Here is a 55,937-nt window from a genome sequence, read left to right as displayed (position 1 = left end):
GGCGCGGGCGGCGGTGATCGCCGAATGGAGCGGCGCGCTGATCGGCCTGGCGCTCACCCGTGGCGCGCTGCACCGTTATCCGGGCCACATCGACTGGCCGGCGCTGCAACGGTGGCGCAACTGGCGGCCACTGTTGGCGGTGAACCGCGACATTTTCATCCGCTCCCTGGCGCTGCAACTGGTGTTCTTCCTGCTGACGGTGCAGGGAGCCCGGATGGGCGACGCCACCGTGGCGGCCAACGCCCTGCTGCTCAACGGCCTGCTGGTGACCGCCTACGCCCTGGACGGCCTGGCCCATGCCGTGGAGGCCCTGTGCGGCCATGCCATCGGCGCCCGTGACCGCCTGACCCTGCGCCGCTCGCTGCTGGTGGCTGGGGGCTGGTCGCTACTGGCGAGCCTGGGCTTCGCGCTGTTCTTCGCTTTTGCCGGCGGGCTGTTCATCAACATGCAGAGCGATATCGCGACGGTCCGCGAGGTCGCCCACACCTACCTACCCTACCTCGCGCTGCTGCCTCTGATTGCCGTCTGGAGCTACCTGCTGGACGGCCTTTTCATCGGCGCCACGCGGGCCCGCGAGATGCGCGACGCCATGCTGGTCGCCGTCGTCCTTAGCCTGCCACTGGGTTGGGGGCTACAGTTTCTCGGCAATCACGGACTCTGGCTGGCTTTCCTCGCCTTCATGGCGGTGCGTGGGCTCAGCCTGGGGTACCTGGCGTGGCACCTGCAACGCCGCGACGCCTGGTTCGCCGCACGATAACGACAACGAAAACCTGATGACCTGAAGGAGTTTCCATGGGACAAGCCGTCGCCGCCTACCTGCATTTCCTCTCGATCTTCGTGCTCTTCGCCCTGCTCGTCCTGGAGCATCGCCTGTTCAAGCTGCCACTGGACCTTGAGCGCGCGCGCAGCCTGGTGCGCATCGACATCGCCTACGGTGTCGCCGCAGGCGCGGTGCTGGTCACCGGCCTGGCGCGGGTGTTCTGGTACGGCAAGGGCGTGGACTACTACCTCACCAACTCGATGTTCCACGCCAAGATGGGACTGTTCGGGCTGATCGCCCTGCTCTCCGGCTTCCCCACCTTCGTTTTCCTCAACTGGCGCAATGCATTGAAGGCTGGCCAGGTGCCGCAGGTCAGCCCCGGCAAGGCCAAGGCGGTGATCATGGTGATTCGCCTGGAACTGCTGCTGGTGCTTCTGCTGCCGCTGTTCGCGGTGCTGATGGCGCGGGGTTATGGGGTGATCGCGAGCTGAAACGAGGGCGGTGCAAGCACCGCCTTGTTGGGCTTCGCTTCGCTCTGCACCAACCTACGGTCGTAGGGTGGACCACGCTTCACCGGTCCACCATCGGCGTACGGCATCGAACCTACAACTGCACGTCGGGGAAGGGCTCGGGGGCGAATACCGGGTTGAATGACAGGCGCTCCCTGGCTTGCTGGAGCGCGGCGTTCACGGCTTCCTCGCCATCGGCCAGCCCCTGCAGGTGGAGGTATTCCACATGGTGCAGGCCGACGATGCCGAGCACGTGGCGCAGGTAGGGGGAGAGGAAATCCATCTGCTTGGCCTTGGCGCCCAGGTAGTGGCCGCCTGAACTCAGCACCACGAAGGTCGGCCGGTCCTCCAGCAGGCCGATGCGCTGGCCGCCATGCATTTCGAAGGTGCGGCGGATACGCACCACGTAGTCCAGCCAGAGCTTCAGCGCCGCCGGCACCATGTAGTTGTGCATGGGCGTGGAGATGATCAGGTAGTGGCTGCGCTCCAGCTCGCCGATCAGTTGCTCGGACAAGGCGAAGCACTCGTCCGACCGATCCGAGTGGCGCACCACTGCCTCGGCATATTCGGCGCAAATTGGCAGCAACGGTTCGCGCACCAGGTTGCGCACTATCACCTCGGCCTTGGGGTGGATGCGTCGGGCCATTTCCCGGGCCAGCTGACCGCCGGGCGAGGCCAGGTCGTTGGGGCTGCATTCGAGCAGGAGGACGCGTGGCATGGTGGAGCTCCCGACAGGTTGAAAGGCTGGAGGGTATGAAAGCGCCGGATTAGGAATTTTGCCAGGGGGTTGGTCGGGTGGCGTCCGGAATGGGCAGGCCTGCGGCCCGCATGGCGAATGAATTCGCCCCTACAAGAGCCCACAAAAAAGCCCGGCGCTTAGGCCGGGCTTTTCCATTCACCGCAACTGTCAGGACGACAGGTAGGACGAGCGGGTCAGCCCCAGGCGCAGGGCGTCGACGTACTGGGTGCGCTCGCGCGGGCTCAGCTTGGCGCTGGAGACCTTGTCGCGATACAGCGCCATCAGCTCCTCGGGGGACAGGTGCACGTAGCGCAGCATGTCTTCGATGGTGTCGTGGGTTTCGATGCCCGCGTGGTACACGCTGCCGTCGTCATGCTGGTAGACGTTCACCGAGTCGGTGTCGCCGAACAGGTTGTGCATGTCGCCGAGGATTTCCTGGTAGGCACCCACCAGGAACACGCCCAGCAGGTAGTCCTCACCTTCGCGCACCTCGTGCACGGGCATGCTGGTTTCGATGCTCTGCTCGTCGACGTACTGGTTGATCTTGCCGTCGGAGTCGCAAGTCAGGTCCTGCAGCACGGCGCGACGCAGCGGCTCTTCGTCGAGGCGGTGCAGCGGGATGATCGGCAGCACCTGGCCGATGGCCCAGGTGTCCGGCAGGCTCTGGAACACCGAGAAGTTGCAGATGTACTTCTCCGCGAGCTTGTCGTTCAGCTCATCCAGCACCTGACGGTGGGAGCGCTGACGCGCCTTGAGCTGGTTGTGCAGGCGGCGGCAGATAGCGAAGTAGGTCTGCTCGGCCAGGGCCTTCTCGGCGAGCGTGAGCTTGCCCTCGGCATACTGAGTAGCGGCGTCCCCCATGTAGTGGGTGGCGCGCCAGTAGGTCTCAGTGACCATCTCGGCGTCGGTCGGGCCCAGCAACTCGGCCAGCCAGCGAACGATTTCCGGCTGCTCTTCCAGGTTGGAGAACTTCGGCACCTCGTCGTTGTGGCGCTCGACGTCAGTCACCTGCATCACCAGCACCGCGTGGTGCGCGGTCATGGCACGACCGCTCTCGGAGAAGATGTGCGGGTGCGGCAGGCCCTGCGCGTCGCAGAATTCCTTGAGCATGCCCACGACCACGCCGGCGTAGTCGTCCATGTCGTAGTTGATGGAGCTGGCATTGCGCGAGTGGGTGCCGTCGTAGTCGACGCCCAGGCCGCCACCGACGTCGATGTGGTCGACCGGCAGGCCGAGGTTGCGCAGTTCGGCGTAGTAGCGGATGGCTTCCTTGAAGCCGTGCTGGTAGTCGGCCAGGTTGGCGATCTGCGAGCCCATGTGGAAGTGCAGCAGGCGCACGCCCTGGTCCAGGCCGGCCTTGCGGAAGCGCTCGACTACCGAGAGGATCTGCGCGGCGGAGAGGCCGAACTTGGATTTCTCGCCACCGGTGTCGGCCCACTTGGACGAGGCCAGGGACGACAGGCGCACGCGCAGGCCCACCTGGGGCGCGACCTTGAGCTCGGCGGCGACGTCGATGACGTACTCCACCTCGGCTTCTTTCTCGATGACGATGAAGACGTTGTGGCCGAGCTTCTGGCCCATCAGCGCCAGGCGGATGAACTCGCGGTCCTTGTAGCCGTTGCAGACGATGGTGCCGCCTTTCGGCGCCAGGGCCAGCACGGCCAGCAGCTCGGGCTTGGAGCCGGCTTCCAGGCCGATGGAGACGTTCTGGGTGGCGATGATGTTTTCCACCACCGCTTCCTGCTGGTTGACCTTGATCGGGTACAGGGCGGTGTACTTGCTCTGGTATTCCAGGCGCTCGATGTTGGCGTCGAAGGCACCGGTCAGCTGGCGCACGCGGTCCTGCAGGATGTCGGGGAAGCGCACCAGCAACGGCAGCGACAGGCCCGTCTCGCGCAGGTCGCTGACGATGTCGAAGAAATCCACCGGCGCGCTGCCGGCGCCACGTGGGCGCACTTCGACGCGGCCCGCTTCGTTGATCGCGAAATAGCCGGCCCCCCAGTGGCGAATGCCATAGACACTGCGGCTGTCGGCCACGGTCCAGCTGGTGCCATCGTCCTTGCGAGTGCGTCGTGCAGACATCGGTTTCCCCCTATGGGATAGAAAAGGGCCATGCCCGCCGGATCGTGCCGGGCGGGCGCGGACAGGTTAATTCGGTCGTGTGACGTTGGAGTGTTGACCGTTGCAATGACGGTCAGTTTAGAAAGCCGTGGCTCAGCCGCCGGATTTCTTGGCCTTGAAGCCGCGCTTGGCGAGTTCTTCAAGCAACAGGTCCACGTGGTCGCCCTGGATCTCGATCACGCCGTCCTTCAGGGCTCCACCGGTTCCGCAACGACGCTTGAGCGCAGTGGCCAGCTCCTTGAGCTCGTCGCCCGCCAGCGGCACGCCGCTGATGGTGGTGACGGTCTTGCCGCCACGACCCTTGGATTCACGACGAACGCGGGCAATGCCATCGCCAGCAGGCACCGTGGCTTGCTTGCAGATGCAGGCATCGATGGGCTGGCGGCAATCCGGGCAATGCCGGCCGCTGTCGGTGGAGTACACCAGGCCGCCAAGGGCGGCAAAGGACGAAGCTTTCTTGACCACCGGCTTTCCTCGTAGGGGTCAGGATAGCGACTGGTCGGCGGGAGCCGACCGCGAAGCCCCACTCTGGCAGGGGCAGCGCAACCCGGTGTGTGGCCGGGCTTGAAAGGCGGCGAAATTTATCAGCATTCGCGGCGAATGCTAAGTACGAAAATGCGCCATTGATCGACAGATTGGCGACCTCGTGCAGCATCCCGCACGAAAAGGTCCGGAATATTGCACAAACCCGCGACTGGCGCGGGTTTGGCAGGCCTTTGGCCAAGCGGGAACGACTACCTCCCTTGTAGGAGCGAGCTTGCTCGCGAAGGGTTCGCCAGCAAGCTGGCTCCTACAGGAACACTCAACCCCGTAGGTTGGGTGGAGCGCAGCGATACCCAACGGCATTACGACCGTGATGCGAGGTACAGCTTCAGTGCCTTGAGGGAGTCCGGGCAGCAGGGCTCGACGGCCAGCGCCTCGTCCACCGACATGAAGCGCGCTTCCATCACTTCTTCCGGCTGCAGTTTCAGCGGCGAGTCGGACACAGCGGAAAACACCGCGCCCCAGAGACGGTTGCCCGGCTCGTCGAAGTAGAAGCGGCCATGCTCGCGCAGGGGCACCCCGCCGACGCCGAGTTCTTCTTCCAGCTCACGGGCGGCGGATTCGGCGTAGCCCTCGCCTTCCTGCACCATGCCGCCAGCCGCCACGTCCCAGTAGCCCGGGTACAGCGCCTTGCTCAGGGTGCGGCGATGCACGCAGAGCTGGCCGGCGGAGTTGAACAGCAGGATGAAGGTGCCCCGGGAGATCAGCCCGCGCTCACGCAGCTCGGCGCGGGGCAGGCCGCCGAGGGGGCGGTCCTGCTCGTCGACCCAGGCGACCCGCTCGGCATCCGAGGCGGCGCGATGGGCCGCCTCGCGCGCGTCGATGGCCATCAGCCCTGCTCCAGCAACTGGCGCAGGTCGATCACGGCAGCGTTGGCGCGGGAAATGTAGTTGGCCATCACCAGCGAGTGGTTGGCCAGCACACCGTAACCGCTGCCATTGAGCACCATCGGGCTCCACAGCGGCTCCTGGGCGGCCTCCAGTTCACGGATGATCTGGCGCACGCTGATGGTGGCGTTCTTCTTCGCCAGCACATCGGCGAAGTCGACCTCGATGGCGCGCAGGATGTGGGACAGCGCCCAGGCCTGGCCACGGGCTTCATAGAAGACGTTGTCGATCTGCAGCCAAGGGGTCTCGACGATCTCTTCGCTCACTTCCGGCACCTTGCCGGAGGCAGCGGCGGCTTCCGGGCTGATATCGGTGTTCAGGCGCACGCGGCCAACGCTGGCGGACAGGCGCTGGGACAGCGAACCCAGGCGGGTGGCAACGTCGCCCAGCCAGTTGTTCAGGTTGTCGGCGCGGGTATAGAACTGGGCATTGGGCTGGTTCGGGTTGACCAGGCGGGCCAGGTAGCGATCCAGCGAGCGGATGCCTTCACGGTACTCGGACTCGGAGGCCGGCAGCGCCCAGCTCTTGTTGTCGAAGTTGAAGCGCGGTTCGGCCTTGGCCAGGTCCGGGTCTTCGGTGGACTGAGACTGGGAGCGGGCGAAGTCCTTGCGCAGGGCGCGGGACAGGTCACGCACCTGGACCAGCACGCCGTATTCCCAGCTCGGCATGTTGTCCAGCCAGAGACCGGGCGGGGCCAGGTCGTTGGAAACGTAGCCGCCGCTCTTGTCCAGCAGGGTCTGGCCGACGGTCTTGAGGGTTTCCACGGTGGTATAGCCACTGACCATCTGGCGGCCGGCACGATCGGCGGCGGCCTGGGCGTTCTGCTGCACGGGGAAGAGGTCGGGCTCGCGGCTCCAGTACCAGCCCACCACCACACAGGCGATCAGATAGACCACCAGCAGGCTGCCGAGGGCGCGACTCATCCACATGCCACCGAGGTAGCTGCGCACATCGTCAACCGAATCATCGACGCGCTCACGCGCATCGCCCATACGCTTCTTCCAGTCCAGCATGGCAGTGTCCTTCGAATTTCGATCAGCAAGGGAAGGTTCGACCACGGTCCTTCGCGGTGGTTGTGGCCGAGTTCAGCACTATAAGGGATGAGCACGCGCGGCGCAGTGGCCGCGAGCCAAACCATCATCCGGTGCGCGCAGGTTATCGACCCTGGCGCCATCTTGCTGGCGATGCTTATCTGACGAATCACGCGAATCCGGGACAGATGGCACTGGCGTACCTTCTACAAGGTGATAGCATGGCGCCATCACTTAGATCGTCTCCAGGCGACACTTCCGGCCATGACCGAGCATGAAGACCCCAGCCGCGACCGACTCAAGAACCACTTCGCCCAGCGGGTGATCAACCAGGCGCGGCACGTGCTGGAAATCTGGCAGCGCCTGCAACGCAGCGAGTGGAGTCCGGCCTGCATGACCGAGCTGGCTGAGGCCAGTCTGTACCTGCAGCGCTACGCGGAACGCTTCGAGCAGCCCGAGCACACACGCCTGGCGGTGGCCATCGGCAATTGCCTGCGCGGCGTCGAGGAAAATCGTGGCCGGTTGTCCAGCGACCTGATCACCGAACTCAGCCTGTTGATGCAGCGCCTGTCGCGCACCGGGCTGCGGCAAGGCGACCAGTTCGAGCAGACCTTCCTGCCGCCCCTGCGCAAGCCGGTGTACCTGGCGCTGCAGAGTGAGGACCGCGCCGAGCGCCTGGCCCAGCAACTGGAATTCTTCGGTCTCAACGCCCAGCTCTTCGAGAGTGCCAATGCCTTTCGCTCGGCCATGACCGAGCGGCACCCGGCGGCCATCGTGCTGGAAGTGGATTTTTCCGGACCGGGCAAGGGCCTGGAGCTGGCCCGCGAAGCCCAGCAAGGGCTGGAACAGAAGTTGCCGATCATCTTCTTCAGCCATGAGGAAGTTGACGCCCCGAACCGCCTGGCTGCCGTGCGCGCTGGCGGCCAGGAATTCTTCACCGGCGCCCTGGATGCCTCCAGCCTGCTGGAGAAGCTGGAAACCCTGACCCGCACCGCCCACTACGACCCGTTCAAGGTGCTGATCGTCGATGACTCCCGCGCCCAGGCCACCCATACCGAGTTGGTCCTCAACTCCGCCGGCGTCGTCACCCGCGTCATAACCGAGCCGGTGCAGACCCTGCTGGCCCTGGCCGATTTCCAGCCGGACCTGATCATCCTCGACATGTACATGCCCGAGTGCCTGGGCACCGAGCTGGCCAAGGTGATCCGCCAGCACGAGCGCTATGTCAGCGTCCCGATCATCTATCTCTCGGCCGAAGACGACTTGAACAAGCAACTGGATGCGATGAGCGAGGGCGGCGACGACTTCCTCACCAAGCCGATCAAGCCGCGCCACCTGATCGCCACGGTGCGTACCCGCGCCAAGCGTGCGCGCAGCCTCAAGGCGCGCATGGTGCGCGACAGCCTCACCGGCCTGTTCAACCACACCCACACGCTGCAGTTGCTGGAAGACGCCAGCTCCCGCGCGCGCCGGGAAGGCAAGCCGCTGTGCTTCGCGATGCTCGACATCGACCACTTCAAGAAAGTCAACGACACCTACGGCCACCCCATGGGCGACCGGGTGATCAAAAGCCTCGCGCTGTTCCTCAAGCAGCGCCTGCGCAAGACCGACCACATCGGCCGTTACGGCGGCGAGGAATTCGCCGTAGTCCTGCCCGATACCGACCTGGAAGCGGCGCATCGGGTGCTGGAGGAAATCCGCCGTCGTTTCGCCGAGATCCGCTACCCGGCACAGCCCAACGACCTGTCCTGCACGTTCAGTTGCGGCATCGCCCGGCTGCGGGACGATCTCGACATCAACCAGCTGTCCAAGCAGGCGGACGAAGCGCTCTACCGCGCCAAGCACGGCGGTCGGAACCGGGTCGAACTGCACCTGGACTGAAGCCCACCGTCACAGGACTGTCACCAAACAGCAATATCATCTGGCCATCCCCTCAGCCGTTCGAAGTGGACGCGATGCGCCTGAAACTGCTCACCAACCTGATTACCCTGCTGCTGGTCACCGTGTGCCTGGCGCTCGGGGCCACGCTGTGGTGGTCGCAACGGGCACTGGAGCGCCCGTATCAACTGATGGAGCAGTACCTCGAACTGGCCCAGCGCTTCCGCAGCGAAGTGGCGGACAACGTCCAGGGCTATCTCGGCAGTGGCGACGCCTTGCGCCACAGCGCCGCTAGCCAAGGTATCGATAGCCTGGAGCAGCGCCTCGGCCAACTTCCCACCGAGTTTTCCGACGAGCTGCTGCCCAGCTTCAACGAACTGCGCGAATTCACCCGTGGCGAACTGCTGGCGGCCGGCAAGCTGGCGGGCGACCCCCAGGGCTTGCTGATCCAGGCCGAGCGGGAAATCGCCGGCTCCCTCGACCAACTCGCCCAATACGCCGACTCCGCCAATACCCCGACTACCGCCGAGTACCGCGCCCCGCTGTTCGCCGCCGCACAGCACCTCAATCGCCTCAGCCAGGCCCGCGCCAAGCTCGTGGAAAGCGGTCGCGACGAACTGGCCGCAGACGTCGAACGCGAACTCGAAGCCCTGGGCCAGGACAGCACCAGACTGGAACAACTGCCCCTGCTCGGCGTGGCCGACAGCAGCACCTCGGCCGCCGACGACTTCGCCGCCATGATGGGCCTGGAAAGCAGCAATGAAGCCAGCCAGACGGAAGACCGTGGCATCGCCCTCAAGCGCGAATTGAGCGGCCTGCTCAAACGCTACCCGGGCGAGCTGGCACGCACCCGCGAACTGATCCAGCGCCGCGCCGAGCTGGCCAAGGCCACCGCCCAGCGGGTGGACGCCCTGCAAGGCGCGCTGGCCGCCCTGGAGCCCCAAGTGCGCGCCGAACATGGCCGCATCCAGGCCGAGGTTCGCGTGATGCAGGGCCTGATGATCGGCCTGATCCTGCTGATCGCCCTGTGCATCGACCGCATCCAGCGCCGCCTGACCAATGTCCTCGGCCGCCTGGTCAATGCCCTGGGCGCCTGGGCGGCCGGCGACTTCAGCCGCCCCATCGCACTCGGCTCCAACATCCACGACCTGCGTCGCATTGAGGAATCCCTCAACCGCCTGCGCGATTACCTGGGCGAGCTGGTGGGCACCATTCGCCTGCACGCCGAGCAGGTTGCCGGCAGCAGCAGCGCCCTGGCCGAACTGAACAACGGCCTGCACACAGGCGCCGAATACCAGGCCGGCGGCACCGCACAGATCCGCGACGCCCTGGGCGAGCTGGAAAACACCATCCAGCAGGTGGCTGGCGATGCCAGCCTGGCTGCCGACGCCAGCCGCGATGCTGGACTCGCCGTGGAACAGGGCCAGAGCGTGATCGACCAGAGCCTCGCCGGCCTGCACCAACTGGTGGGCGAAGTGCAGAACAACGCCCAGGCGGTGGAACGCCTGGCCGAAGAAACCGAAACCATCGACAAGGTGCTGACGGTGATCCGCGGCATCGCCGAACAGACCAACCTGCTGGCGCTCAACGCCGCCATCGAGGCGGCGCGCGCCGGTGAAATGGGCCGCGGCTTTGCCGTGGTCGCCGAGGAAGTGCGCTCCTTGTCCCAACGCACCACTGGCGCCACCACCGAGATCCAGCAACTGATCGCCCGTCTCCAGCACGCGGCGCGGCAGTCGGTGGAAGCCATGCGCATCCAGGTGGAGCACGCCGAGGCCAGTGCCGAACAGGCCGCCGCCGCCGATGGCGCGTTAATAGAGGTGGTCAGTTCCATCCGCACCATCGCCAGCATGGCCGAACGCATCGCCGATGCCACCGCCCAGCAGAGCGGCGCAGTCAGCGAAATCCGCGACCACAGTGAGCAGATCCACCAGCTGGGTGGCGACAACCTGGCGCGCATTGGCGAAAGCCGCAGCCAGGGCGAGCGCCTGCTGCAACTGGGCGGAGAACTGCACACGGCGGTGAAGGCCTTCCGCGTCTGAGCCAGGGCGCGACCTATTGTCGCGCCTGACCTTTCTGTAGGAGCGAGCTTGCTCGCGAAACAACTGGCACCGCGGCCTTCGCGAGCAAGCTCGCTCCTACAATCCGACGGCCGACCTTTCACGCCGAGGACAAAACCGCTTACAGCCCGGAACCTGCAGGAACGCGTCGAGGTCCGTTATGATGCGGGCATTTTCTGCCCAAGAGACCTCCATGCGCCGCCTGCTGAGCCTGATCCTGCTGCTGGTGGCCCTGCCCGCCACCGCAGGGCTGCTGGATAACCGCCCGAACCCTACCCTGGGCGCCTCCCTCAATAACAGTGCCGATTTCCTGCCCGTGCGCGAGGCCTTCCGCCTCAGCCTGGTAGAAAGCACGCCCACGTCGGTGAAGCTGCGTTTCACCAACGCCGAGGGCTACTACCTCTACCGCCATCGTTTCCAGTTCCGCGCCGAGCCTGCCGACAGCGGCCTGGGCCAGCCCGTGCTGCCCGCCGGCAAGCACAAGACCGACGAGTACTTCGGCGATGTCGAGGTGTATTACGGCGTAACGGACGTCGACCTGCCGGTGGACCCGGCACGCAAGGCGCCGGCCGAGCTGCGGGTGACCTACCAGGGCTGCGCCGACAAGGGCCTGTGCTATCCGCCGGAAACCGAGGTGATCAAGCTGACTGCGGCTGCCGCCGGTAGCGGCGGCAGTGATGTCGACAGCGGCGCCGCCGGCAAGGCCTGGAGCTGGCACGAGCTGGCGCTGTTCTTCCTCGCCGGCCTCGGCCTGACCTTCACCCCCTGCGTGCTGCCCATGCTGCCGATCCTTTCCGGCGTGGTGCTGCGTGGCCAGGCGGGCGGCAGCCGGGGGCTGGTGCTGTCGCTGGCCTACGTGCTGCCAATGGCCGCCTGCTTCGCCCTGCTGGGGGCGCTGATGGGCGTGTTCGGCGCCGAACTCAATCTCCAGGCGCGCCTGCAGTCGCCCTGGGTACTGGTGCCCTTCGCGGCCTTCTTCACCGCCTTCGCCCTGGCCATGTTCGGCCTCTATGAATTGCGCCTGCCGCGCTTCATCAGCGGTCCGCTGGATACCCTGGCCGGTAGCACCAAGGGCGGCTCGATCTGGAGCGCGGCCCTGCTCGGCGTGGTCTCCAGCCTGCTGGTATCCCCCTGCGTTTCCGCACCGCTGGCCGGCGCCCTGCTCTATATCAGTGCCAGCGGCGATGCCCTGGGCGGCGGCCTGAAGCTCTTCGCCCTTGGCCTGGGCATGGGCGCCCCCCTGGTGCTCTTCGCCACTGGCGGCGGCGCGCTGCTGCCCAAGGCCGGCCACTGGATGGTCGCCGTGCGCAACGCCTTCGGCGTGCTGCTGCTGGCCGTGGCGGTGTGGATGCTCGAACGCGTCCTGCCCGGCCCGCTGGCCCTTGGCCTCTGGGGCCTGCTGGCCGGTGGTGTGGCGCTGTTCCTCGGCGCGCTGGAATTCACCCCCAAGGCCCCGCGCGAACGCCTCGCGCAATTGGGCGGCCTGGTCCTGCTGGTTTATGCCGTGGCCGCCTGGGCCGGCGCCCTCCAGGGCGAATCGGACCCGTTGCGCCCGCTGGGCCGCACGCACCTGGTTGGTGCGCCGTCCGTCTCCCCGGCCACGGGCGAGTGGCAAACCATCAAGACACCGGCGGAACTCACCGGTGCCCTCGCCGCAGCCAAGAGCGCTGGCCAGCCCCTGCTGCTGGACTGGTATGCCGACTGGTGCATTAGTTGCAAGGTCATCGAGCGTGAAGTCCTTATCGCACCGGAGGTCACCTCGCAGCTCGGCGGCTACCACCTGATCCGTTTCGACATGACCGAGAGCAACGCGGAGCAACGCGCCCTGCTCGATCGCTACAAGCTGTTCGGACCGCCGGCCATCCTGTTCTTCGATGGCAAGGGTGACGAATTGGCCGAACTGCGTGTCGTAGGTGAAATCGATGCCAAGGCCTTCGCCGCTCGTCTGCAACAGGCGAACGCATCGCGCTGATGCATGTAACGTCATATATTTGCCGTAAACACCGGGCATCTTGTCGGCTATTGTCGACAACTGGACAGCCATTTCAGCTATCCGGCATAGTGCCGCCTGGCCTCCAATAAGGAACAATCAGCATGGCCACCCTGCTCGTCCTGCACGGTCCCAACCTCAACCTGCTGGGCACCCGCGAACCCGACAAATACGGGGCCACCACACTGGCGGAGATCAACCAGGACCTGGAGCGCCGCGCTCGCGAGGCCGGCCATCACCTGATGTACCTGCAGAGCAATGCCGAGTACGAACTGATCGACCGGATTCATGCGGCCCGTGGTGAAGGAGTGGACTTCATCATCATCAATCCTGCTGCTTTCACGCATACAAGTGTCGCCCTACGTGACGCGATGCTCGCAGTGAGCATCCCATTCATCGAAGTGCACCTGTCCAACGTGCACAAACGAGAACCTTTTCGCCATCACTCCTACTTTTCCGACGTTGCCGTGGGAGTGATCTGCGGTCTGGGTGCCACCGGCTACCGCCTGGCCCTGGACGCGGCGCTAGAACACCTTGAACGCCCCTGACCTCACCCTTGGGAGTTGATGATTAATGGATATCCGTAAAGTCAAAAAGCTGATCGAACTGCTGGAAGAATCCGGTATCGACGAACTGGAGATCCGCGAGGGCGAAGAGTCCGTGCGCATCAGCCGTCACAGCAACAAGGCCATGGCCGCCCAACCGATCTACGCCGCCGCCCCCGTGCCGATGGCCGCCCCGGTTGCCGCTGCCCCGGCTGCTGCCGCTGAAGCCGCTGCCCCCGCAGCTCCGAAGCTGAACGGCAATGTCGTGCGTTCGCCGATGGTCGGCACCTTCTACCGCTCGCCGTCCCCGACTACTGCTGCCTTCGTTGAAGTCGGCCAGAGCGTGAAGAAAGGCGACATCCTCTGCATCGTTGAAGCCATGAAGATGATGAACCACATCGAGGCCGAGGCCAGCGGCGTGATCGAATCCATCCTGGTGGAAAACGGTCAGCCGGTTGAATACGACCAGCCGCTGTTCACCATCGTCTGAACCGCGGAGAGCCTGCGATGTTGGAAAAAGTCCTGATCGCCAACCGTGGCGAGATTGCCCTGCGCATCCTGCGCGCCTGCAAGGAGCTGGGCATCAAGACGGTGGCGGTGCACTCCACGGCCGACCGTGAGCTGATGCACCTGTCCCTGGCCGACGAGACCGTCTGCATCGGCCCGGCTTCGGCCGCCCAGTCCTACCTGAGCATCCCGGCGATCATCAGCGCTGCCGAACTGACCGGCGCGACTGCGATCCACCCGGGCTACGGCTTCCTCGCCGAGAACGCCGACTTCGCCGAACAGGTGGAGAAATCCGGCTTCGCCTTCATCGGCCCGAAAGCGGACACCATTCGCCTGATGGGTGACAAGGTTTCCGCCAAGGACGCCATGAAGCGTTCCGGCGTACCGACCGTGCCGGGCTCCGACGGCCCGCTGCCGGAGGACGAGGAAACCGCACTGGCCATCGCCCGCGAAGTGGGTTACCCGGTGATCATCAAGGCCGCCGGTGGCGGTGGTGGTCGCGGCATGCGCGTGGTCTTCGAGGAAGAAGAGCTGATCAAGTCGGCCAAGCTGACCCGCACCGAAGCCGGTGCAGCGTTCGGCAACTCCATGGTCTACCTGGAGAAGTTCCTCACCAACCCGCGTCACGTCGAAGTCCAGGTACTGTCCGACGGCCAGGGTAACGCCATCCACCTGGGCGACCGCGACTGCTCCCTGCAGCGCCGTCACCAGAAGGTACTGGAAGAAGCCCCAGCCCCCGGTATCGACGAGAAGGCCCGCGCCGAAGTGCTGGACCGCTGCGTCCAGGCCTGTGTTGAAATCGGCTACCGCGGCGCCGGCACCTTCGAGTTCCTTTACGAGAACGGCCGCTTCTACTTCATCGAGATGAACACTCGCGTGCAGGTGGAGCACCCGGTTACCGAAATGGTCACCGGTATCGACATCGTCAAGGAAATGCTCAGCATCGCCGCCGGCAACAAGCTGTCGATCAAGCAGGAAGACGTGGTCATCCGTGGCCATGCGCTGGAATGCCGGATCAACGCCGAAGACCCGGACAACTTCATGCCCTGCCCCGGCAAGGTGAACTACTTCCACGCACCGGGCGGCAACGGCGTTCGCGTCGATTCGCACCTGTACAGCGGCTACGCGGTTCCGCCGAACTACGACTCGCTGATCGGCAAGCTGATCACCTACGGCAAGGACCGTGACGAAGCCATGGCGCGCATGCGCAATGCGCTGGACGAGATCGTCGTCGATGGGATCAAGACCAACATCCCGCTGCACCGCAACCTCACTCGCGACAAGGGTTTCTGCAAGGGTGGGATCAACATCCACTACCTGGAAAAGAAACTCGGCATGGACAAGCACTGATCGCCAGTGCCTGATCCACGACACAGGGGCTGCCACATGGCGGCCCTTGTGTTTTTCCGGCCTGTGCTCAAGTAAGCTTGCGCGCCTGCCGAATGTGCACGCTGAATTTTCAAGAGGTCCCGCCATGCCCTGGTTACAAGTTCGACTCGCCATCACCCCGGAACAGGCCGAAACCTACGAGGACGCCCTGCTGGAAGTGGGCGCCGTCTCGGTAACCTTCATGGACGCCGAAGACCAGCCGATCTTCGAGCCGGACCTGGGCACCACCCCGCTGTGGTCCCACACCCACCTGCTCGCCCTGTTCGAGGCCGATACCGACGAAACCGCCCTGGTGGCGCACCTGGAACTGCTGACCGGCGGCGCGCTGCCGACGCACCAGATCGAACGCATCGAAGACCAGGACTGGGAACGCAGCTGGATGGACAACTTCCAGCCCATGCGCTTCGGCCGCCGCCTGTGGATCGTCCCGAGCTGGCACGATGCCCCCGAGCCGGATGCGGTGAACCTGCTGCTGGACCCGGGCCTTGCCTTTGGCACCGGCACCCACCCGACCACCGCCCTCTGCCTGGAATGGCTGGACGGCCAGGCACTGGACGGTTGCGAGGTACTGGATTTCGGCTGCGGCTCGGGCATCCTCGCCATTGCCGCGCTGCTGCTGGGCGCGCGCCAGGCTGTCGGTACCGATATCGACCCGCAGGCCCTGGAAGCCTCCCGTGACAACGCCTCGCGCAACGGCATCGACCCGGCGCGCTTCCCGGTCTACCTCCCCGCCGACCTGCCTGCCAAACCCGCCGAAGTGGTGGTAGCGAACATCCTCGCCGGCCCGCTGGTGTCGTTGGCCCCGCAGATCACCAGCCTGGTGGCGCCGGGTGGACGCCTGGCGCTGTCCGGCATCCTTGCCGAGCAGGCCGAGGAAGTGCGCGCCGCCTACGCTGACGCTTTCGATCTCGATCCCACTGCAGAGAAGGACGGCTGGGTACGCATCAGTGGCGTGCGCCGCTGATTTCCAGCAGATCGAGTAAAATAGCCTTTCGTTTCGACCGGATCGCCGCATGACCGACAGCTTCGTCACCCAGTGCCCGCATTGCCAGACCAGTTTCCGCGTCAGCCGCGCCCAGCTGGCAGTGGCCCACGGCGCCGTGCGCTGCGGTGCCTGCCTGCATGTATTCAATGCAGCGCAGCAGTTGCTGGAGTCCCAGGGCCAGGCGGCCGCTCCGGCATCTCCCAAACCCAAGGCACCCGCCGCCGCAACCGCCCCGACACCCAAGCCGGCAGCACCGCAGGCACCGGCCGCTCCAGCGGCATCTGCAGCCCCGGTACCCAGTGTCGCCACCGTGCTCAAGCAGCCGGTTGCAGCACAAGCCAAGCCGCCGGCCCAACCGGCCGGCAGCGAGACCCTGTGGATCCACGACGATCTGGATCTCGACAGCCTCGACCTGGACGAAGAACTGGCCAAGCTGGAGCAGGAAGAGCAACGCCTGTCCCGGGACCTGCTCGGCCCGGGCGCACCGGCGCGCAACGAGGCGCAACCGGAACCGCGCCATGACGAAGGCTGGGCCGAAGCCCTGCTGGAAACCGAGGAACGCACGCCTCCCATGACCGCTGATGCGGATGCGGAACCGGAGCCCGACCTCGAGCTGCGCGCCGAACCCGTTGCCGAGCCGGTCAGCCGTACCCCGGCCGAACCGCCCAAGTCCACGCCGGCGCCGCGCACCGAACCGCGCCTGTCCATGGACCTGGTGGAAGACGAACCGGGCCCGGACTTCAGCCTGGGCTCCGCCCGCGACGACGAGCCGGAAGACCTGCGTGACGACTTCGACGACGACCAGGACGAACCGCAGGCCGCCGAGCCGGCGCGCCTGCAGCCCCAGCGCAGCGAGCCCGGCTTGCGCGACGACGGCCTGCTCGAGCTCAACGAAGAGCCGCTGCAGCTGGACTGGCAGGAACACAAGCGCCCCTGGGGCCGCTGGATCGGCTGGACGCTGCTGAACCTGTTCGCCGTCCTGGCCCTGACCGGCCAGTACGTCTGGTACCACTTCGCTGAACTGGCCAGGCAAGACCAGTACCGCCCCTGGTTCCAGCAGATCTGCCCGGAAATCGGCTGCCAGATGCCCTCCAAGGTGGACATCGAGCTGATCAAGAGCAGCAACCTCGTGGTGCGTAGCCATCCCGAGTTCTCCGGCGCCCTGGTGGTGGACGCCATCCTCTACAACCGCGCGGCCTTCTCCCAGCCGTTCCCGCTGCTGGAACTGCGCTTCGCCGACATCAACGGCCAGCTGCTGGCCAGTCGCCGCTTCAAGCCGGGCGAGTACCTCTCCGGCGAGCTGGCCGGACAGGCGGAAATGCCGCCGCAAACCCCCATCCACATCAGCCTGGACATCCTCGACCCGGGCACCAAGGCCGTGAACTACAGCCTCAGCTTCCACTCCCCAGAATGAGCCGAAAGCGCCGGATTCCGGCGCTTCCAGCCCACCGCTAACTCCCGGCGATAAGTATGGGGCTGTTCAGAATTTGTTCAAAACAGCCTTTATCCAGTCATCGAGAGCGGGTATCATGCCCACCCTTTTTCGAACTCCCTCAGGTTCCTTGCAGAACGTCGGCGAGCACTGACAAAACCAGGTGCAGCCCGCTTCCGTATTGACCCTGGCAGTCAACAGAGCACAGGCCCCAAACAGGGAAGACCCATGTCGGCGGTTAGCATTGGCCCATATGCCTTGCCCAATCAGGTGATCCTCGCCCCCATGGCGGGTGTGACCGACCAGCCGTTCCGTCAGCTTTGCCGCCGCCTCGGCGCCGGCCTGGTGGTATCGGAGATGGTCACCAGTGACGTGCGCCTGTGGAACAGCCGCAAGTCGCGGCTGCGCCTGCTCCACGAGGGGGATCCGGAGCCCCGCTCCGTCCAGATAGCCGGTGGTGATCCGGAGATGCTGGCGGAAGCGGCCAGGGCCAATGTCGAACTCGGTGCACAGATCATCGACATCAACATGGGCTGCCCGGCGAAGAAGGTCTGCAACAAGGCCGCCGGCTCGGCGCTGATGAAGGACGAAGCCCTGGTGGCCGACATCCTCCACGCCGTGGTCAAGGCCGTCGATGTACCCGTCACCCTGAAGATCCGCACCGGTTGGGACCGATCGAACAGGAACGGCATCAATGTGGCGAAGATCGCCGAACAGGCCGGTATCCAGGCCCTGGCCGTCCACGGCCGGACCCGCGCCGACCTGTACACCGGCGAAGCCGAGTACGACACCATCGCTGCGATCAAGCAGGCGGTGTCCATTCCGGTCTTTGCCAACGGCGATATCGATTCGCCACAGAAAGCCAAGCAGGTTCTCGACGCCACCGGCGCCGATGCCCTGCTGATCGGTCGAGCGGCCCAGGGGCGACCCTGGATTTTCCGCGAGATCGCGCATTACCTGGCGACCGGTGAACTACTGCCGGCACCAGGCTTGATCGAAGTGGAACAGATACTGCTGGAGCACCTGGCCGCATTGCACGCCTTCTACGGCGACGAGATGGGCGTTCGCATCGCCCGCAAGCATGTCGGCTGGTATCTGGCAACCCTGCCGGGCGCCAGGGAGTTTCGCGCCAAGTTCAATCGTTTGGAGTCCACGGACGCGCAGTGCGCCAACGTTCGGGAGTTCTTCGCCGAGCGTCATAACGAAGGGGAAAAGGCCGCATGACGACGATGACCGAGAATTTTTTTGATGGGGCAACACCCGTGAGCGACAACGCCAACCTGAAACAGCACCTGACGGCGCCGACCGCTGAGGGCCAGACCCTTCGCGGCAGCGTCGAGAAGGCACTGCACAACTATTTCGCCCATCTTGAGGGCGCCTCCGTCACGGACGTGTACAACCTGGTGCTTTCCGAAGTGGAGGCGCCGCTGCTGGAATCCGTGATGAATTACGTCAAGGGTAACCAGACCAAGGCTTCCGAAATGCTCGGCCTCAACCGGGGCACGCTGCGCAAGAAGCTCAAGCAATACGACCTGCTTTGACGGGCGGGAGCTGGAAGCCGGAAGCCTGAAGCGGGAAAACCCCGACGATCACGCTTCCGGCTTTCAGTTTCAGGCCTGACCGCTTAACCCTCTCCCACTCGAATGGTTCCGAAATGACCGACCAGACCACCCGCCTTCCCGTACGCCGCGCCCTGATCAGCGTCTCCGACAAGACCGGCATCGTCGAATTCGCCCGTGAACTGGCTGCCCTTGGCGTGGAAATCCTTTCCACCGGCGGCACCTACAAGCTGCTCAAGGACAACGCCATCGCTGCCGTGGAAGTCGCTGACTACACCGGTTTCCCGGAAATGATGGACGGCCGCGTGAAGACCCTGCACCCGAAGATCCACGGGGGCATCCTCGGTCGTCGCGACCTCGACGGCGCGGTCATGGAACAGCACGGCATCAAGCCGATCGACCTGGTTGCGGTCAACCTCTACCCCTTCGAAGCCACCGTCGCCAAGCCTGACTGCGACCTGCCGAACGCGATCGAGAACATCGACATCGGCGGCCCGACCATGGTCCGCAGCGCAGCGAAGAACCACAAGGACGTCGCCATCGTCGTCAACGCCAGCGACTACGCCAGCGTCCTCGAAGGCCTGAAGGCCGGCGGCCTGACCTACGCCCAGCGTTTCGACCTGGCCCTCAAGGCGTTCGAGCACACCTCCGCCTACGACGGCATGATCGCCAACTACCTGGGCACCATCGACCAGGCGCGCGACACCCTGTCCACTGAAGACCGTGGCGCCTTCCCGCGCACCTTCAACAGCCAGTTCGTCAAGGCCCAGGAAATGCGCTACGGCGAGAACCCGCACCAGAGCGCGGCGTTCTACGTGGAAGCGAAGAAGGGCGAGGCCAGCGTCTCCACCGCCGTGCAACTGCAGGGCAAGGAACTCTCCTTCAACAACGTGGCCGACACCGACGCCGCGCTGGAGTGCGTGAAGAGCTTCATCAAGCCGGCCTGCGTCATCGTCAAGCACGCCAACCCCTGCGGTGTGGCCGTAGTACCGGAAAATGAAGGCGGCATCCGCAAGGCCTACGACCTGGCCTACGCCACCGACACCGAATCCGCCTTCGGCGGCATCATCGCCTTCAACCGCGAGCTGGACGGCGAAACCGCCAAGGCCATCGTCGAGCGCCAGTTCGTCGAAGTCATCATCGCCCCGAAAATCTCCGCCGCCGCCCGCGAAGTGGTCGCCGCCAAAGCCAACGTCCGCCTGCTGGAATGCGGCGAATGGCCGGCCGAACGCGCTGCTGGCTGGGACTTCAAGCGCGTCAATGGCGGCCTGCTGGTACAGAGCCGCGACATCGGCATGATCAAGGCTGAAGACCTGAAGATCGTGACCCAGCGCGCCCCGAGCGAGCAGGAAATCCACGACCTGATCTTCGCCTGGAAAGTGGCCAAGTTCGTCAAATCCAACGCCATCGTCTACGCCAAGAACCGTCAGACCGTTGGTGTCGGTGCCGGCCAGATGAGCCGCGTGAACTCTGCCCGAATCGCCGCCATCAAGGCCGAGCATGCTGGTCTGGAAGTGAAAGGGGCGGTCATGGCTTCCGACGCCTTCTTCCCCTTCCGCGACGGCATCGACAACGCGGCCAAGGCCGGCATCACCGCCGTGATCCAGCCGGGTGGTTCCATGCGTGACAACGAAGTCATCGCCGCCGCCGATGAAGCAGGCATCGCGATGGTGTTCACCGGCATGCGCCACTTCCGCCACTAAGCGGATACGGCCGCACTCGGACAGGCATCTGCGGCGTTGCCCGGCCCTTCCCTCATGCTCATTGCCAGAAGGCAACTCCGCTGGGTGAAGGGCCGGGCGCCTTGCATCTACCAGCCCGATCGCAACCTCGGCTCCGAGTCGAGAAGAATTCGTAGGTTGGGTCGGGCGGCGCTCCGCGAGCGAAGCGATACCCAACAATCTGGCATCGACCAGAACAGATCAGGAGAGTCCCATGAACGTACTCATCATCGGCAGCGGCGGTCGTGAACACGCCCTGGCCTGGAAAGTGGCCCAGGACCCGCGCGTCGAGAAGGTCTTCGTCGCGCCGGGCAACGCCGGCACCGCGACCGAAGCCAAGTGCGAAAACGTCGCCATCGACGTGCTGGCCCTGGAACAACTGGCCGACTTCGCCGCCAAGAACGTCCAGCTCACCATCGTTGGCCCGGAAGCGCCGCTGGTGAAAGGCGTGGTCGACCTGTTCCGCTCGCGCGGCCTGGATATCTTCGGCCCCACCGCCGGCGCCGCCCAGCTGGAAGGCTCCAAGGCCTTCACCAAGGACTTCCTGGCCCGCCACAAGATTCCCACCGCCGACTACCAGAACTTCACCGAGGTTGAGCCTGCACTGGCCTACCTGCGCGAGAAAGGCGCCCCCATCGTGATCAAGGCCGACGGCCTGGCGGCGGGCAAGGGCGTGATCGTCGCCATGACCCTGGCCGAGGCCGAAGACGCCGTGCGCGACATGCTCGCCGGCAACGCCTTCGGTGACGCCGGTTCGCGCGTTGTGATCGAGGAATTCCTCGATGGCGAAGAAGCCAGCTTCATCGTCATGGTCGACGGCAAGAACGTGCTGCCCATGGCCACCAGCCAGGACCACAAGCGCGTCGGCGATGGCGATACCGGTCCGAATACCGGCGGCATGGGCGCCTACTCCCCGGCTCCGGTGGTCACCGCCGACGTGCACCAGCGCGTGATGGACGAAGTCATCTACCCGACCGTGCGCGGCATGGCCGAGGAAGGCAACGTCTACACCGGCTTCCTCTACGCCGGCCTGATGATCGACAAGAGCGGCGCGCCCAAGGTCATCGAGTTCAACTGCCGCTTCGGCGACCCGGAAACCCAACCGATCATGGTGCGCCTGGAAAGCTCCCTGGTCCTGCTGGTCGAGGCCGCCCTGGCCAAGGCCCTGGACAAGGTCGAAGCCACCTGGGACCCGCGCCCCACCGTAGGCGTGGTGCTGGCCGCTGGCGGCTACCCGGGCGACTACGCCAAGGGTGACGTGATCGAGGGCCTGGCCGACGCCGCTGCCCTGGACGGCAAGGTGTTCCACGCCGGTACCGCGCAGAAGGACGGCAATATCGTCACCGCTGGCGGCCGCGTGCTCTGCGCCACTGCCATCGGCGCCAGCGTGTCCGACGCGCAGCAGCAGGCCTATCGCCTGGCGGAGAAGATCCGCTGGAACGGCTGCTTCTACCGCAAGGACATCGGCTACCGGGCCATTGCCCGGGAACGCGGCGAAGGGTAAGAAGTCAATAAATAGTGCTCACCAAGGCGGCCCGATGGCCGCCTTGGTCATATTCCGCCCGAGAAGGCCTTGTCTATAATCCGGCCACTCACCCACGAAGGGACCTCGACCGTGCCCCGGCTCAGGATTGCCACAGGATTGATCGCCAGTCTGATGCTGGCCCTGATTTATCTGCTGCCCGCCCAGGCGGCCGAGCAGCGGCAATGGAGCATGCTGCTCGATCCCAGTGCCAACCTGCAGTTGCAGGAGATCCGCACTCAGCAAGCCCTTTCCCAGTTCGCCCCGATCGACCTCGACCAGCTCTACACCCCCGGCGGCAACAGCGCCCTGTGGCTGCACTACCAGCTTCCGCCCGGCCAGCACGAGCAATTGCTGCGGGTCTTCGCCCCCTACCTGGCCTACCTCGACCTCTACGTCCTCAAGGGCGACGAACTGGTAGCCCATACCCGCACCGGCAGCCGCCTGCCCTTCAGCGAACGCCCGCTGCCCAGCCGCGATTTCCTTCTGCCCCTGCCCGTCCAGCAGGAGCCCCTCGACCTCTACCTGCGCATGGCCTCGGAACACGCCCTGCGCCCCACCGTGACGCTGCAATCCGCTGCACTGATGGCCGCCGACGACACCCGTCCGCTGCTCTTCGGCCTGCTGCTCGGCGGCCTCGGCATGCTGATCTATTACAACCTGATGCGCTACGCGTACTCACGCGCCGCCGTCAGCCTCTGGCTCGCCGCCGCACAGAGCGGCCTGATGGTCACCGGCATCAGCCTGTTGGGCATCAGCTCACCCTGGCTGGGCGACTGGCAGAGCGCGCAGCCGCAGATCGCCAACCTGGCCATGCTGACCGCCATGGTCTGCGCCCTGGCCTTCACCGTCAGCTTCTTCCACAAGGTCTGCCCGAGCACGCCGCTCACCGGCCTGCTGCTGGGCGAGATCGTGATGATCGGCCTGACCGCGATCCTGCTGCTGATCATCACCGAGCTGCAGTTCAATCAGCTGGTCTACGTACTGGCCGCCATCGCCAGCCTCAGCATGTTCGCCCTCGCCATCGTCCACTGGCGCCATGGCTATCGTCCGGCGCGGCTGTTCAGCCTGGCCCTGGGCGTGTTCTGCATCGCCATCCTCGGCGCCCTGCCGGCCCTGTTCGGTTACTGGCACATGCAGTCCGACTGGCTGGCCTACGCCCTGCTGGCGATTTCCACCATCAGCGGCGTGTTCCTCAGCATGGCCCTGAGCGAACGCCAGCGACGCCTCCAGCACGAAGCCTTCAGCGCCAGCCGCGCCCTGGCAGCCAGTTCCGCCGAACTCAAGGCCAAGGGTGAGTTCCTCGCCAAGATCAGCCACGAGATCCGCACCCCGATGAACGGCGTGCTGGGCATGACCGAGCTGCTCCTGGGCACCCCGCTGTCGGCCAAGCAGCGCGACTACGTGCAGACCATCCACAGCTCCGGCAACGAACTGCTCACCCTGATCAACGAGATCCTCGACATTTCGAAGCTGGAATCCGGGCAGATCGAGCTGGACGACGTGCAGTTCGACCTCAATGCCCTGATCGACGACTGCCTCGACATCTTCCGCGCCAAGGCCGAGCAGCAGCGGGTCGAGCTCATCAGCTTCATGCAGCCCCAGGTTCCCCGCGTCGTCAGCGGCGACCCCACCCGCCTGCGGCAGATTCTCCTCAGCCTGCTGGACAACGCCTTCAAGCAGACCGACGAAGGTGAAATCCTCCTGGTGGTGGCCCTGGACAACAGCGCCCCCCAGCCGCGCCTGCGCATCGCCGTGCAGGACAGCGGCCGGCCCCTGGACGCCAGCGAACGCGAGGCGCTGCTCAACGCAGAACTGCAGAGCAGCGACTTCCTCGCCACCTCCAAGCTCGGCGGCCGCCTGGGTCTGGTCATCGCTCGCCAGCTGGTACGCCTGATGAACGGCGAGTTCGGCATCCAGAGCGGCTCCGGCCAGGGCAGCACACTCTGGTTGACCCTGCCGTTGGACGCCCAGCACCTGATACGCCCCACCGCCGACCTCGACAGCCCGCTGGAAGGCGCCCGCCTGCTGGTGGTGGACGACAACGACACTTGCCGCAAGGTGCTGGTGCAGCAGTGCAGCGCCTGGGGCCTGCAGGTCAGCGCCGTGCCTTCCGGCAAGGAGGCCCTGGCCCTGCTGCGCACCAAGGCGCACCTGCGCGAGTATTTCGACGTGGTCCTGCTGGACCAGGACATGCCCGGCATGACCGGCATGCAGCTGGCGGCCAAGATCAAGGAAGACCCCAGCCTCAGCCACGACATCCTGATCATCATGCTCACCGGCATCAGCAACGCGCCGAGCAAGATCATCGCGCGCAACGCCGGCATCAAGCGCATCCTCGCCAAGCCGGTGGCGGGCTACACGCTGAAGACCACGCTGGCGGACGAGCTCAACCAGCGCAAGGACGGCGGCGCCATCTCCCTGCCGGGCTCGCAGGTCAGCGAACCGCTGCATGTACCCAGCGACTTCCGCATCCTGGTGGCCGAGGACAACAGCATTTCCACCAAGGTCATCCGCGGCATGCTGAGCAAGCTCAATCTTGAGCCGGATACTGCCAGCAACGGCGAGGAAGCCCTGAGCGCGATGAAGAACCAGCACTACGACCTGGTGCTGATGGACTGCGAAATGCCGGTACTGGACGGCTTCACCGCCACCGAGATGCTGCGCAATTGGGAAAACCTGGAGCAGCGCCCGCGCACCCCGGTAGTCGCCCTGACCGCCCACATCCTCAGCGAACACAAGGAACGCGCCCGCCTCGCCGGCATGGACGGCCACATGGCCAAGCCGGTGGAACTCTCGCAACTGCGCGAACTGATCGAGTACTGGGTGGCCGAGAAGGAAATGCGCGACCGCCACGCGATGCATAGCTGACGGTTCTCCAGCCTTGATGGTGGGCTGAAGCCCACCCTGTGGGGGCGATTTCAATCGCTATGCGAACCGCAGGTTCGCCCTTCAAATCTTCCAAGGGGCCTCTGACCGGCCCCGCTACCCCCACCTCACCGCAAAAATCGGCGGCAAATGCCCCGCCACCAGCTTCCAGCTGTCCCCCTGGTCCTCGGATATCCACAGATGCCCTGTGGTGGAGCCCATTGCCAGGCACTGCCCGCTGCCATCCACGTCCAGCCCGTGGCGATACACCAGGTCGTAGCAGAGCTGCTGCGGCAGCCCCTGCTCCAGAACATCGAAACGCTTGCCACCATCGCGGGTACGGGTGACCCGCAGGCGCTGATCGGTGGGCACGCGGCATTCATCCTTCACCGCCGGCACGAACCAGGCGCAGTCCGGGTCGGACGGATGCACCGCCACCGCGAAACCGAAGGTAGAGGGACCGGCCTGCTCGATCTCCCGCCAGTTCAAGCCGCGATCGGAACTGACGAAAATGCCGCTGTGATGCTGCACCCAGAGTCGCTCTGGGCCTGCCGGGCAGGCCACCATGCGGTGCGGGTCCTGGATGTCCGGGTCTTCGGCGCGTTCCGGCGGCATGTAGGCAGCGCGCATGCCACGGGTTCGGTGGTTCCAGCTGGCGCCTTCGTCCTCGCTGTGCCAGATGCCGCCGCAGGACACCGCCAGGGTCAGGTGCCGGCTGTTGCGCGGGTCGACGCAGATGGAGTGGATGCCCGGCTGGTCATAACCGCCGCCGAACCAGTTGACCCGCTCCGGGCGCTGCCAGAGGCTGTCCACCAGCTCCCAGGAACTGCCCCGGTCGCGGGACTTGAACAGGCCGCCGGGAATGGTGCCCGCCCAGAGCACTCCGGGCTGATCGGCACCCCCCGGTTCCAGGCACCAGATCATCTCCACGGAGGGCCCTTCCTCGCCCTCCGCTGCCGGGGCGAAGGCCGGGGCGGCCACTTCCGTCCAGTTCTGCCCGGCGTCCGCCGAGCGCCACAACTTGGGGCCGAAATGGCCCAGGTTCAGGGCGGCATAGAGGTGGCCGTCACGCGGGTCGGCCAGCAGCATGCTCACGGGTTCGCCAAGAAAGTCCTGGCGCACCAGGCGCCAGCCGTCGCCCTCGGGCTCGAAACGCAGCAGCCCCTTGCGGCTTGCCACATGGATGCATCGGCTCATGGTGATTCTCCTTGTGCCGGCTCAACCGCCGGACAGCGCCTGGACAACGAAGATGTCGCTGGCCGGCCCCACCGGGTCAGTGTGGCGGCGACGGTCGCTGACTTGCTGGGCGTCGACGAAGATCGCCACATGACGGCGCAGGCGGCCCTGGTCATCCAGCAGGTAGCTGCGCAGGCGCGGATTGGCGACGAAGGCGGCTTCCAGCGCCTCGGCCACGGTGGCCGCCGCGACGTCCAGTTCAGGGACGTCGAGGTGACGTTGCAGGTTGGGAGTGAAGCTCATGTGCGCCATCAACGGCTCCCTGCGCGACGAAACAACCCGGTTGAATCAGGTTAGCCGACGACCTTGGCGCGGTTATAGTTGTGCGCCCAATGGCAGGGCAGCCTCTACACTCATCAGCGGCCCTCGCAGTCACGAACGGATGCCCCCATGCTCGAAAGCCTTTCCAGTCTTTACCTGAAGATGCTGGTGCTCTACAGCCCCTTCTTCGTGCTCTCCTGCTTCATCAGCCTGACCCGTGGCTACACGGTGAAGGAGCGCAAGAAGCTCGCCTGGAAAGTCGCCCTGGGCACCTTGATCGCCAGTGCCCTGCTCTACCTGTTCGGCCAGGCCATCTTCAATGTCTTCGGCATCACCATCGACGCCTTCCGCATCGGCGCCGGCACCGTGCTGTTCATCTCCGCCCTGGGCATGGCCCAGGGAAAACCGGCGGTGCAGGCGGACAACGTGCAGCAGGACGTCACCATCGTGCCGCTGACCATCCCGCTCACCGTCGGCCCAGGCACCATCGGCGCCATGCTGGTCATGGGCGCCGGACACGTGCAGTGGGCGGACAAGCTCACCGCCCTTATCGCCATCGCCATCGCCGCCGCCACCGTGGGCGCCATCCTCTACCTCTCCGATCGCATCGAACGCATCCTCGGCGATCAGGGCCTGCAGATCGTCAGCCGCCTGATGGGCCTGTTCGTCTGCGCCCTGGCTGCGCAGATCATCTTCACCGGGGTGAAGAATTACCTGGTGCTGTAGCTCCGTGCGCTCCAGTGCAGCCCCGTAGGATGGGTTGAGGTACGAAACCCATGCGGGCCGTGGTCGATGGGTATCGCTGCGCTCCAGCGGAACGCCGCCCGCCGTCCTACGAACAGCACATTGCACCAGCCAGTGCCCCTTGCGCCCTCGTGCGCCCCAGCGCGGTGCGCCCAATGCCTGGGAAAATCCCGATTCTTCCAGCCCGACGCCAGTAACCACGCGCCTTTCCGGAACCTGGCACCGCCCTTGCTCAAGGGAATTCCAACTTGGATACAAGATGGAACTCCAGAGCATGTCCGACGCCCCGATCGCCTTCACCCTCGCCGACTGGCAACAGGCCTATCGCGACCAGCTGCAACCCACCGACCTGTTGCACGCCCTGCTCCGGCGCCTCGACGTGGACGACAACGCCTGGATCAGCCTGGCCAGCACCGAACAGCTAGACGCCCAGCTCACCGAACTGTCGGCCCTGCTGGATGCCGCCGAAGGCCAGCGGGAGCGTCTGCCCCTCTACGGCGTGCCCTTCGCCATCAAGGACAACATCGACGCCGCCGGCTGGACCACCACCGCCGCCTGCCCGGCCTTCGCCTATGAAGCTGCCGAAGACGCCACCGTGGTCGCCCACCTGCGCGCGGCTGGCGCGATCCTGATCGGCAAGACCAACCTCGACCAGTTCGCCACCGGCCTGGTGGGCACGCGTTCCCCCTATGGCGCCGTACCCAATGCCTTCGACCCGGACTACGTCAGCGGCGGCTCCAGCTCCGGCTCCGCCTCGGTGGTCGCCCGTGGCCTGGTGCCCTTCGCCCTCGGCACCGACACTGCCGGCTCGGGCCGGGTACCCGCCGGTTTCAACAACATCGTCGGCCTGAAACCCACCAAGGGTTGGCTGTCCACGACCGGTCTGGTGCCGGCCTGCCGCACCATCGACTGCATCTCGGTGTTCGCCCTGACCGTGGCCGACGCCGAAACCGTGGCAGGCATCAGTGGCGGCTACGACGCCCTCGATCCTTACTCCCGGCAGAATCCCAACAGTGCTCCGGTGGGCATGGCCGCCAAACCGAAACTGGCGGTGCCGGACACACTGGAGTTCTTCGGCGACGAGCAGACCCGTACCGTCTTCGAAGCCGCGCTGGACAGGCTCCGCGCGCTCGGTGCCGAAGTCACCCCGATCGACTTCAGCCCCTTCCGCCAACTGGCGGCGCAGCTCTACCAGGGCCCCTGGGTGGCGGAACGCACCGTGGCGGCCGGGGCGATCTTCACCGACCAACCCGAAGCCATGGACCCGGTGGTACGCGGCATCCTCGACAACGGCCCGAACTACAGCGCCTGCGACGCCTACCGCGCCGAGTACCTGCGCGCCGAACTGGCACGACGTATCAACGACGCCCTGGCGCCCTTCGACGCACTGGTGGTGCCCACTTCGCCGACCATCCGCCGCATCGCCGAGATGGCCGAGGAACCGGTGCTGTTCAACGCCCAGTTCGGCACCTATACGAACTTCACCAACTTCGCCGACCTCAGCGCCCTGGCACTGCCCGCAGGGTTCCGCGCAGACGGCCTGCCCGCCGGCATCACCCTGCTCGCCCCGGCCTGGCACGACGCCGCCCTGGCCAGCTTCGGCAAACGCTGGCAAGCCAGCCTCGACCTGCCCCTTGGCGCCACCAGCCGCGCACTGCCGACCCAGCCAGCCGCCGCGCAGGCACCGGGTTGCGTGCGCGTCGCGGTGGTCGGCGCGCACCTCACTGGTATGCCGCTGAACTTCCAGCTCACCAGCCGCAATGCAGTGCTGGTGGAAGAAACCCGCACCGCCAGCGACTATCGCCTGTTCGCCCTGCCCGGCACCGTGCCACCCAAGCCGGGGCTGGCCCGCAACCAGGACGGCGCCGAGCTGATCGTCGAACTCTGGGACGTCCCACAGGCCCGCTTCGGCGAGTTCGTCGCCGAAATCCCCCCGCCGCTCGGCATCGGCAACCTGCAGCTGGCCGATGGACGCTGGGTGAAGGGTTTCATCTGCGAGCCCTACGCACTGGAAGGCGCCCGCGACATCACCGCCTTCGGTGGTTGGCGCGCCTTCATTGCCAGCCAGGTGCGCTGACGCCATGGAGCTCGCCAGCCCGCGCAGCACGCGCCCGGAACGCCCCGACAGCCTGGCCGGGCGCATCTACGCCCGGCTCAAGGAGGACATCAGCAAATTCCGCCTGCTGCCCGGCGACCGCTTCAGCGAAGGCGACGTGGCCGAGCGTATGGCCGCCAGCCGCACGCCAGTGCGCCAGGCCCTGCATCGCCTGGAACGCGAGGGCTACCTGGAGGTGCGCTTTCGCAGCGGCTGGCAGGTGAAGGCCTTCGACTTCGATCACTTCGAGGAGCTGTACGAGCTGCGCATCGTCCTCGAACTGGAGGCGGTACGTCGCCACTGCACCCGCCCTACCGAGGAGCAACCCGAAGCACTGCAACAGCTCGGTCGCACCTGGATGGTGCAACCGCGACCGGACGACGGCTTCGAGGTGTCGCGCCTGGACGAGGATTTCCACTGCCAGTTGGTGGAAGCGGCCGGCAACCGCGAGATGGCCCGAATCCACCGCGAAGTCAGCGAAAAGATCCGCATCATCCGCAGCCTGGACTTCACCCAGGCGCCACGCATCGACGCCACCTACGCCGAACACACGGTAATTCTCCAGGCCATCGCCGGTCGTCGATGCGAAGAGGCACAGCAATTGCTGAGGACCCATATCGAAACCAGCAAGGCCGAAGTACGCAAGATCACCCTGCACATGTTGCACAGCGCTCGGCAGAGACCGCAGCCAGACCAAGGGTGACGAGGAAGCCCCTTTGAAAACTGCCCTGACAAGAACGCAGAACAACGCAGTTATTCGAAAACTTGGATAAGAACGGAGATCGACCCATGCAACGTCGCAGCCTGATCAAGGCCTTCACCCTTTCCGCATCCATCGCCGCCATGGGCATGTCCTGGACTCTCCAGGCGGCCGAGACCATCAAGGTCGGCATCCTGCACTCCCTCTCCGGCACCATGGCGATCTCCGAGACGTCGCTGAAAGACATGGCGCTGATGACCATCGACGAGATCAACGCCAAGGGCGGCGTGAACGGCAAGCAGCTCGAACCGGTGGTGGTGGACCCGGCGTCCAACTGGCCGCTGTTCGCCGAAAAGGCCCGCCAGCTGCTGACCAAGGACAAGGTGGATGTGGTCTTCGGTTGCTGGACCTCGGTATCGCGCAAGTCCGTGCTGCCGGTGTTCGAGGAGCTGAACGGCCTGCTGTTCTACCCGGTGCAATACGAGGGTGAAGAACTCTCGCCCAACGTCTTCTACACCGGCGCCGCACCGAACCAGCAGGCCATCCCGGCGGTGGAATACCTGATGAGCGAAGACGGCGGCAGCGCCAAGCGCTTCTTCCTGATGGGCACCGACTACGTCTACCCGCGCACCACCAACAAGATCCTGCGCAGCTTCCTGCACAGCAAAGGCATCGCCGACAAGGACATCGAAGAGGTCTACACCCCCTTCGGCCACAGCGACTACCAAACCATCGTCGCCAACATCAAGAAGTTCTCCGCCGGCGGCAAGACCGCGGTGATCTCCACCGTCAACGGCGACTCCAACGTGCCCTTCTACAAGGAACTGGCCAACCAGGGCCTGGAGGCCACCGACGTGCCAGTGGTGGCCTTCTCGGTGGGCGAGGAAGAACTGCGCGGCATCGACACCAAGCCGCTGGTGGGCCACCTGGCCGCCTGGAACTACTTCGAGTCTGTGGATAACCCCGTCAACGGCAAGTTCGTCGAGCAGTGGAAGGCCTACGCCAAGGCCAAGAACCTGCCCAACTACCAGACCGCAGTGACCAACGACCCGATGGAAGCCACTTACGTCGGCATCCACATGTGGGCCCAGGCCGTGGAGAAAGCCGGCACCACCGATGTGAACAAGGTCCGCGAAGCCCTGGCCGGCCAGTCCTTCGCCGCGCCGTCCGGCTACACCCTGACCATGGACAAGACCAACCACCACCTGCACAAGCCGGTGATGATCGGCGAGATCCAGGAAGACGGTCAGTTCTCCGTGGTCTGGCAGACCGAAGGCCCCCTGCGCGCCCAGCCGTGGAGCCCCTTCATTCCAGGCAATGACAAGAAGCCGGATTACGCGGTGAAGACGAACTGAGCTTCCGGAGAACCGTGCTGCCCCTGACTCCCCTCACCCCTAGCCCCTCTCCCGGAGGGAGAGGGGAACTGTTCGGAGTCCTCGGGGAAGCACGGCGCCCGGTACGACGTCACCCCTCTCCCCCTGGGAGAGGGGCCGGGGGTGAGGGATGTGTCAGCCGGCACAGTCCTCTTTCCGCGCTATGAACCAGGACCATCGAATGCCATCTGCCCTCTCCCAACTCATCCTCGCCCTGGCCCTGCTGCTCCCTCTGGAAGCCCTGGCCGGCGACGCCAACGACTTCGCCGCCGCCAACCCGGCGCAACAGGCGAAGCTGCTGGAACACTGGGCCACCGAGCCCGACGCCGCGCGCCAGCCGCTGCTGGACGCCCTGCAACAAGGCCGCTTCGCCATCGACAGCAAGCTCGCCTTCATCGAACAGGACGGCACCTTCATTGCCGCCGAAGGTGATGCATCCCCCGCCGGTGCACCGAAAAAGCTGCGCCTGAACAATCGCCTGCGCGGCCTTCTGATCACCGCCCAGGCCAGCCACCAGTTGCTCGCCGCCGAACCCGCCGCACGCCTGGAAGCCGCCCGGCAATTGCAGAAGAGCGCCAAGCCGGCGCAATTGCCGCTGCTCAACCAGCGCATGGTCGCGGAGGAAGATACCGGCGTGCGCGACGCCATCAGCCTCGCCCTGGCCAACCTGCAACTGGTCGACCCCGATCCGGCCATCCGCCTCAATGCCGTGCGCCTGCTCGGCGAAACCGGCGACCCACTGGCGCGTACCCGCCTCGAAGCGCTGCTCGATCCGGCCGTGGAAACCGACGCAGCGGTACGCACCGCTGCCGAAACCAGCCTGGCCCAGGTCAAGCGCCGGCTGCTGGTGGGCGAGTTGCTTGGCCAGGCCTTCAGCGGCCTGTCCCTCGGCTCCATCCTGCTGCTGGCAGCCCTCGGCCTGGCGATCACTTTCGGCCTGCTCGGCGTGATCAACATGGCCCACGGCGAGATGCTGATGCTCGGCGCCTACACCACCTACATGGTGCAGCTCGGCTTCCAGCGATTGGCGCCGGAGATGCTCGCCCTCTACCCGCTGGTGGCGCTGCCGGTGGCCTTCTTCGTCACGGCCCTGGTGGGCATGGCGCTGGAGCGCACGGTGATCCGCCATCTCTACGGCCGTCCGCTGGAAACCCTGCTGGCCACCTGGGGCATCAGCCTGATCCTGATCCAGCTGGTGCGGGTGATCTTCGGTGCGCAGAACGTCGAAGTGGCCAACCCCGCCTGGCTCTCCGGGGGGATGCAGGTGCTGCCCAACCTGGTGCTGCCCTACAACCGCATCGTGATCATCGGCTTCGCCCTGTTCGTAGTGGTCCTGACCTGGCTGCTGCTGAACAAGACCCGCCTGGGCCTCAACGTCCGCGCCGTCACCCAGAACCGCAACATGGCCGCCTGCTGCGGCGTGCCCACCGGCCGTGTGGACATGCTTGCCTTCGGCCTTGGCTCCGGCATCGCTGGCCTGGGCGGCGTCGCCCTGTCGCAGATCGGCAACGTCGGCCCGGACCTTGGCCAGGGCTACATCATCGACTCGTTCCTGGTGGTGGTGCTGGGCGGCGTCGGCCAGCTCGCCGGTAGCGTCATGGCCGCCTTCGGCCTCGGTGTGGCGAACAAGATCCTGGAACCTTCGATCGGTGCCGTGCTGGGCAAGATCCTCATCCTCGCGCTGATCATTCTCTTCATCCAGAAGCGACCCCAGGGTCTCTTCGCCCTGAAAGGACGGGTGATCGACTGATGAAGACTCCAGCTTTTCGTAGGAGCGAGCTTGCTCGCGAAGCTCTGCCCCGCCATTCGCGAGCAAGCTCGCTCCTACAGAGACCCCTCACCGGCCCGAGAGAGAATCGCCCATGAACCAGCCCATCACAGTCACGGTCGCCCAGAAAGCCGGCCCCAGACTGACCCTGGCGATTGCTGCCGTGGTCGGCGTCATTCTCCTGACCATGCCGCTGCTGCACCTGCTGCCGGCGGACAACCCGCTGCAGGTCTCGGCCTACACCCTGACGCTGGTGGGCAAGATCCTCTGCTACGCCATCGTCGCCCTCGCCCTGGACCTGGTCTGGGGCTACGCGGGGCTGCTGTCCCTCGGACACGGGCTGTTCTTCGCCCTGGGCGGTTACGCCATGGGCATGTACCTGATGCGCGAAGCGGCCGGCGACGGGCTGCCGGCCTTCATGAGCTTCCTCGCCTGGACCGAGCTGCCCTGGTACTGGGCTGGCACCCAGCACTTCCTCTGGGCCCTGTGCCTGGTGGTGCTGGCCCCCGGTCTGCTGGCGCTGGTGTTCGGCTTCTTCGCCTTCCGCTCGCGGATCAAGGGCGTGTACTTCTCGATCATGACCCAGGCGCTGACCTTCGCCGGCATGCTGCTGTTCTTCCGCAATGAAACCGGCTTCGGCGGCAACAACGGCTTCACCGACTTCAAGCGCATCCTCGGTTTCGACGTCACCGCACCCGGCACCCGCGCCGTGCTGTTCCTGGCCACGGTGGCGCTGCTGGTGGGCAGCCTGCTGCTCGGCTGGCGCCTGGCCCGGAGCAAGTTCGGCCGCGTGCTCACGGCGCTGCGCGATGCCGAGAACCGGCTGATGTTCTGCGGCTACGACCCGCGCGGTTACAAGCTGTTCATCTGGGTGCTGTCGGCGGTGCTCTGCGGCCTGGCCGGCGCGCTCTACGTGCCCCAGGTGGGCATCATCAACCCCAGCGAGATGTCGCCCACCAACTCCATCGAAGCGGCCGTGTGGGTGGCGCTCGGCGGTCGCGGTTCGCTGGTCGGCCCGCTGCTGGGCGCGGGCCTGGTCAACGGCATGAAGAGCTGGTTCACCGTGGCCTTCCCGGAGTACTGGCTGTTCTTCCTCGGCGCCCTGTTCATCCTGGTCACGCTCTATTTGCCCAAGGGTGTGATTGGCCTGGTCAAACGGGGAGACAAGTAAATGCGCGCAGCCCCGCTACCCGAACTCATGCTCGAACCCGCCTTCGATCCCAACCGCGATGCCGGCAGCAGCCGCGACTCACTGGGCCTCGGCCGTGTCGCCGGCCAAGGCCTGGACGTACGCCACGGCACCATCCTCACCCTGGAAGACATCAGCGTCAGCTTCGACGGCTTCAAGGCGCTGCGCGACCTCAACCTCTACATCGGGGTCGGCGAGCTGCGCTGCATCATCGGCCCCAACGGCGCGGGCAAGACCACGCTGATGGACGTGATCACCGGCAAGACGCGCCCCGACACCGGCAAGGCCTGGTTCGGCGAAACCCTCGACCTCACCCGCATGAGCGAAGTGGAAATCGCCCAGGCCGGTATCGGCCGCAAGTTCCAGAAGCCCACGGTGTTCGAGGCGCTCTCGGTGTTCGAGAACCTGGAGCTGGCGCAGAAGACCGATAAATCGGTGTGGGCCAGCCTACGCGCGAAGCTCACCAGCGAGCAGAAGGACCGCATCGACGAAGTGCTCTCGTTGATCCGCCTGGAGGCCTCGCGCAATCGTCCGGCGGGCCTGCTCTCCCACGGCCAGAAGCAGTTCCTGGAAATCGGCATGCTGCTGATGCAGGACCCGCAGTTGTTGCTGCTCGACGAACCGGTGGCGGGCATGACCGACGCCGAAACCGAATTCACCGCCGAGCTGTTCAAGGGCCTCGCCGGCCAGCATTCGCTGATGGTGGTGGAGCACGACATGGGTTTTGTCGGCAGCATCGCCGACCACGTCACCGTGCTGCACCAGGGCCATGTGCTGGCCGAAGGCTCCCTCGCCGATGTGCAGGCCAACGAACAGGTGATCGAGGTCTACCTCGGCCGCTGAATGGGCTGCCGGTTGAACACACCGTAGGTTGGTGCAGAGCGAAGCGAAGCCCAACAACCGGTTCGCAGAACCGGCATCGGTGACACATGAACATGGGAGCGCCATCCAAAGGGGAACCAACACATGCTGACAGTCGACAAGCTCCACCAGTACTACGGCGGCAGCCATATCCTTCGCGGCCTGTCGTTCGACGTGAAGATCGGCGAAGTCACCTGCCTGCTCGGGCGCAACGGCGTGGGCAAGACCACCTTGCTCAAATGCCTGATGGGCCTGATCCCGGCGAAGGAAGGCACGGTGAACTGGGAAGGCCGCGCCATCACCGGCTTCAAGCCGCACCAGCGGGTGCATGCTGGCATCGCCTACGTGCCCCAGGGCCGCGAGATCTTCCCGCGCCTGACGGTGGAAGAAAACCTGCTGATGGGACTGTCACGCTTCAGCGCAAAAGACGCCAAGGCAGTGCCGGAATCCATCTACGAACTCTTCCCCGTGCTGCGGGAGATGAAGCATCGTCGTGGCGGTGATCTCTCCGGTGGCCAGCAGCAACAGCTCGCCATCGGCCGCGCCCTGGCCAGCCAGCCGCGCCTGCTGATCCTCGACGAGCCCACCGAAGGCATCCAGCCCTCGGTGATCAAGGAGATCGGCGCGGTGATCAGGAAGCTCGCCGGACGCGGCGACATGGCCATCCTGCTGGTGGAGCAGTTCTACGACTTCGCCGCCGAACTGGCCGACCAGTACCTGGTGATGAGCCGGGGCGAAATCATCCAGCAGGGACGCGGAGAAAACATGGAAGCCGAAGGCGTGCGCGGCCTGGTGACCATCTGACGAAAGCACGACGAACGAAGCCATGAACGCACCTGCCAACCCTGCCCTTTTCACCCCCAGCTGGCACGCCGAGCTGGAGCTGGCTTATGCCCTCGATGGCGCCACTACACGGCCCGTGCAGCGCCGCCACAAGGGTCCGCTGCGGGTGCAGAAACACCTGCACGCCGAGGGCCCGCAGGTGTGCCAGCACATCATTGTCCACCCGCCCGGCGGCATTGCCGGTGGTGATCGTCTCGACCTGACCGCACGCGTTGGCGAAGGCGCCTGGGCGCAGCTCACCACCCCCGGCGCGGCCAAGTGGTATCGCGCCGCCAGCCCGGCGTTCCAGGAGGTCGAACTCAAGGTCGAAGCCGGAGCCACACTGGAGTGGCTGCCGCAGGAAACCATCGTCTACTCCGGTGCCCGCGCCGAACTGGCCACCCGCATCGAACTGGCCGACGACGCCCAGCTGTTCTACTGGGACATGGTCGCCCTCGGCCGACCCGCTGCCGGCGAGCGTTTTGCCGAAGGTCACTTCCAGGCCCATCTGGATATCCGCCGCAACGGCACCTTGATCTGGCACGAACGCCAGCGTGTCGAAGGTGACGACGGCCTCCTCGATTCCCCCATCGGCCTCGCTGGCCAGCCGGTATTCGCGACCCTGATCGTCACCGGTGAAATCGACGCCCACCTGCTCGAACGCTGCCGTGAACGCCCCTGTGCCGGTCGCGGCGACCTGACCCAACTGCCCGGCCTGCTGGTGGCCCGCTGCCTCACCGCCGAGGCGCTGCACGCCCGCGCCTGGCTGATCGACCTCTGGCGCCTGTTGCGCCCTGCCTTGCTTGGCCGCGAAGCCAAGCCTCCGAGAATCTGGAGTACCTGATGGACCTCACCCCAAGAGAGAAAGACAAGCTGCTGATCTTCACCGCCGGTCTGGTGGCCGAACGGCGACTGGCCCGTGGCCTCAAGCTCAACTACCCCGAAGCCATGGCGTTGATTTCCGCCGCCCTTCTGGAAGGCGCCCGCGACGGCCAGACCGTGGCCGAGCTGATGCACTTCGGCACCACCCTGCTTTCCCGCGATCAGGTGATGGAAGGGGTGCCGGAGATGATTCCCGAGATCCAGATCGAAGCCACTTTCCCGGACGGAACGAAACTGGTGACCGTCCACCAGCCCATTGCGTGACCACTGCCATGACTTACGACATTCGCGACGCCATTGATGCCGACCTGCCCGGCATCCTCGCCATCTACAACGACGCCGTGGAGAACACCACGGCGATCTGGAACGAAACCCTGGTGGACCTGGCCAACCGCCGCGCCTGGTTGGCCGACCGCACAGCCGCGTGCTTCCCGGTGCTGGTAGCGGTGGACCCAGCGGGCGATGTGCTCGGCTACGCCAGCTATGGCACCTGGCGCACCATCGAAGGCTTCCGCCACACCGTGGAGCATTCGGTGTACGTGCGCGGCGACCAGCGCGGCCAGGGCCTCGGCCCCGCGTTGATGCAGGCGCTGGTCGAGCGCGCGCGCCAGGCCGACCTGCACGTGATGGTCGCCGCCATCGAGAGCGAGAACACTGCCTCCATCCGCCTGCACGAGCGCCTCGGCTTCGTCACCACCGGGCAGATGCCCCAGGTGGGGCGCAAGTTCGGCCGCTGGCTGGACCTGACCTTCATGCAACTGATCCTGGAGTGACGCGATGATCCCCGGCGAATACCAGATCCAGGACGGCGAGATCGAACTCAACGCCGGCCGCCCCACCCTGAGCCTCTCCGTGGCCAACACCGGCGACCGCCCGATCCAGGTCGGCTCGCACTACCACTTCTTCGAATCCAACGACGCGCTCGCCTTCGACCGCGCCAGCGCACGCGGCATGCGCCTGAACATTCCCGCAGGCACCGCCGTGCGCTTCGAGCCGGGCCAGAGCCGCGAGGTTGAGCTGGTGGAACTGGCCGGTCTGCGCCGCGTGTATGGCTTCGCCGGCCGGGTGATGGGCGAGCTGTAGAAGCCCTCGAAATTCGTAGGATGGGTAGAGCGGAGCGAAACCCATCAACCCCAACAACGATGGGTTACGCCACTTCGTGGCTAACCCATCCTACGGACAGGATCCACGATGAAAATTTCCCGCCAAGCCTACGCCGACATGTTCGGCCCCACTGTCGGCGACAAGGTGCGCCTGGCCGACACTGACCTCTGGATCGAAGTCGAGAAGGACTTCACCACCTACGGCGAAGAAGTGAAGTTCGGCGGCGGCAAGGTGATCCGCGACGGCATGGGCCAGAGCCAGTTGCTGGCTGCGGACGTGGTCGACACCCTGATCACCAACGCCCTGATCATCGATCACTGGGGCATCGTCAAAGCCGACGTCGGCCTCAAGGACGGCCGCATCAAAGCCATCGGCAAGGCCGGCAACCCGGACATCCAGCCCGACGTCACCATCGCCGTGGGTGCCAGCACCGAGGTGATCGCCGGCGAAGGCATGATCCTCACCGCCGGCGGCATCGACACGCACATCCACTTCATCTGCCCACAGCAGATCGAAGAAGCGCTCATGAGCGGCGTCACCACCATGATCGGCGGCGGCACCGGCCCGGCCACCGGTACCAACGCCACCACCTGCACTTCGGGGCCCTGGCACATGGCGCGCATGCTCCAGGCCGCCGACGCCTTCCCGATGAACATCGGCTTCACCGGCAAAGGCAACGCCAGCCTGCCGGAACCGCTGATCGAGCAGGTGAAAGCCGGCGCCATCGGCCTGAAGCTCCACGAAGACTGGGGAACAACCCCGGCTGCCATCGACAATTGCCTGTCGGTCGCCGACCTGTACGACGTGCAAGTGGCGATCCACACCGACACGCTGAACGAATCGGGCTTCGTCGAAACCACCCTCGGCGCGTTCAAGGGCCGCACCATCCACACCTATCACACCGAAGGCGCCGGCGGCGGCCACGCTCCGGACATCATCAAGGCCTGCGGTTTCACCAACGTGCTGCCCAGCTCGACCAACCCGACCCGGCCCTTCACCCGCAATACCATCGACGAGCATCTGGACATGCTCATGGTCTGCCACCACCTGGACCCGAGCATCGCCGAGGACGTGGCCTTCGCGGAGAGCCGTATTCGCCGCGAAACCATCGCCGCCGAAGACATCCTCCACGACCTCGGCGCCTTCAGCATGATCAGTTCCGACAGCCAGGCCATGGGCCGTGTGGGCGAAGTCATCACCCGCACCTGGCAGTCCGCCGACAAGATGAAGAAACAGCGCGGCGCCCTGCCCGAGGACGCGCCGGGCAACGACAACTTCCGCGCCAAGCGCTACATCGCCAAGTACACCATCAACCCGGCCATCACCCACGGCATCAGCCATGAAGTGGGCTCGGTGGAAGTGGGCAAGTGGGCCGACCTGGTGCTCTGGCGCCCGGCCTTCTTCGGCGTGAAGCCGACGCTGATTCTCAAGGGCGGGGCCATCGCCGCGAGCCTGATGGGCGACGCCAACGCCTCCATCCCCACCCCGCAACCCGTACATTACCGCCCGATGTTCGCCAGCTTCGCCGGCAGCCGCCATGCAACCAGCCTCACCTTCATCAGCCAGGCGGCATTCGAGGCAGGCGTGCCGGAGCAGTTGGGATTGCAGAAGAAAATCGGCGTAGTGAAGGGCTGCCGTGACGTGCAGAAAAAAGACCTTATCCACAACGGCTACACCCCAACCATCGAGGTCGACCCGCAGAACTACCAGGTGAAAGCCGACGGCCAACTGCTCTGGTGCGAGCCGGCAGACGTGCTACCGATGGCGCAGCGGTATTTCCTGTTCTGAGTCGGCCAGGCGGGCCTGGTAGGTTGGTCAGAGCGCAGCGAAGCCCAACAAAGCAGATTTCGAGGCCGCCACGTTGGGCCTCGCGTAGCTCGGACCAACCTACATAAGGCGTTCACCGAAGGTTCCTTCACCCGGGTCGCACGCCCAATCGGCGCTCATCACACCGGCGCGAATGTATTTGTGGATGGATGAATACGGCCAATCCGCGGCGCGCTGAACATGCCCGTGCTTCACCGGGTTGATATGGATGTAATTGACATGCTGGGCGAAATCCCGCTCATCCCGGATCTGATGCTCCCAGAAACGCCTCTGCCAGATAGTGCGTTCCCGTCTGTCTCGTTTCGACTGACTCACCCAGCTTTGCTCGGGCAGCAGGCGGGAGAAAGTCCCTTTGATTTGCCGCCAGCGCAGCGAAAAATCAGCATCACCTTCCGGCAGCACCCAAATCGCATGCAGGTGCTCAGGCAAGACGACCATGGCCGATATCTCAAAGGGATGCCGCTTCTTCACTCGCCGAAAGGCGAAGCGCAGAACATCAACATGCTCCGTCAGCAGCCGCTGCGAGCGATCCGCCAGATTGACCGTGAAGAAAAACGTGCCGCCCGGCACGAAAGCGCGTCGATAGCGCATGGCATTGCCCTCCCTGGTGTGAACGCCAGGCGGGCAGTCTAGGAAGCATGTGACAAGGAATGCTCTGAGACGCCTGAAGGGAAAGGCACAAAAGGAAGTCCGATCGGGTACAGGATCGTAGGTTGCGGCTGAGCTAAGCGAAGCCCAACACTCGGTCCCGCCAGCAACTCCAATCGTTGGGCTTCGCTGCGCTCTGCCCAACCTACGGGTTCGAACCCTTTCTGAGTCGGGACGATTCTTCCTGTCGGCAACCCCAGCTTGAGTTAAAACCATAAAAAGACCAGAATTTGGCTCCAAATACAGGAGCCAAATTCATGCAAAGCGTACTTGCCAATGTTGCCGTCAGCGTTTCCGAGCTGAAGAAAAATCCCTCGGCCGTGGTGTCTGGCGCCAAGGGTGCGCCTGTGGCTGTTCTTAACCACAACAAGGTCATGGCCTACATGGTTCCGGCTGAAACCTTTGAGGCACTGATGGAGTATCTGGACGATCAGGCACTGGCCGAAATCGTCCGCAGCCGTGCCCACGAGAAGGGAGTTAAAGTCAGCCTTGATGACCTATGAACTGGAGTTCCTGCCCTCGGCGCTGAAGGAATGGCGCAAGCTCGGCGATACCGTCCGGGCACAATTCAAGAAGAAGCTGAAAGAGCGGCTGCAACGGCCGCGGATCCAGGGCGATGCACTGCACGGGATGCCCGACTGCTTCAAGATCAAACTCCGGACCGCCGGTTACCGCCTGGTGTACCGGGTCGAAGACCAACGCATCACCGTGGTGGTGATCGGCGTTGGCAAGCGCGAAGGTGGTGCGGTTTACGACAAAGCCAAAGGCCGCTTGTAAACCTGCAAAGCGCCTGCCTCAACGCAACTGACTATCCTTGCTACCCCGCCGGTTGTACCCGGTAAAGGCCGCATTCTCCTTGTCGTGCTCGGTCTGGCAGGCGACGCACAGGTGCACGCCGGGGATCGCCTTGCGGCGGGCTTCGGGGATGGGGGCGTCGCACTCTTCGCAGTGCGTCAGGCTTTCGCCCTTTGGCAACTGGTTGCGCGCGCGCTGGATGGCATCTTCGATGGTGCTGTCGATCTGTTCCTGGACGGCGCCATCGCCGGCCCAACCACTGGCCATGCTGACCTCCCGCTTGCTCAGGGCTCAATGGAAGATTTGTGCTTTCTTCCGGCCTTTTGCAAGGGGGGCGGTCGTCAGGCGACAAGTGGAGGTCGCGCTACTCCTTCACGTTCATGAATTCCTCGGCCCAGACGATGTAGTCCTCGGGCAAGGTGTACTTGTGGGTCAGCTCGGTGGCGTTGAGCTCGGTGCCAGTGACGACCTGGCGCTGTTCGCGCAGGCAGTCGTAGGTGGCCTTGATGGCAGCGAAGTAAGCCGCGTGGCCGTTGACCACGATGCGCACGCCAAGACTGGCGAGGCGTTCGTTGTCGCGCAGCTTGGGGTTGCCGTAGGTGACCAGCATCAGCGGGATGCTCAGGTGTTCGGCGATCTTTTCCAGGTGCTCGAAGTCGGCCACGCCGACCATGCAGATGCCATCGGCGCCAGCGGCTTGATAGGCCTTGGTGCGCTTGATCACTTCTTCGGTGCTGAGCACGCCGGCGTTGGTGCGGGCGATGATGGCGAGGTCCGGATCGACGCGCGCTTCCAGAGCCGCGCGGATCTTGCCCACGCCTTCTTCCACCGGGATCAGGTCGGTGGACTTGCGGCCGAACTGGGCCGGCAGCAGGGTGTCCTCGATGGTCAGCGCGGCAATGCCGGCGCGCTCCAGTTCGACCACGGTACGCATTACGTTGAGGGCGTTGCCGTAGCCATGGTCAGCATCGGCGATCACCGGCAGGCGCGAAACGCGGCCGATACGGGTGGCCTGTTCGACGAATTCGCTGAGGGTGATCAGGGCGAAGTCAGGTGCGGCCAGCACCTGCAAGGAAGCGACCGATCCGCCGAGGATGCCGACTTCGAAACCGAGGTCAGCAGCGATACGGGCGGACATGGGATCGAACACCGAGGCGGTGTGAAAACAGGAATCCGAGTCCAGCAGCGCACGAAAGGCCGTGCGCAACTCGTGATGAGAAGCTCTACGCATAAAGGCACCAAAGATCAGAGGGGGGTCAGGATGAAGCCGGCTCCGTAACTCTGGAGTCGGCGCCCCCGTTTTTCCATTGTCAGACTGCGCCCATTCTAACGGATCAGCCTTTCAATTCGCTTACCGGCTTGTCCGCTCGTGCCGGGCTCGCCACACTGGCGCCCCCTTTTCCCGAGGCACCCCGCGTGCTGGTACTTACCGCCTACCTGGGCCTGTTCCTGTCCGCCTTTGGCGCCGCCACCCTGCTGCCCCTGCAATCGGAAGCGGTGCTGGTCGGGTTGCTGCTGGCCAAGGCCCATCCGGCATGGGCGCTGGTGGCCGTGGCGACCTTCGGCAATGTGCTGGGCTCGCTGCTGAACTGGCTGCTGGGTCGTTATGTCGAGCACTTCCGCGAACGCCGCTGGTTCCCGGTGAAACCGGCGCAGATGGAGCGGGCGCAGGCCTTCTACCACCGCTACGGACGCTGGTCGCTGCTGCTGGCCTGGGTGCCGGTGATCGGTGACCCGCTGACTCTGGTGGCCGGGGTGATGCGCGAGTCCTTCTGGGTGTTCCTGGCGCTGGTGACCCTGGCCAAGGCGGGACGCTACCTGGCGCTGACGGCGTTGACCCTGGGATGGAGCACCCTGTAGGAGCGAGCTCTGCTCGCGAAGCGGTTCGCGAGCAAGCTCGCTCCTACCCAGCGCCGCCTTTGTGTTTCGGGATACTGCCCGGGCGGCGACAAGCTGAACGAGGACCTACTCTTTCCGGGTCGCTGCCTGGAAGCCACCCCATGAGAAAGCTCGCCCTGCTCATCGCCTTCTTCACCCTGGTGCTCGGTGCTACCGCTGCCTTCGCCCACCACGGCTGGAGTTCCTACGATGCGGACAAGACCCTGACCATCGAGACACCGGTCAAGACGCTTTCCTATCGCAATCCCCACGCTCACATCACCGTCGACTACGAAGGCCGCGAATGGCACGTGGTGCTGGCCCCCCTCAGCCGCATGGAGTCGCGCGGGCTGCCGGAAAAGGACCTGGCACCGGGCAAGACGGTGACGGTGGTCGGCTACCCGCGCAAGGACGGCACGGCGGAGATCCGCGCAGAGCGGGTGATCGTCGACGGACGCACCGTGGAGCTGCGCTGAGGCGGTGATAGAGCTCGTCCTGCCCTGGGCGGAACAACTGGAGGCTTCGCCCTTCGGCGCGCTGATGCGCGAGTCCACGCTGTTCTACCCGGCGGCCAACCTGCTGCACCTGCTCGGCCTGGTGATGCTGCTGGGCTCCATGCTGCTGCTCGACCTACGCCTGCTCGGGTTCGCCCGCGAAGTGCCGCTGCTGGAAGCCTCGCGTCGCCTGACGCCGATCGGCATCGCCGGGCTGCTGCTCCAGCTGGCCACCGGTTTCTGCCTGTTCGCTGCCGACGCCACCCCTCTCACGGGCAACTGGCTGCTGCAGCTCAAGCTGGCGCTGGTGGGTATCGGGATCGCCAACGCGCTGCTGTTCCGCGCCTGCTGGGCAAGGCAACTGGCCGACTGGGACCGGCAACCGCCCCTTGTGGGACGGCTGCAGGTGGCGTTGTCGATCCTGATCTGGTGTGGGGTGATGTCGGCTGGGCGGCTGCTGGCCTACGTCTAGATCGGCGTCGAGCGAAGTGAAACCCACGGTGCCAATGACGTCCATCGCCGCGTTGGGCTTCGTTCCTCTGCCCAACCTACACGCGAACCATGCGCTAATCCTTCTTCAGGCACTGACTCATGAAGGCCTTGCGCTCGTCGCCCTTCAGGGCCTTTTCCGAAGCATCCTTGTTGCAGGCCGTCATGCGTTCCTGCTGGGTCATGCTCAAGCACTTGCTCATGAAGGCTTTGCGTTCGTCGCCCTTGAGGGCCTTGGCCGAAGCGTCGGCATTGCAGGTCTTCATCTTTTCCTGCTGGGTGGCGGCGAAGCCCTGGCCGGCGGCCAGCAGGGCGATGAACATCACGGGCAGGCATAGTTTCTTCATGGAAGGGTCTCCCTGTTTATCCACAAGGGCAGTCTAGCCAGCGCGACGAACTGTGCCGGACAACCTGATTCCGCTCGCGTAAACTGCGCGGCCGTTTTTTTCCGGAACACCCGCGACATGAACAACGTCCTCTCCGCCCAGGCCCTGGGCATCGACTTCGGAACCTCCAACTCCACCGTCGGCTGGTGGCGCCCGGACGTGGAGCCGCTGATCGCCCTGGAGGACGACAAGTTCACCCTGCCTTCGGTGGTGTTCTTCAACACCGAGGAACGTCGCCCGGCCTATGGCCGCCAGGCACTGCACGAGTACCTGGAAGGCTACGAAGGCCGCCTGATGCGCTCGCTGAAGAGCCTGTTGGGCTCGCCCCTGCTCAAGAGCGAAACCACGGTGCTGGGCAGTGCCATGCCCTTCAAGGACCTGCTCGGCCTGTTCATTGGCCAGCTCAAGCAGCGCGCCGAAGCCGCCGCAGGCCGGGAGTTCGAGCAGGTGGTGCTGGGCCGCCCGGTGTTCTTCGTGGACGACGATCCGGAAGCCGACCTGGAAGCCCAGAACACCCTGGTCGCCGTGGCGCAGAAGCTCGGTTTCAAGGACGTCTCCTTCCAGTTCGAACCCATCGCCGCGGCCTTCGACTACGAGCGCGGCATCGAACGTGAGGAACTGGTGCTGATCGTCGACATCGGCGGCGGTACCTCGGACTTCTCCCTGGTGCGCCTGTCGCCCGAGCGTCGTGAAGTGGCCGAGCGCCAGGACGACATCCTCGCCACCGGCGGCGTGCACATCGGCGGGACGGACTTCGACAAGCAGCTCAGCCTGCAGGGCGTGATGCCGCTGTTCGGCTACGGCAGCCGGATGAAGAGCGACGCGCTGATGCCCACCAGCTTCCACCTGAACCTGGCCACCTGGCACACCATCAACGCCGTGTACGCGCAGAAGTCGCAACTGGCGCTGAAGAACATGCGCTACGACATCGTCGACGCCACCGGCATCGACCGCCTGTTCAGCCTGATCGAGCAGCGCGCCGGCCACTGGCTGGCCATGCAGGTGGAAGATAGCAAGATCGAGCTGACCGAGGCGCAGAGCCGCCGCATCGACCTGGCGCGCGTCGAGCCGGGGCTGGACGTGAAGCTGACCCGAGCCCTGTTCGAGAGCGCCATCGACGACCTGCTGGTACGCATCCGCGCCAGTGTCGATGCCCTGCTGACCCAGGCCGGCGTGCGCGCCGACCAGGTAGACACCCTGTTCTTCACCGGCGGCTCCAGCGGCATCCCGGCACTGCGCCAGAGCGTCGCGGCGATGCTGCCCAATGCCCGCCAGGTGGAAGGCAACCTGTTCGGCAGCATCGGCAGCGGCCTGGCCATCGAAGCGAAGAAACGCTACAGCTGACCGTTCATCGGCAAACCCGCGCTCCACCGCTGGTCGGAGCCGACCAGCGGTCTAGGCTCAATCCCATCGCGGGGCCCTCCCGCGCTATATAGGGACGATCCGCCATGAGCAAGCACGCGCTGATCCTGGGCTGCGCCCTGGCCGCCCTGGCCGGGTGCGCCAGCAAGATGGAAAACCCCACTGACTACTACACCTACCGCGATCAGCCGCTGGTCAAGCAGGTGGAGGAAGGCATGAGCGAAACGCAGGTGCGCAATATCGCCGGGCCGCCCTCTTCTTCCGTTCGCCGCAAGGTCAACGCAGGTCTCTGCAACAACTACATCCTCAACCAGGAAGGCCACCAGCAGGCCTACCACGTCAGCTTCGACGGCAGTGGCCGGGTGCAGGATAAGGGCTTCATGAGCTGCGAGCAGCGGGAACAGGTCGAGCGCGAGAAGGCGCAGAAGAAGACCGAGCACGGCGGTTATTGACCAACCTGATACAGGCCCGCCTGGCGCGCCCCATCAGTTCGCCATCACTCAGCCTGGAGGCCTCGTCAGCCGCGGCCTCCAGGCCCACCAACCGGCATGGCGCCAGCTGCTGGCGCAATGCCGTCCATCGCCTGCTCCGTTTCGGGGCATTCTCGGGCGAACTCTCCCCACTCTCCGATGTTCCAAGCGCAGTGTTTCAACTGCGTTAACCCACGAGGACCCATGATGTACAAGCAAGCGCTTGTCATGGCTTGTGCCCTGGCATCAATGGCGGGCTGCGCCAGCAAGTTAGAAAACCCGACGGACTACATCACCTTCCGTAACCAGCCCCTGGTGGAGGATGTCGAACCCGGCATGAGCCGACAGCAGGTGCTGATCATCGGCGGCCGCCCCTCTTCCGTCGTCCAGCGCAGCGTGCACCCGGGTTCCTGCAACAACTACATCCTCAACGAGAAAGGCCACCAGCAGCCTTACCACATCAGCTTCGACAGCACCGGCCGGGTCCGCCACAAGGGCTTCATGACCTGCGGCCAGCGCGAGCAGGCGGAGCGCGACCAGCTCTGAGTCACGCCTAGCTGCTGATTGAAAAAGCGCTAACGATGCATTGGCAACGCAGGTAGTTTTTCAACGGCCTGCTAACGCTTGCGCATCTGCTGCAGCAGCGTCGCACAGGTATTGCCCTCCTCGCCACCAGCCGCCGGCGCCACCAGTGCCAACAGGGCCGCCGCCGGTGCCACCGCCACACCCAGCGCCAGCATGCCCGCCCCGCGAACCATCAGCGGCACCGTCTGTACCCCAGCCTGGGGATTCTTGAAGGTTCCGCGCACGTAGAGCGGCGAACGCAGGGAAAACAACCGCACCCCCTTGGACTCCGGCGTAACGCGCAGGTCCAACCGTTCGTTGCGGAAGTTGGCGTTGCCGTCGATCTGCACCAGCGCATTCTCGGTATCGAAGACGAACAGCCGCGGCGTCATCAGCCCGTCTTTCAGGCCCAGGTCCGCCGCCGCGCAGTTGATCTTCACCTCATCGTCGCCGAACAGCCGGCCCACCACGTAGTTACCAACGTTGAGCCCGGCGATCTCCATCAGGTTGCGGCTGATGGTGCCGTCATTGACCAGCATCTGCAGGTTGCCGTTGGCGGTACCCAGCAGGGCCGCCACCGAATTGCCGGTGCCGGACAGGTCCGCCGTGCCGTTCAGCTCGCCCAGGCTGTTGCGCATGGCCTGGACGTTGGGAAACAGCTCCTTGAGCTTGAAGTGACGGGCCTTGAGCTGGGCCCTGCCAGTGAGCGGCGCGCGGCGCCCATCCAGGCGGACGACGGCGTCCAGGTTGCCACCGGCCACGCCGAAGCGCAGGGGGTCCAGGCTGAGCTGGCCATCGTCGAGCAGCACATGAGTAGACAGGTCGGTGACGGGCAGTTTCTCGCTGTGCTGGATGCGCTTGCCGGTAAAGCGAACATCGGCGTCCATCGTCCGCCAGCGCTCGGTGCGGAATGCTTCGACCGGCAGCACCTTGTCCGCCGGCTGGCGCGTGGCGACGCCTCTGGCCTTCTGACCGGCGCTGGAGTCGGCACCGATCAGCGGCGCCAGGTCAGCGAAGCGCAGTTGCTCGGAAGTCAGGGTGCCGGAAAGTTTCGGTCGGGGCTGGCTGGCGACATAGGTGAGGTCGCCATGGATATCGCTGCCGCCGATGCGGCCGTTGAAGCCCTGGTAGTGGAACTTCGCCCCTGCGGGCTCATTCAGGCTGGCCACCAGCCGGCCATCGGTGGAATAGGCCGGCGTCTCCGGCAGCGTGAGGCCGGTGAGGGGATAGAGCTGGGCCAGGCTCTTGCCGGACAGCTGCAAGCGCAGGTCCAGGGCGCCCAGCTCGCGCGGATCGGTCAGGGTGCCCAGCAGGACGATGCGGGTGTCGCCGGCCCTGATCTCGGCCTGCAGCGGGAACGGCAGGTCGGCATTCTGCAGCGCCAGCAGGCCACCTACCTTGCCTTTGCCATCCAGCGGTTGCCCCTTGTAGCTGCCCTTGGCCTGCCAGCCGAAGGCGTAATCCTGGGCGGTGACCGTTGCCGGCCTGGCGCCCTTGGCTGGCAGCAGTTCGCTGAACGGGATCGGCTTGCCGAGGGGGTCGATGACCAGGTCCAGGCGGGTGCCGGTCTGGGCGTCATCCACCTGCACCTGCCCCTTGTCGAAACCGATGGTGCCGATGTCCAGGGTCCAGCCGGAGGGTTGTTGCGCTTCGCCTTCCGGCTTGGTCGGCAGCTCGAAGGTCCAGTTGTTGCGACCGTCGGCCAGGCGACGAACGCTGGCCCGCGGGCCACCCAGTTCGATGCGCGGAATGCTCAGTTGCTGCCAGAGCAGGGGCAGCGGCGCGATGCGGAATTCCACCCGGTCGAGGCTGACGAAATCGCCACCCTTGGCCCATTCCGGATTTCCCAGGCGCAGCTTTTCAGCAGCGAAGTGCGGCCAGGGCACCAGTGCGCGCCAGCCACCCTCGCCTTCCTCGCGTTGCCAGATGACGCGGAGGTCCCCTTCGATGGCGAACTCGCGCCCCAGCTCGGCGGACGCCCGCTCGTTGAGCGCGGGCTTGATGCGGTTCCAGTCGAAGGTGGCGACCAGCACCAGCAGGGCCGCCAGCAGCAGCACCAGCGCCAGGACCGTCCTGGCCAGGATGCGAAGACCTCGTGTCATGTACTTCTCCCCTTTAACCACGACAACCCCTGGGAGGCTGTGTGAAGTCCATGCCTTATCGACCCACGAACGCGCCGAGATGCTCCATTCAATGACCTGGCTTTCATTGCCGGAGCCCCGCGAAGCGGCCTTAAAAATACCGCAAGAGCTTGATTATAAAAGCCTCTTCACAACATCAATGACGTTGATGTTCTCTATCGGGAGTGATCACTTTTTAATCGACGCCCCATCCGTAAGATTGGCTCCGTACCCAGTTTCCAGCCCCCATCGAGGAGCCCACGATCATGAAAACCCAAGCCTTCGCCGCCCTGTTCATCGCCGCCCTGAGCACCAGCGTGTTTGCCCTGCCGTCGGATTCCCAGCCGGTTCTGGGCGAGTCGAAGGAAGGCACCTACATCCAGGTCATCGACCCGGTTGCCGCTGAAGGTAGTTTCATGGTCCTGGACCGCGTGGCTGAAGGTGGTTCCGACCGTACCGCTGCCAACCGCGTCGCTGAAAGCGGCTCCGACCGCACTGGCGCCAACCGCGTAGCCGAAAGCGGTGCCGACCGCACCGGTGCCAACCGCATCGCTGAAAGCGGTGCCGACCGCACCGGCGCCAACCGCGTCGCCGAAAGCGGTGCCGACCGCACTGGCGCCAACCGCGTCGCCGAAAGCGGTGCCGACCGCACTGGCGCCAACCGCGTCGCCGAAAGCGGTGCCGACCGCACTGGCGCCAACCGTATCGCCTGATCGCACACTGCAAAACCTCAAAGCCCGGCAAATGCCGGGCTTTGTGTTTATGGGCGCTCATACCCTGTAGGGGCGAATTCATTCGCCAAGGGGCGCAACGCGGCCCCGTAGGTTGGTCCGAGCAGAGCGAGGCCCAACGAAGCATCGCTCGACCCCGCACCGTTGGGCTTCGCTGCGCTCTGCCCAACCTACAAGAGCGCATTCATTCGCGAAATCACGCCAACCGGTACTTCCAGATGCGCTTCATCACGCTGCCGAACTGCACCGACAGCCGCCCGCTGTTGTAGACCTGCCCATACCGCCCGGCGATCTCCCGCACCACCTTGGCCATCTCGGCATAGCGCCGCGCCGGCAGGTCGGGGAACAGGTGATGTTCGATCTGGTGGCTGAGGTTGCCGGTGAGGATATGGAACAGCGGCCCGCCTTCCAGATTGCTGGAGCCCCGCAGCTGACGCAGATACCAGTGTCCCCGACTCTCCCCTTCCAGCACCTCGGGCGGGAATACCGCCGCGCGCTCGGTGAAGTGGCCGCAGAAGATTACGGTGAAGGTCCACAGGTTGCGGATCAGGTTGGCCAGCAGGTTCCCCGCCAGCACCGCCGTCACGCTGCTCCCCACGAGCAGCGCCAGGAGGGGAAAGACCAGGTAATCCTTGGCCGACTGGCGCAGCACCTTGGCGTTGAACTGGCGCAGGCGCGGGCGCAGCTCATCGCGGCTCATGCGGCCCTTGAAGTACTGGTCCAGGCGCAGGTGCTGCACCGCCACCGAGTACTGGAACAGCACCGCCTGCAGCGTCACCCATAGCGGTTGCCAGCGGTAGAAAGGCCTCCAGCGCTGTTCGGGGAAGAGCCGCACCACGCCATAGCCCACATCGTCGTCCTTGCCCAGCACATTGGTGTAGCTGTGGTGGATGTGGTTGTGGGTATGCCGCCAGAAGTCCGAAGGTCCGGCGATATCCCACTCATAGCGGGAGCCACGCAGCTCGGGGTCGTTCATCCAGTCGTACTGGCCATGCATGACGTTGTGGCCCAGCTCCATGTTCTCGAGGATCTTGCCCAGACCGAGCAGGGCCACGCCCAGCAGCCAGGTGGGCGGGAACCAGCCGAGCAGCAGAAGCGCGCGGCCGCTCCAGCAGCAGACGCGCACGGCTGTGCGGATACGGCGGATATAGCGGGCATCACGTTCGCCCAGATCATCCAGAGTGCGCTGGCGCAGGGCATCCAGCTCGGCGCCGAAGGCATCGAGTTCGGCAAGGGTGAGTTCGCGGTCGAATCGCATCGCAAGTCCTAGAGTTCCAGTTCCACATCGCCTACCGGCGCGCTGACGCAGAGGCGGATCGGCAGCCCCGGTCCGTGGGTCATGGCACCGGTGCGCAAGTCACGCACGCTGCCTGCCAGGAGCTGACAGGTGCAGCCGGTGCAGATGCCCTGGCGGCAGCCGTGGGGCGGACGCAGGCCATGGGCTTCGGCCTGGTCCAGCAGATTGGCGACGCTGTTGCCGGGCAGTTCCCGATGGGAGCGAGCGAAACGCAGGCGCACCGCCTCCCCCACTTCGGCGGTCGACGCCGGGGCAGTGAACGCCTCCCATTGCAGACGCCCCTCGCGCGGCTCGGCCTGCCACCAATCGCGCACACCCGTGACGAATCCGTGGGGTCCGCAGGCCAGCAGGCTGTGAGCCGGCAGCCCGGCCAGGTGATCCGCCTGGAAGCGTCCGGCCAGCTCATCGGCCTCCGCCGCCTCGCCGCTGATGGCCCAACGCACCTGGAAGTTGGGGTGGCGCGCCATCAGCCCCTGCAACTCCTCGCTGAAGGCGCGCTGGGCGCGTTGGCGCACGTAATGCAGCAGGGTCACCGGCGCGGTGAAGCCACGAGCCAGAGCCTGGCGCAGCAGGCCAAGCAAGGGCGTGATGCCGCTGCCGGCGGCCAGCAACAACACCGAGGAAGCATTCTGCGGCCAATCCAGGTCGCCCTGGGCCGGGTCCAGCTCCAGCACGGAGCCGACTTCCAGCCGATCCAGCAGCCAGTTGGACAGCCGCCCTTGCGGCTGGCGCTTCACCGCCAGTTCGAGGCGCCCGTCCTCCTGCACGCTCACCAGGCTGTAGCTGCGACCCTGGCGCACGCCATCCAGCTCCAGGTAGAGGCGTACATGCTGGCCGGGCCGCCAGCCACGGGCGTTGCCATTGGTGCGCAGGCCGATGGCAAGCATGTCTTCAGCCACCCAGCGGCGGGATTCGACACGGGCGAACACGCGGTTGAGGCGCAGAACCGGATGTACGCGGCGCAGCAGGCAGTCCAGGTCGGCTTCCTGCAGCCAGCCGCCGCCGGCCAGCGCGCGCAAGGGGCCCAGCGCGGGGCCGAATTGGCGCGCCAGGGAGAGAGGTACGAGGGGCATGACAAGACTCTAGTGAACACTCGTGCACTAGGCTGCCCGAAGACTCGAATCACAGTCAACAGTTGTTCACTGAAGCAGGTTCGACGCCCGCGAAGCCCTTTTGCTAGAGTGCGCCGCACATTCGCCAACGGCCGCGCCCCATGACCCAACGCTCGGAACAGAAGCAGCAGACCCGCCACGCCCTGATGGATGCCGCGCGCCTCCTGATGGACAGCGGCCGTGGCTTCGGCAGCCTGAGCCTGCGGGAAGTGGCGCGCAACGCCGGCATCGTGCCCACCGGCTTCTACCGCCACTTCAACGACATGGATGAGCTGGGCCTGGCCCTGGTCGAGGAGGTGGGCGAAACCTTCCGCGCCACCATCCGCAAGGTGCGCCAGAACGAGTTCGAGCTGGGCGGCATCATCGAAGCCTCGGTGCGCATTTTCCTCGATGCGGTTGCCGCCAACCGTGGCCAGTTCCTCTTCCTCGCCCGCGAGCAGTACGGCGGCTCGCAGCCCGTGCGTCAGGCCATCGGCGCCCTGCGCCAGCGCATCACCGACGACCTGGCCGCCGACCTCAAGCTCATCAACCGCATGCCGCAACTGGACGAGGAAGGCGTCGACCTGGTGGCCGACCTGGTGGTGAAGACCGTATTCGCCACCCTCCCCGAGCTGATCGACCCGCCGGCGGACAACCTGCCGCCGCACCTCCTGCCCGCCGCCAAGATCACCCAGCAGCTGCGCTTCATCATGATCGGCGGCAAGCACTGGCTGGGACCGGGCCAGCCGAAAAACTGACCGGATCGCCAGCATCCGCGCACTGCATCGGTGCGCTGCGCACCATCGCGGACCAGCCACACGCCCCACAGACAGGCACAGCACCGCGCAAGGCCCGGTGAACGGGCGTCCGGCCATTTTGGCAAGGGGCTTGCTCGGCATCCCGGCATTGCACACTGCCGGACCCACCCGATGCTGGTCATCCACGAACGAATAGAAGCCCGGTCGAGCTGGGACGACGAGCTGCTGCTGACCTATGAAGCGCGCAGCAAGAGCCGCTTGCGCTGCTTCACGGCAAAAGGCGAAGACGTCGGCCTGTTCCTCGAACGCGGCCAACCGCCCCTGCGCGACGGCGATTGCCTGCGCAGCCAGGATGGCCGCGTCGTACGAGTCAGCGCGCGCCCGGAAGCCCTGCTCCACGTCACCTGCGCCAGCGCCTTCGAACTGACTCGCGCCGCCTACCACCTGGGCAATCGCCACGTCGCCCTGCAACTCGGCGATGGCTGGCTGCGTCTGCTGGACGACTACGTGCTCAAGGCGATGCTCGAACAACTGGGCGCCACGGTGGAAAACATCGAAGCCGGCTTCCAGCCCGAACACGGCGCCTACGGCGGTGGCCATCACCATTCCCATCAGCTGGAAGCCGACTTCAGCTACGCGCCACGCTTGCATCAGTTCGGTGTGCGCACGTGAACAAGGCTTGGCAGCTACTGAGACTCGCCAGCCCCCAGCTGCCCATCGGTGGCTACAGCTATTCCCAGGCACTGGAGCTGGCGGTGGACTCGGGCCTGGTGCATGACCCCGACAGCGCCGCCCGCTGGATCAGGGATCAGCTGCTGCTCAACCTTGCGCGCTTCGAGGCACCCCTGCTGCTGGCCCATTGCGAGGCAGCAGCACGGGACGACTGGCGCGAACTGAAGGCCCTGGCCGAACGTCACCGCGCCAGCCGCGAAACCCGTGAGCTGCAGCTGGAAAGCCGGCAGATGGGGTATTCCCTCCAGCAGCTGTTGAACGACCTTCCCGAACAGGACGAGGCCGCACGCACCCTGTGCGCCGAACTGGAAGAGCCCGGCCTGGCCGTGGCCTGGGCGCTGGCCGCAAGGGCCTGGGCCATCACCCCGCAGGACGCCCTGGCCGCGTGGCTCTGGGGCTGGCTGGAAAACCAGCTGGCGGTGCTGATGAAGACCCTGCCACTGGGCCAGCAGGCCGCCCAGCGCCTGACCTCCGCACTGCTGCCCTGCCTGGAGCAGGCGCAGCGCGAAGCCAGTGAAATCCCCCCGACCCGCTGGGGCAGCGCCGCGTTTGGCCTGGCCCTGGCGAGCATGGCGCACGAGCGCCAATACAGCCGTCTGTTCCGTTCCTAGGAGATACACAGCACATGAACAGCCAACCCCTGCGCGTCGGTATCGGCGGCCCGGTAGGTTCCGGCAAGACCGCCCTCACCCTGGCCCTCTGCCGCGCCCTGCGCGAGCGCTACAACCTGGCGGTGGTGACCAACGATATCTACACCCAGGAAGACGCCCAATTCCTGGTACGCAACGAGGCGCTGGCGCCGGAACGCATTATCGGCGTCGAGACCGGTGGCTGCCCGCACACCGCGATCCGCGAAGACGCCTCGATCAACCTCGAAGCCGTAGAGCAGCTCAATCGCCGCTTCCCCGGCCTGGACCTGATCCTGGTCGAATCCGGCGGCGACAACCTGTCCGCCACCTTCAGCCCGGAACTCTCCGACCTGACGATCTACGTGATCGACGTTTCCGCCGGCGACAAGCTGCCGCGCAAGGGCGGCCCCGGTATCTGCAAGTCGGACCTGCTGGTGATCAACAAGGTGGACCTCGCGCCCATGGTCGGCGCCTCGCTGGAAGTGATGGACCGCGACGCCCGCAAGATGCGCGGCGAGCGCCCCTTCGTGTTCAGCAACCAGAAGGTCGGCCAGGGTCTCGACGAGATCATCGCCTTCATCGAAAAGCAGGGCCTGCTGACTCATTAATTCCCCTCTCCCTCTGGGAGAGGGGCCGGGGGAGAGGGAGGTTTTCCCCACTCTCGTTCTCATGTGAAAGGAGCTTCACCATGAACTTGCGCAAGTCGCTCTTCGCCATTGCCCTGTTTCTCACCCCGGCCCTGGCCTTCGCCCACGCCGGCCACGACCATTCCGGCCTGATGGCGGGCGTCGCCCACCCGGTTACCGGCCTCGACCACCTGCTGGCCATGCTCGCCGTCGGCCTCTGGGCGGCACAACAGCAAGGCTCGGCGCGCTGGGCACTGCCGCTGACCTTCGTCGGCACCATGTTGCTGGGGGGCCTCGCCGGATTCGCCGGTGTGGAAATGCCGCTGATGGAAACCGGCATCGCCGGCTCGGTACTCGCCCTCGGCCTGCTGGTGGCCGTGGCCGTGCGGCCGCCGCTGTGGCTCGCCATGGGTCTGACCGCGCTGTTCGCCCTGGCCCATGGCGTCGCCCACGGCCTGGAGCTGCCGGACCTGGCCAGCCCCTGGGGTTATGCCGCCGGGTTCGTCGCGGCTACCGCCACCCTGCATGCCGCCGGCTATGGCCTGGTTCGCGCCCTGCCGCAGGCCGCTGCGCCCCTGGTGCGGATTGCTGGTGGTGTTTCCGCTGGCGCCGGAGTGTGGTTGCTGGCGGGCTAGCACGCCCGGTCACCAAACCCTGTGGGGGCGATTTCAATCGCTAAGCAGACCGCAGGTCTGCCATTCGGCCTCGCAAATTGGCGCAGCTGCGCTGCCCTTTGCGAATGAATTCGCCCCCACAAGAAAAGCGCGATGCCCCCAGGCGGCATTGCTGGTGGTCTCTCGGCCGGGGCCGGAGTGTGGTTGCTGGCGGGCTAGCACGGCCTGTCACCCAACACTGTGGGGGCGATTTCAATCGCTAAGCAGACCGCAGGTCTGCCATTCGGCCTCGCAAATTGGGGCAGCTGCGCTGCCCTTTGCGAATGAATTCGCCCCCACAAGAAA

56 protein-coding genes (1 of these 56 only partly in view) are annotated in these 55,937 nt (G+C 65.4%); 42 read left to right on the top strand and 14 right to left on the bottom strand.

Annotated features, from left to right (window positions below; all coding sequences use genetic code 11):
• Together E8F06_RS20910 and E8F06_RS20905 are read left to right on the top strand one after the other, a co-directional pair.
• A protein-coding gene (locus E8F06_RS20910) for an MATE family efflux transporter (protein WP_280370602.1) crosses the window boundary here: on the top strand, positions 1-757 show its 3' portion. The gene continues 587 nt to the left of window position 1, outside the view; only the last 757 of its 1,344 coding nucleotides appear in the window; its start codon lies beyond the left edge, outside the window; the stop codon is at positions 755-757.
• A gap of 35 nt (positions 758-792) precedes the next feature.
• Positions 793-1,251: a DUF2214 family protein gene (locus E8F06_RS20905; protein ID WP_280370601.1), complete on the top strand. Its 459-nt coding sequence runs from the start codon at positions 793-795 to the stop codon at positions 1,249-1,251.
• A 112-nt stretch (positions 1,252-1,363) separates the two neighbouring features.
• Here the strand turns inward: E8F06_RS20905 and E8F06_RS20900 are convergent, their stop codons facing one another.
• From E8F06_RS20900 to E8F06_RS20880, 5 genes are all read right to left on the bottom strand, one after another.
• Entirely contained in the window at positions 1,364-1,987 is a 624-nt protein-coding gene (locus tag E8F06_RS20900) for an NAD(P)H-dependent oxidoreductase (protein ID WP_280370599.1), read from the bottom strand.
• A gap of 189 nt (positions 1,988-2,176) precedes the next feature.
• A complete protein-coding gene (gene speA / locus E8F06_RS20895; protein ID WP_280370597.1) occupies positions 2,177-4,090 on the bottom strand; it encodes an arginine decarboxylase in 1,914 nt (637 codons plus the stop codon).
• A gap of 132 nt (positions 4,091-4,222) precedes the next feature.
• Positions 4,223-4,594, bottom strand: coding sequence for a translation initiation factor Sui1 (locus E8F06_RS20890; protein ID WP_151137435.1), 372 nt, complete (start codon positions 4,592-4,594; stop codon positions 4,223-4,225).
• A 380-nt stretch (positions 4,595-4,974) separates the two neighbouring features.
• A complete protein-coding gene (locus E8F06_RS20885; protein ID WP_280370596.1) occupies positions 4,975-5,502 on the bottom strand; it encodes an NUDIX hydrolase in 528 nt (175 codons plus the stop codon).
• Positions 5,502-6,572, bottom strand: a complete 1,071-nt coding sequence (locus E8F06_RS20880; RefSeq protein ID WP_280370594.1) for a DUF2333 family protein — start codon at positions 6,570-6,572, stop codon at positions 5,502-5,504. The genes E8F06_RS20885 and E8F06_RS20880 overlap by 1 nt, the downstream gene beginning before the upstream one ends.
• 282 nt (positions 6,573-6,854) lie before the next feature.
• Between E8F06_RS20880 and E8F06_RS20875 the strand changes: the two genes are divergently transcribed.
• The 13 genes from E8F06_RS20875 (at position 6,855) to E8F06_RS20815 (ending at position 25,049) form a co-directional block, all read left to right on the top strand.
• Complete coding sequence (locus E8F06_RS20875) at positions 6,855-8,471, top strand: PleD family two-component system response regulator (RefSeq protein WP_280370592.1); 1,617 nt, start codon at positions 6,855-6,857, stop codon at positions 8,469-8,471.
• Positions 8,472-8,545: 74 nt separating this feature from the next.
• Positions 8,546-10,510 (top strand): methyl-accepting chemotaxis protein, encoded by a 1,965-nt coding sequence (locus E8F06_RS20870; RefSeq protein ID WP_280370590.1) that lies wholly within the window; start codon positions 8,546-8,548, stop codon positions 10,508-10,510.
• 211 nt (positions 10,511-10,721) lie between these two features.
• Complete coding sequence (locus E8F06_RS20865) at positions 10,722-12,500, top strand: protein-disulfide reductase DsbD (protein ID WP_280370588.1); 1,779 nt, start codon at positions 10,722-10,724, stop codon at positions 12,498-12,500.
• A 122-nt stretch (positions 12,501-12,622) separates the two neighbouring features.
• Positions 12,623-13,066, top strand: coding sequence for a type II 3-dehydroquinate dehydratase (gene aroQ / locus E8F06_RS20860; protein ID WP_151137447.1), 444 nt, complete (start codon positions 12,623-12,625; stop codon positions 13,064-13,066).
• A gap of 25 nt (positions 13,067-13,091) precedes the next feature.
• Positions 13,092-13,553: an acetyl-CoA carboxylase biotin carboxyl carrier protein gene (accB, locus tag E8F06_RS20855; RefSeq protein WP_280370586.1), complete on the top strand. Its 462-nt coding sequence runs from the start codon at positions 13,092-13,094 to the stop codon at positions 13,551-13,553.
• Positions 13,554-13,570: 17 nt separating this feature from the next.
• Positions 13,571-14,920, top strand: a complete 1,350-nt coding sequence (gene accC, locus E8F06_RS20850) for an acetyl-CoA carboxylase biotin carboxylase subunit (protein ID WP_280370584.1) — start codon at positions 13,571-13,573, stop codon at positions 14,918-14,920.
• A 124-nt stretch (positions 14,921-15,044) separates the two neighbouring features.
• Positions 15,045-15,923: a 50S ribosomal protein L11 methyltransferase gene (prmA, locus tag E8F06_RS20845; protein WP_280370582.1), complete on the top strand. Its 879-nt coding sequence runs from the start codon at positions 15,045-15,047 to the stop codon at positions 15,921-15,923.
• 49 nt (positions 15,924-15,972) lie between these two features.
• Complete coding sequence (locus tag E8F06_RS20840) at positions 15,973-17,358, top strand: DUF3426 domain-containing protein (RefSeq protein WP_280370580.1); 1,386 nt, start codon at positions 15,973-15,975, stop codon at positions 17,356-17,358.
• Between the two features lie 246 nt (positions 17,359-17,604).
• Entirely contained in the window at positions 17,605-18,600 is a 996-nt protein-coding gene (gene dusB / locus E8F06_RS20835; RefSeq protein WP_280370578.1) for a tRNA dihydrouridine synthase DusB, read from the top strand.
• A complete protein-coding gene (fis, locus tag E8F06_RS20830; protein WP_280370576.1) occupies positions 18,597-18,917 on the top strand; it encodes a DNA-binding transcriptional regulator Fis in 321 nt (106 codons plus the stop codon). The genes dusB and fis overlap by 4 nt, the downstream gene beginning before the upstream one ends.
• Positions 18,918-19,030: 113 nt before the next feature.
• Complete coding sequence (gene purH / locus E8F06_RS20825) at positions 19,031-20,638, top strand: bifunctional phosphoribosylaminoimidazolecarboxamide formyltransferase/IMP cyclohydrolase (RefSeq protein WP_280370574.1); 1,608 nt, start codon at positions 19,031-19,033, stop codon at positions 20,636-20,638.
• A 232-nt stretch (positions 20,639-20,870) separates the two neighbouring features.
• Positions 20,871-22,160: a phosphoribosylamine--glycine ligase gene (gene purD / locus E8F06_RS20820; protein WP_280370572.1), complete on the top strand. Its 1,290-nt coding sequence runs from the start codon at positions 20,871-20,873 to the stop codon at positions 22,158-22,160.
• A gap of 153 nt (positions 22,161-22,313) precedes the next feature.
• Positions 22,314-25,049 carry a hybrid sensor histidine kinase/response regulator gene (locus E8F06_RS20815; RefSeq protein WP_280370648.1) on the top strand — a complete coding sequence of 912 codons (2,736 nt, stop codon included), beginning with the start codon at positions 22,314-22,316 and terminating at the stop codon, positions 25,047-25,049.
• A 114-nt stretch (positions 25,050-25,163) separates the two neighbouring features.
• Here the strand turns inward: E8F06_RS20815 and E8F06_RS20810 are convergent, their stop codons facing one another.
• Positions 25,164-26,243, bottom strand: coding sequence for an exo-alpha-sialidase (locus E8F06_RS20810; RefSeq protein WP_280370570.1), 1,080 nt, complete (start codon positions 26,241-26,243; stop codon positions 25,164-25,166).
• 21 nt (positions 26,244-26,264) lie between these two features.
• Positions 26,265-26,534, bottom strand: coding sequence for a MoaD/ThiS family protein (locus E8F06_RS20805; protein WP_280370568.1), 270 nt, complete (start codon positions 26,532-26,534; stop codon positions 26,265-26,267).
• A 138-nt stretch (positions 26,535-26,672) separates the two neighbouring features.
• On the opposite strand from E8F06_RS20805, the gene E8F06_RS20800 reads away from it, so the two are divergent.
• From E8F06_RS20800 to ureC, 13 genes are all read left to right on the top strand, one after another.
• Positions 26,673-27,269, top strand: coding sequence for a MarC family protein (locus tag E8F06_RS20800; RefSeq protein ID WP_280370566.1), 597 nt, complete (start codon positions 26,673-26,675; stop codon positions 27,267-27,269).
• 292 nt (positions 27,270-27,561) lie between these two features.
• Positions 27,562-29,364: an allophanate hydrolase gene (gene atzF / locus E8F06_RS20795; protein WP_280370564.1), complete on the top strand. Its 1,803-nt coding sequence runs from the start codon at positions 27,562-27,564 to the stop codon at positions 29,362-29,364.
• Between the two features lie 4 nt (positions 29,365-29,368).
• Positions 29,369-30,085 carry a GntR family transcriptional regulator gene (locus E8F06_RS20790; protein WP_280370562.1) on the top strand — a complete coding sequence of 239 codons (717 nt, stop codon included), beginning with the start codon at positions 29,369-29,371 and terminating at the stop codon, positions 30,083-30,085.
• Between the two features lie 86 nt (positions 30,086-30,171).
• Entirely contained in the window at positions 30,172-31,437 is a 1,266-nt protein-coding gene (gene urtA, locus E8F06_RS20785; protein WP_280370560.1) for an urea ABC transporter substrate-binding protein, read from the top strand.
• Positions 31,438-31,636: 199 nt separating this feature from the next.
• Positions 31,637-33,205 (top strand): urea ABC transporter permease subunit UrtB, encoded by a 1,569-nt coding sequence (gene urtB, locus E8F06_RS20780; protein WP_280370559.1) that lies wholly within the window; start codon positions 31,637-31,639, stop codon positions 33,203-33,205.
• A gap of 112 nt (positions 33,206-33,317) precedes the next feature.
• On the top strand, positions 33,318-34,394 hold the full coding sequence (urtC, locus tag E8F06_RS20775) for an urea ABC transporter permease subunit UrtC (RefSeq protein ID WP_280370557.1): 1,077 nt from the start codon (positions 33,318-33,320) through the stop codon (positions 34,392-34,394).
• Complete coding sequence (urtD, locus tag E8F06_RS20770; protein ID WP_280370555.1) at positions 34,395-35,255, top strand: urea ABC transporter ATP-binding protein UrtD; 861 nt, start codon at positions 34,395-34,397, stop codon at positions 35,253-35,255.
• A 123-nt stretch (positions 35,256-35,378) separates the two neighbouring features.
• Positions 35,379-36,077 (top strand): urea ABC transporter ATP-binding subunit UrtE, encoded by a 699-nt coding sequence (gene urtE / locus E8F06_RS20765; RefSeq protein ID WP_280370553.1) that lies wholly within the window; start codon positions 35,379-35,381, stop codon positions 36,075-36,077.
• A 22-nt stretch (positions 36,078-36,099) separates the two neighbouring features.
• A complete protein-coding gene (locus E8F06_RS20760; RefSeq protein WP_280370551.1) occupies positions 36,100-36,939 on the top strand; it encodes an urease accessory protein UreD in 840 nt (279 codons plus the stop codon).
• Positions 36,939-37,241, top strand: a complete 303-nt coding sequence (ureA, locus tag E8F06_RS20755) for an urease subunit gamma (protein ID WP_077523691.1) — start codon at positions 36,939-36,941, stop codon at positions 37,239-37,241. Before E8F06_RS20760 ends, ureA begins: the two co-directional genes overlap by 1 nt.
• A gap of 8 nt (positions 37,242-37,249) precedes the next feature.
• Positions 37,250-37,750, top strand: a complete 501-nt coding sequence (locus E8F06_RS20750; protein WP_280370549.1) for an N-acetyltransferase family protein — start codon at positions 37,250-37,252, stop codon at positions 37,748-37,750.
• A 4-nt stretch (positions 37,751-37,754) separates the two neighbouring features.
• Positions 37,755-38,060: an urease subunit beta gene (locus E8F06_RS20745; RefSeq protein ID WP_280370548.1), complete on the top strand. Its 306-nt coding sequence runs from the start codon at positions 37,755-37,757 to the stop codon at positions 38,058-38,060.
• A gap of 108 nt (positions 38,061-38,168) precedes the next feature.
• On the top strand, positions 38,169-39,869 hold the full coding sequence (gene ureC, locus E8F06_RS20740) for an urease subunit alpha (protein ID WP_280370546.1): 1,701 nt from the start codon (positions 38,169-38,171) through the stop codon (positions 39,867-39,869).
• A 99-nt stretch (positions 39,870-39,968) separates the two neighbouring features.
• Here ureC and E8F06_RS20735 read toward each other — a convergent pair whose 3' ends face one another.
• Entirely contained in the window at positions 39,969-40,499 is a 531-nt protein-coding gene (locus tag E8F06_RS20735; protein WP_280370544.1) for a transposase, read from the bottom strand.
• A 314-nt stretch (positions 40,500-40,813) separates the two neighbouring features.
• Here E8F06_RS20735 and E8F06_RS20730 point away from each other — a divergent pair, with 314 nt between their 5' ends.
• Complete coding sequence (locus E8F06_RS20730; RefSeq protein WP_179062377.1) at positions 40,814-41,059, top strand: type II toxin-antitoxin system Phd/YefM family antitoxin; 246 nt, start codon at positions 40,814-40,816, stop codon at positions 41,057-41,059.
• Positions 41,049-41,333: a type II toxin-antitoxin system RelE/ParE family toxin gene (locus E8F06_RS20725; RefSeq protein ID WP_280370542.1), complete on the top strand. Its 285-nt coding sequence runs from the start codon at positions 41,049-41,051 to the stop codon at positions 41,331-41,333. The genes E8F06_RS20730 and E8F06_RS20725 overlap by 11 nt, the downstream gene beginning before the upstream one ends.
• A gap of 18 nt (positions 41,334-41,351) precedes the next feature.
• Here the strand turns inward: E8F06_RS20725 and E8F06_RS20720 are convergent, their stop codons facing one another.
• Together E8F06_RS20720 and E8F06_RS20715 are read right to left on the bottom strand one after the other, a co-directional pair.
• Positions 41,352-41,618, bottom strand: a complete 267-nt coding sequence (locus E8F06_RS20720) for a DksA/TraR family C4-type zinc finger protein (protein ID WP_280370540.1) — start codon at positions 41,616-41,618, stop codon at positions 41,352-41,354.
• A 97-nt stretch (positions 41,619-41,715) separates the two neighbouring features.
• Positions 41,716-42,582 (bottom strand): oxaloacetate decarboxylase, encoded by an 867-nt coding sequence (locus tag E8F06_RS20715; protein ID WP_280370538.1) that lies wholly within the window; start codon positions 42,580-42,582, stop codon positions 41,716-41,718.
• Positions 42,583-42,767: 185 nt separating this feature from the next.
• Between E8F06_RS20715 and E8F06_RS20710 the strand changes: the two genes are divergently transcribed.
• The 3 genes from E8F06_RS20710 (at position 42,768) to E8F06_RS20700 (ending at position 44,195) form a co-directional block, all read left to right on the top strand.
• Positions 42,768-43,211, top strand: a complete 444-nt coding sequence (locus tag E8F06_RS20710) for a YqaA family protein (RefSeq protein ID WP_280370537.1) — start codon at positions 42,768-42,770, stop codon at positions 43,209-43,211.
• Between the two features lie 140 nt (positions 43,212-43,351).
• Positions 43,352-43,705, top strand: coding sequence for a DUF6152 family protein (locus E8F06_RS20705; RefSeq protein WP_280370535.1), 354 nt, complete (start codon positions 43,352-43,354; stop codon positions 43,703-43,705).
• 4 nt (positions 43,706-43,709) lie between these two features.
• Positions 43,710-44,195 (top strand): DUF6644 family protein, encoded by a 486-nt coding sequence (locus E8F06_RS20700; protein WP_280370534.1) that lies wholly within the window; start codon positions 43,710-43,712, stop codon positions 44,193-44,195.
• Between the two features lie 94 nt (positions 44,196-44,289).
• Here the strand turns inward: E8F06_RS20700 and E8F06_RS20695 are convergent, their stop codons facing one another.
• Positions 44,290-44,559 (bottom strand): PsiF family protein, encoded by a 270-nt coding sequence (locus E8F06_RS20695; protein WP_280370532.1) that lies wholly within the window; start codon positions 44,557-44,559, stop codon positions 44,290-44,292.
• A 117-nt stretch (positions 44,560-44,676) separates the two neighbouring features.
• On the opposite strand from E8F06_RS20695, the gene E8F06_RS20690 reads away from it, so the two are divergent.
• From E8F06_RS20690 to osmE (E8F06_RS20680), 3 genes are all read left to right on the top strand, one after another.
• Entirely contained in the window at positions 44,677-45,942 is a 1,266-nt protein-coding gene (locus E8F06_RS20690; RefSeq protein WP_280370530.1) for an Hsp70 family protein, read from the top strand.
• Positions 45,943-46,046: 104 nt separating this feature from the next.
• Entirely contained in the window at positions 46,047-46,412 is a 366-nt protein-coding gene (gene osmE, locus E8F06_RS20685; protein ID WP_280370528.1) for an osmotically-inducible lipoprotein OsmE, read from the top strand.
• Between the two features lie 225 nt (positions 46,413-46,637).
• On the top strand, positions 46,638-46,976 hold the full coding sequence (gene osmE, locus E8F06_RS20680; protein ID WP_190831909.1) for an osmotically-inducible lipoprotein OsmE: 339 nt from the start codon (positions 46,638-46,640) through the stop codon (positions 46,974-46,976).
• A gap of 71 nt (positions 46,977-47,047) precedes the next feature.
• Here osmE (E8F06_RS20680) and E8F06_RS20675 read toward each other — a convergent pair whose 3' ends face one another.
• Entirely contained in the window at positions 47,048-49,096 is a 2,049-nt protein-coding gene (locus E8F06_RS20675; RefSeq protein WP_280370527.1) for an AsmA family protein, read from the bottom strand.
• 284 nt (positions 49,097-49,380) lie between these two features.
• Between E8F06_RS20675 and E8F06_RS20670 the strand changes: the two genes are divergently transcribed.
• Complete coding sequence (locus E8F06_RS20670; RefSeq protein ID WP_280370525.1) at positions 49,381-49,827, top strand: phage infection protein; 447 nt, start codon at positions 49,381-49,383, stop codon at positions 49,825-49,827.
• A 214-nt stretch (positions 49,828-50,041) separates the two neighbouring features.
• Here E8F06_RS20670 and E8F06_RS20665 read toward each other — a convergent pair whose 3' ends face one another.
• Together E8F06_RS20665 and E8F06_RS20660 are read right to left on the bottom strand one after the other, a co-directional pair.
• A complete protein-coding gene (locus E8F06_RS20665; protein WP_280370523.1) occupies positions 50,042-51,103 on the bottom strand; it encodes a fatty acid desaturase in 1,062 nt (353 codons plus the stop codon).
• 8 nt (positions 51,104-51,111) lie between these two features.
• Positions 51,112-52,215: a ferredoxin reductase gene (locus E8F06_RS20660; RefSeq protein WP_280370521.1), complete on the bottom strand. Its 1,104-nt coding sequence runs from the start codon at positions 52,213-52,215 to the stop codon at positions 51,112-51,114.
• Positions 52,216-52,355: 140 nt separating this feature from the next.
• Here E8F06_RS20660 and fabR point away from each other — a divergent pair, with 140 nt between their 5' ends.
• The 5 genes from fabR (at position 52,356) to E8F06_RS20635 (ending at position 55,613) form a co-directional block, all read left to right on the top strand.
• The gene (fabR, locus tag E8F06_RS20655) at positions 52,356-52,991 is read left to right on the top strand and encodes an HTH-type transcriptional repressor FabR (RefSeq protein WP_179062390.1); all 636 of its coding nucleotides are present in this window, start codon (positions 52,356-52,358) and stop codon (positions 52,989-52,991) included.
• A gap of 171 nt (positions 52,992-53,162) precedes the next feature.
• Positions 53,163-53,663 (top strand): urease accessory protein UreE, encoded by a 501-nt coding sequence (gene ureE, locus E8F06_RS20650; RefSeq protein ID WP_280370519.1) that lies wholly within the window; start codon positions 53,163-53,165, stop codon positions 53,661-53,663.
• Entirely contained in the window at positions 53,660-54,334 is a 675-nt protein-coding gene (locus E8F06_RS20645) for an urease accessory UreF family protein (RefSeq protein WP_280370517.1), read from the top strand. The genes ureE and E8F06_RS20645 overlap by 4 nt, the downstream gene beginning before the upstream one ends.
• 14 nt (positions 54,335-54,348) lie before the next feature.
• Entirely contained in the window at positions 54,349-54,960 is a 612-nt protein-coding gene (ureG, locus tag E8F06_RS20640; protein WP_280370515.1) for an urease accessory protein UreG, read from the top strand.
• Between the two features lie 80 nt (positions 54,961-55,040).
• Positions 55,041-55,613, top strand: coding sequence for a HupE/UreJ family protein (locus E8F06_RS20635; protein WP_280370513.1), 573 nt, complete (start codon positions 55,041-55,043; stop codon positions 55,611-55,613).
• The last annotated feature ends 324 nt before the right edge of the window (positions 55,614-55,937 follow it).

Source organism: Pseudomonas sp. BN411, from assembly GCF_029871235.1.
GTDB lineage: Bacteria > Pseudomonadota > Gammaproteobacteria > Pseudomonadales > Pseudomonadaceae > Metapseudomonas.
Note: the sequence above shows the minus strand (reverse complement) of the source record. Positions and strands in the feature narration are given on the sequence as shown.

Excerpts from the sequence above, each read along its gene's own strand:
- E8F06_RS20905 (WP_280370601.1), top strand. The coding sequence starts at position 793 with ATGGGACAAGCCGTCGCCGCCTACCTGCATTTCCTCTCGATCTTCGTG.
- E8F06_RS20900 (WP_280370599.1), bottom strand. The coding sequence starts at position 1,987 with ATGCCACGCGTCCTCCTGCTCGAATGCAGCCCCAACGACCTGGCCTCG.
- speA (WP_280370597.1), bottom strand. The coding sequence starts at position 4,090 with ATGTCTGCACGACGCACTCGCAAGGACGATGGCACCAGCTGGACCGTG.
- E8F06_RS20885 (WP_280370596.1), bottom strand. The coding sequence starts at position 5,502 with ATGGCCATCGACGCGCGCGAGGCGGCCCATCGCGCCGCCTCGGATGCC.
- E8F06_RS20880 (WP_280370594.1), bottom strand. The coding sequence starts at position 6,572 with ATGCTGGACTGGAAGAAGCGTATGGGCGATGCGCGTGAGCGCGTCGAT.
- E8F06_RS20875 (WP_280370592.1), top strand. The coding sequence starts at position 6,855 with ATGACCGAGCATGAAGACCCCAGCCGCGACCGACTCAAGAACCACTTC.
- E8F06_RS20870 (WP_280370590.1), top strand. The coding sequence starts at position 8,546 with ATGCGCCTGAAACTGCTCACCAACCTGATTACCCTGCTGCTGGTCACC.
- E8F06_RS20865 (WP_280370588.1), top strand. The coding sequence starts at position 10,722 with ATGCGCCGCCTGCTGAGCCTGATCCTGCTGCTGGTGGCCCTGCCCGCC.
- aroQ (WP_151137447.1), top strand. The coding sequence starts at position 12,623 with ATGGCCACCCTGCTCGTCCTGCACGGTCCCAACCTCAACCTGCTGGGC.
- accB (WP_280370586.1), top strand. The coding sequence starts at position 13,092 with ATGGATATCCGTAAAGTCAAAAAGCTGATCGAACTGCTGGAAGAATCC.
- accC (WP_280370584.1), top strand. The coding sequence starts at position 13,571 with ATGTTGGAAAAAGTCCTGATCGCCAACCGTGGCGAGATTGCCCTGCGC.
- prmA (WP_280370582.1), top strand. The coding sequence starts at position 15,045 with ATGCCCTGGTTACAAGTTCGACTCGCCATCACCCCGGAACAGGCCGAA.
- E8F06_RS20840 (WP_280370580.1), top strand. The coding sequence starts at position 15,973 with ATGACCGACAGCTTCGTCACCCAGTGCCCGCATTGCCAGACCAGTTTC.
- dusB (WP_280370578.1), top strand. The coding sequence starts at position 17,605 with ATGTCGGCGGTTAGCATTGGCCCATATGCCTTGCCCAATCAGGTGATC.
- fis (WP_280370576.1), top strand. The coding sequence starts at position 18,597 with ATGACGACGATGACCGAGAATTTTTTTGATGGGGCAACACCCGTGAGC.
- purH (WP_280370574.1), top strand. The coding sequence starts at position 19,031 with ATGACCGACCAGACCACCCGCCTTCCCGTACGCCGCGCCCTGATCAGC.
- purD (WP_280370572.1), top strand. The coding sequence starts at position 20,871 with ATGAACGTACTCATCATCGGCAGCGGCGGTCGTGAACACGCCCTGGCC.
- E8F06_RS20815 (WP_280370648.1), top strand. The coding sequence starts at position 22,314 with ATGCTGGCCCTGATTTATCTGCTGCCCGCCCAGGCGGCCGAGCAGCGG.
- E8F06_RS20810 (WP_280370570.1), bottom strand. The coding sequence starts at position 26,243 with ATGAGCCGATGCATCCATGTGGCAAGCCGCAAGGGGCTGCTGCGTTTC.
- E8F06_RS20805 (WP_280370568.1), bottom strand. The coding sequence starts at position 26,534 with ATGGCGCACATGAGCTTCACTCCCAACCTGCAACGTCACCTCGACGTC.
- E8F06_RS20800 (WP_280370566.1), top strand. The coding sequence starts at position 26,673 with ATGCTCGAAAGCCTTTCCAGTCTTTACCTGAAGATGCTGGTGCTCTAC.
- atzF (WP_280370564.1), top strand. The coding sequence starts at position 27,562 with ATGTCCGACGCCCCGATCGCCTTCACCCTCGCCGACTGGCAACAGGCC.
- E8F06_RS20790 (WP_280370562.1), top strand. The coding sequence starts at position 29,369 with ATGGAGCTCGCCAGCCCGCGCAGCACGCGCCCGGAACGCCCCGACAGC.
- urtA (WP_280370560.1), top strand. The coding sequence starts at position 30,172 with ATGCAACGTCGCAGCCTGATCAAGGCCTTCACCCTTTCCGCATCCATC.
- urtB (WP_280370559.1), top strand. The coding sequence starts at position 31,637 with ATGCCATCTGCCCTCTCCCAACTCATCCTCGCCCTGGCCCTGCTGCTC.
- urtC (WP_280370557.1), top strand. The coding sequence starts at position 33,318 with ATGAACCAGCCCATCACAGTCACGGTCGCCCAGAAAGCCGGCCCCAGA.
- urtD (WP_280370555.1), top strand. The coding sequence starts at position 34,395 with ATGCGCGCAGCCCCGCTACCCGAACTCATGCTCGAACCCGCCTTCGAT.
- urtE (WP_280370553.1), top strand. The coding sequence starts at position 35,379 with ATGCTGACAGTCGACAAGCTCCACCAGTACTACGGCGGCAGCCATATC.
- E8F06_RS20760 (WP_280370551.1), top strand. The coding sequence starts at position 36,100 with ATGAACGCACCTGCCAACCCTGCCCTTTTCACCCCCAGCTGGCACGCC.
- ureA (WP_077523691.1), top strand. The coding sequence starts at position 36,939 with ATGGACCTCACCCCAAGAGAGAAAGACAAGCTGCTGATCTTCACCGCC.
- E8F06_RS20750 (WP_280370549.1), top strand. The coding sequence starts at position 37,250 with ATGACTTACGACATTCGCGACGCCATTGATGCCGACCTGCCCGGCATC.
- E8F06_RS20745 (WP_280370548.1), top strand. The coding sequence starts at position 37,755 with ATGATCCCCGGCGAATACCAGATCCAGGACGGCGAGATCGAACTCAAC.
- ureC (WP_280370546.1), top strand. The coding sequence starts at position 38,169 with ATGAAAATTTCCCGCCAAGCCTACGCCGACATGTTCGGCCCCACTGTC.
- E8F06_RS20735 (WP_280370544.1), bottom strand. The coding sequence starts at position 40,499 with ATGCGCTATCGACGCGCTTTCGTGCCGGGCGGCACGTTTTTCTTCACG.
- E8F06_RS20730 (WP_179062377.1), top strand. The coding sequence starts at position 40,814 with ATGCAAAGCGTACTTGCCAATGTTGCCGTCAGCGTTTCCGAGCTGAAG.
- E8F06_RS20725 (WP_280370542.1), top strand. The coding sequence starts at position 41,049 with ATGACCTATGAACTGGAGTTCCTGCCCTCGGCGCTGAAGGAATGGCGC.
- E8F06_RS20720 (WP_280370540.1), bottom strand. The coding sequence starts at position 41,618 with ATGGCCAGTGGTTGGGCCGGCGATGGCGCCGTCCAGGAACAGATCGAC.
- E8F06_RS20715 (WP_280370538.1), bottom strand. The coding sequence starts at position 42,582 with ATGCGTAGAGCTTCTCATCACGAGTTGCGCACGGCCTTTCGTGCGCTG.
- E8F06_RS20705 (WP_280370535.1), top strand. The coding sequence starts at position 43,352 with ATGAGAAAGCTCGCCCTGCTCATCGCCTTCTTCACCCTGGTGCTCGGT.
- E8F06_RS20695 (WP_280370532.1), bottom strand. The coding sequence starts at position 44,559 with ATGAAGAAACTATGCCTGCCCGTGATGTTCATCGCCCTGCTGGCCGCC.
- E8F06_RS20690 (WP_280370530.1), top strand. The coding sequence starts at position 44,677 with ATGAACAACGTCCTCTCCGCCCAGGCCCTGGGCATCGACTTCGGAACC.
- osmE (WP_280370528.1), top strand. The coding sequence starts at position 46,047 with ATGAGCAAGCACGCGCTGATCCTGGGCTGCGCCCTGGCCGCCCTGGCC.
- osmE (WP_190831909.1), top strand. The coding sequence starts at position 46,638 with ATGTACAAGCAAGCGCTTGTCATGGCTTGTGCCCTGGCATCAATGGCG.
- E8F06_RS20675 (WP_280370527.1), bottom strand. The coding sequence starts at position 49,096 with ATGACACGAGGTCTTCGCATCCTGGCCAGGACGGTCCTGGCGCTGGTG.
- E8F06_RS20670 (WP_280370525.1), top strand. The coding sequence starts at position 49,381 with ATGAAAACCCAAGCCTTCGCCGCCCTGTTCATCGCCGCCCTGAGCACC.
- E8F06_RS20665 (WP_280370523.1), bottom strand. The coding sequence starts at position 51,103 with ATGCGATTCGACCGCGAACTCACCCTTGCCGAACTCGATGCCTTCGGC.
- E8F06_RS20660 (WP_280370521.1), bottom strand. The coding sequence starts at position 52,215 with ATGCCCCTCGTACCTCTCTCCCTGGCGCGCCAATTCGGCCCCGCGCTG.
- fabR (WP_179062390.1), top strand. The coding sequence starts at position 52,356 with ATGACCCAACGCTCGGAACAGAAGCAGCAGACCCGCCACGCCCTGATG.
- ureE (WP_280370519.1), top strand. The coding sequence starts at position 53,163 with ATGCTGGTCATCCACGAACGAATAGAAGCCCGGTCGAGCTGGGACGAC.
- ureG (WP_280370515.1), top strand. The coding sequence starts at position 54,349 with ATGAACAGCCAACCCCTGCGCGTCGGTATCGGCGGCCCGGTAGGTTCC.
- E8F06_RS20635 (WP_280370513.1), top strand. The coding sequence starts at position 55,041 with ATGAACTTGCGCAAGTCGCTCTTCGCCATTGCCCTGTTTCTCACCCCG.